Origin of the sequence: Paraburkholderia sp. J69-1, from assembly GCF_905220255.1 — a bacterium.
Classification (GTDB): Bacteria; Pseudomonadota; Gammaproteobacteria; order Burkholderiales; family Burkholderiaceae; genus Paraburkholderia.
Genome location: NZ_CAJMZG010000022.1, coordinates 1 through 56,282, shown reverse-complemented (window position 1 = coordinate 56,282; position 56,282 = coordinate 1). Strand labels below are relative to the sequence as shown.

The window sequence follows — 56,282 nt, the reverse complement described above, 5'->3', positions numbered from 1 at the left end:
CCGCCAACGGCGCGCGCGCTATAGACCTTGGCGATTTCGACGATCTGCTGCGCGGCCTGAGCCGTGGACACATGGCCGGTCAGCACGAGATTGTCCGCCGCCGTCGACACATGAATATCGTGTTCGCCCGGCAGCAGTTGCGAGAGCGAGGCCATCAGGCCGCCCGAATCGACGTTGACCACCACGTCGATAATCTGGCACGAGCCGCCCCGCCCCTGCACGATCATATTGGTCGTCCCCACCGACTGGCCCACCAGATACAGCGTGCGCGGCGACAACATGGTTGCCTGCGCAACCACAGGATTGCCGAGCGTACGGTTGAGCACCTGTTCGTCGAGCGGCACCAGCACCGATTTGCCCAGCGGCACCACGACCGTGGTTTCGCCGCGAATCGTGCCCGTGCAGTTCGGGCCGCGCAACGGTCCCGCTGGCACGGCCGTGGGCGCCGAAGGCGCAGCCGGCACCGGCGTCATGCTGATGGTCATCTGCATCGGGCCGCGCCCCATCGAAGCCGGAGCAGCCGCGGTTTTCACGGCGGGTGCATTTTCGTCGCCGTCGGTGGCATGCACGGGTTGCGCAATCAGCAAGCCGGCGCTGAGCCAGGCTGTCACGGCCGCAGCGAGCGGTTTGCGGCGCAGGTCCAGGCGCCGCGATGGGTTTTGCAGTGCTGTATTCATGACGGATTGCCCCCGTTACATGTCTGTTTGTACTGTGTTGCTTGTACTTGTGATCAAACTCGATGCCGCGCTTCGATGCGCTTGTCTATGCTCGCGCCCGGTCGCGCGCGATCGCTTTCAGAAACATTCCTGCGTGCTGGTGACACCCGAGATCACGCCGATGCAGTCGCGCTTCGGCGCCTTGTGTTCCGCGTAGCGAATCCGCGTGGGCTTCACCGGCGCCGGCGCGGCCACCGGTTCGACTTTGCCGAGCAGCGAGTCTTTGGTCACGCCGCTCGTGGCGAGGTTGTTTTCGTCGACCTGATTGCGCAACACCAGCGACAAGGTGCCCACGCTGCGTGCGAGATCGAGTTTTTCAGCCTGTTCCGGCGTGACTTCCAGCGTGACGGCATCCACCACCTTCGGTGCCGTGTCTTCGCGGCTCACCTGCTGCGCAACCGCCAGCACCAGAATTTTTTCCAGCACCGTTTTGGAAATGCTCAGTTGATCGGTATGACCCGGCTCCTGGGTATTCACGATCACATCGACGTAATTACCTGGCAGTGCGAACCCCGCCACACCGACTACATCGTTGACGCGCACGGTAATGGCCCGCTTGCCCGACGCAATGACCGCCGACAAACCACCCTTGGTGCCGACCGGCGCGAGCTTCGCTTCGATCACCGGCTCGCCCTTCGTGACGCTCGAGCGCACGACGCGGCCTTCGAGCGACTTCGCATCCTTGAATACGCCGGGCGGCAGGCTGTCGGCCGGCCAACTGACCGTATGCACCATATTCGCTTCGATCGGCTCGCCCAGACTGATGTCCTGATTGGCGACCGCAACCGACGTGATGCCGCTCGACGAGGTCTGCACGAGCCAGCGGGACGCCGAAAGTGCGGCCGCGAGACCCGCCGCGAGGGCGACGACAAACATGATCAACGCGCGACTGTTCTTCATGGCAAAACTCCTTCGTTGATGGCGACGTTCGCGGTCAGGCCGAGGCGAACAAAACCCCTATCGTTGCGCTGGCAATCGCCACGCCGTAAGGCAGCGTGCCCAGCGAGGCCGGCTGTGCATGAGACGCGGCGCTTATCCCGGCAATACCCGGAAGCCAGCGCGCGCAGCCACGCAGGACCAGCAACATCAAATCTCTCAACTTGCCGTGCTTCACGATCACCGCGATCGACCACACTCCGCCGATCAACAGCGCCACCAGCACGATATGCAAGGCAAACGCAGGGCCGACCCAGGCGCCGATCGTCATCATGAGTTTGACGTCGCCTGCGGCCATCCCGCGTACCAGATAAAACGGCAGCAGCAATGCGAAACCCGCCAGCGCGCCTTCGATCCAGACGACGCCGCCGCGCAAGGCGCCGAGCAGACAAACCTGGGCGAGCAGAGCGACGATCAGACCGCCCAGCACGATGCGATTGGGGATGCGCCGCGCGACGAGATCCGTGCTGGCCGTCACGATGGCCAGACACGCCACGCACAGCGGAATGGGTTGCGGCGGAAGATGTTCGACAAACATGGCGCCCCTCGTTTCGTGTTGTTTTTATGGGTTGGTGTTGGTTGGTGAGACTGCGTATGCGGGCAGAGCGGACGAATCGCCGCCAGCGATTCGTCCGCCGCCTCGCGACTCAGATCGAATCGCCGATCGTGTCGAAAGCAGTGCTGATCTTGGTAGCAAGGCCCGAGACAGCGGCGATGATGGCCAGCGCGATCAGCGAGCCGAGCAGCGCGTATTCGATGGCCGAGATGCCTTCTTCGTCACGGATGAAGCGGCTTGCGTTAGCGATGATGTTCTTCATGATTAACTCCATTAGGATGACTACATAAATCCCATTGCCGGAATGGCGTTGGGGATGAACGACTCGAAAGCGACTGAAAAGCGACTGAAAAGAGAAGCTGGCGATCAGACCTGCTGCAACATCGGCTGCATGCGGATGGCCGGACTCGCGCACATCGCAGCAATCGGCTTCAGCCGAAGCTGGCCGCCGCTGCGTGTGTCAAGGTGTAGAGTCCGCCGTGCGGCCAGCGTCCAACTTGCTGGCGCGCTACGGCTGGAAAAGGTGCGTCGTACAAAAGATGCAAACTGCTCGATAACCCCGTAGATCATTTTTATGCCCCGATTCAACCTCGTTTCTATTCGCATCCGGTCTATGCCGGTGCTGTGCGTCAGGTCTGCGGTGGCTGTTTCGTTCCCGACACCGCCGACCTGCGTGTCCAGTCCTAGGCAAAGTCCGGGCCAGCTCGGCGAAAAGCCCGCCAGCATTGGATTGGGCGCATTTCGGCAAGAATTGCCTGCGACAACTCCGTGTTAGAAATTGTTACTGGATTGATACATCGGTTTTGGGGGGTCGGACTGCGCTGCACGGTGCGTCTGCCCTATGGATAAAGGCTTCCGGCCTCTTTCCCCAGGACTTTCCCTGGGACTGCGGCATGTCGCGCCGCGCACCCTTTTTTTTAGCGCTGCAGCAAAGCTGTCCGCAGTTGATACAAGGCTGAAACATGGGCCTGTTTTGAACCGACAAATCGACCCAAAACGCTTCAAAAAACGCTGTGTGCGCGGCAGCGCCGGCGCCCATGGAATACGCGGGCTTGAAACGCCTTGCCGTTTCTACACATAATCAATCGTCGGTTATTAATGCAGACGAATTGGATTGCACGAGAAGATGAAGAAAAGTGCTGCAAAAGGGCAATCAGGCAACAGGCAGCGATCAGGGAAGAAACGCAAAAGAAGCAGTGAAACAAGTCGCACGACCGAGGACATCCGTTCCGGATCGGCAGACCATTCGGGGGCGGGACAATGGATATTCCACTGGGATCGGCGCGCGGCGCCGGGCGTCACACACGAGGCTGGATGACAAAAGAACGGTTTGTCGTCTACTGCCTGACGATGTGCATTCTTTATATCGCCTTCCTCGCGATGTGGGCGCGTATCACGCACGGTTTTCTGGCAACCGGCACCGCGCGGCCGGCCGGCGACTTCGCGGTGTTCTGGAGCGCCTCGCATGTGATGCTGCACGGCACTGCGGCCCAGGTGTACAACTTCACGTCTTTCTCCGCCGCGGCCGCGCAACTGTTCGGTCCGGGCCCCAAAGACTCCTTTCTGCCGTGGCTCTATCCGCCCACCTTCCTGCTGTTCGTCACGCCTTTCGCGTTGCTGCCCTTCGTCCTGTCTTACGCGCTGTTTGTCGCGTCGAGCCTGTTTATCTACGTCAAGGGCGCGCTGGCGGCTTCGGAACTCGCGCGCTGGACCGGCAATATTCGCGTCGCTATTTTGTTGATCGCGAGTTTGCCTTGCGTGTTCGTGGCAGCCCTGTTTGGACAAAATTCGCTGCTGACGGCCGCGCTTGCGCTGTTCGCCGTGCGCTGGATCGACCGCTTTCCCGTGCGCGCCGGCATCTGCATCGGACTGCTGGCCATCAAGCCGCAAATGGCCATGCTGTTTCCGTTTCTGCTGATCGCCACGCGCTCCTGGCGCGCCTTCGCCAGCGCCGCGGTCACCGCCACGGCATTTGCCGCGGTAAGCATCGCCGTGTTGGGCACGCCCACGCTCAAGCTCTCTTTTCTGGCCGCGGATCTCGCCCGTAGCGTGATTCTCGAACAAGGCCGGCTGTTCTGGCTCGCCTCGCCGACGGCGTTCGCCGCACTGCGTCTGGGCGGCGTGCCACTGCAACTCGCCTACGTAATCCAGGGCGCCATTGCCGCGCTCGCGATTGCGGCGGCATGCCATATCTGGCGCAAAACGCGCGATCCGGGCGCGCGAATCGCCATTCTTGCCGTCGCCACGCTGATCGCCAATCCGTATGTCTGGCATTACGAACTGGCCTGGCTCGGCCTCACGCTGGCGTGGCTGCTTGCCACCGGGCTGCGCACCGGCTGGCAGCGCGGCGAGCAGACCATCATCGTGCTGGCGTGGTTGCTGCCCGTTTTCGAACTGTTGAACCGCTGCCTGGAGTTGCCGCAGATCGGTTCGATCGTTCTGCTGCTCGTGCTGCTGCTCGTCCTGCGCCGCACGCGCGAAGAAGAAGCACGATGAGCGCGCACCTTGCCGCCGCTCGTCGCGCGCCGATGCGCGCCGAACATTGGCTCAATCCTGCCCGGCTGCGCAACTGGTCGTTCGTGGCGCTGATGTGCTATCTGATCGTCGGGTTGGGCTATCTCTATCATCTGGCGTCGCATCACGCCGGATTCCGGCAACCCGCCACCGACATGCTGCCGTTCTGGAGCGCGTCGTTTCTTGCGCTGAAGGGCCACGCCATCGACGCCTACAACATGCAGGCGATCAAGGCGATCGAACTGGCGATTTCGCCCGCGCCCGTCGAAGCCGGCGGTTATGTGCTGCCGTGGCTGTATCCGCCGACTGCCCTGCTCGCCGTCCTGCCGCTCGCGCTTTTGCCTTATCCCGCAGCGGTCGTGCTGTTCGTGCTGGGTTCATGCGCGTTCTTCGCCGTGACGGTGCGCGCGATCGTGCGCCATGCCGAAGCGGGCTGGATGGCGCTGGCGTTCCCGGGCGCTGCGCTCGTCGTGGTGATGGGACAGAATGCGTTGCTGACCGCCGCGCTGGCCGGGCTGGGTTTGCACTGGCTGCGCCGGCATCCGGTGGCAAGCGGCATTTGCTTCGGACTCCTCTTTGTGAAGCCGCATCTAGCACCGCTGTTTCCCTTTGCGCTGCTCTGCTCGCGCTCGTGGCGCGCGCTCGCATCGACTTGCCTGACCGTGGCGGCGACGCTCGTGCTCGCGTTGTTCGCCTTCGGCGCGAATACCTTCGAGGCCTTTGTGCACGCAACGACCTTTGCAACCGGTTACGTCGAAGCCGGCAAGGGCTGCCTCGAACGCATCCCCACCTTCTTCGCGCTGATGCGCATGCTGCAGGCGCCCGTGCCGCTCGCCTACGCCCTACAAGGCATCTCGATCCTGGCCGCGTGCTGGGCCGTCTTAGAAACCTGGCGCCGCGAGGCTCCGCTCGCGCTGCGCGCCGCCACGCTGATGTGCGCAAGCCTGCTGGTCAGCCCGTATCTGCACGACTACGACTTGGCCTGGTATGGCGTCGTGATAGCCTGGTGCTGCCGTTATGGTTTCTCGCACGGATGGCGCCGCGGCGAACGCGAATGGCTCTGCCTGCTCTGGCTCGCGCCGGTGCTCGGCATGCTGGTGGTCGCGCGCGTGCATGTGCAGTTTTTGCCGATCATCAGCGCATTGACGCTGTGGATGCTGGTTCAACGCACGCGCGAGGCGCAGCACGCGCCCGTTGTGCTGGCAGGCAACCGGGACGATTGATGCTGCGCTGGCGCCGCAAGCGCCCGCAGTCAAAGCAGACGTGGCACGACGCCACGCAGCAGGAGAGACGGGGGAATCATGAATACACGTATCAGCAAGCCGCTTGTTTCGATGGTGGTGCCGTTCTACAACGAAGAAGAAGCGATCGAAGCGTTCTTTGCCGGACTTGTTCCGGTGCTGGAAGCCATCGCTTCGATCCGCTTCGAGATCGTTTGCATCAACGACGGCAGCAGCGATGCGACGCTCGCCCGATTGATCAACGCGAGCAGCAAGGACCGCCGTATCCGCGTGATCGACCTCACGCGCAACTTCGGCAAGGAGGCCGCGCTGACCGCCGGTATCGACGAGGCCTTCGGCGACGCCGTGATTCCCATCGACGCCGATCTGCAGGACCCGCCGAGCCTGATTCCCGTGATGATCGAGCACTGGCGCGACGGCGCCGATGTGGTGGCCGCGCGGCGCACCAACCGCGCGAGCGACACCTGGGCCAAGCGCACCGCCGCGGGGCTCTACTACCGCGTGCATAACGTGCTGTCGGATGTGAAGCTGCCCGAGAATGTCGGCGACTTCCGCCTGATGGATCGCGAAGTCGTCAACGCGCTGCGGCGCCTGCCCGAATCGCGGCGCTTCATGAAGGGGCTGTTCGCGTGGGTGGGCTACCGGACCGTGATCGTCGATTACGTGCGCGAGGCGCGCAGTGCCGGGCACTCGAAATTCTCCGGCTGGCGGCTGTGGAATTTCGCGCTCGAAGGCATCACCAGCTTCAGCACGGTGCCGCTGCGTAGCTGGACCTATATCGGCCTTGCCATCGCGGCAGCCGCGTTCCTCTATGGCGGCTTTATCGTCGGGCGCACGGTGCTGTTCGGCAATCCCGTGCCGGGCTACGCCTCCTTGCTGACCGTGCTGCTGTTCATGGGCGGGATCGAATTGATCGGCATCGGCGTGGTGGGCGAATACGTCGGGCGCATCTATCACGAATCCAAGGGCCGCCCGGTTTATCTCGTGCGCCGTCGTTATCAGACCAAGAACAAGGTCAGCACGCTGCCCATTGAACATACCCAGCGCACGCAGCGCGCCGGGCGTAATGTCGCGCGCACCGCGCAGATTGTGCGGCTCGACCCCACGCGCCGTCGTACCGTGGCGCGCGTGCGCACGGCAGCGCGTTGATGCCGCACTTAATCAAGCAGACAAATAAAACGAACGCCTGAACTATTTATCGCGATTAATAAAAATACCTGTCGAGTACCACCTCGACAATCATCTGACTAAATCGCGTTAAGCAAAAAACGATGCGGTTTTAATCTGATTGCAACCTGCACGACGTTGAATTAAGGTCATTCTGTGCGCACCCAGACCACGCGCATTGGCGAATACGATCGGCAAAAACACGATCGATTCGGCCGGTGGATTCGTTTCGGGGGAATCATGAATACCATCTCGACTTCAATGGCAGCGGAGCGTTCGGTACTGTATGTCTCGGCCATCCCGGACACCCGCATCGTCGAATTGCTGACATCGGCCAACTGGCAGGTTGCGCTCGCAACCGGTACGGAGGCGACGGCGCCTGCCGCTTCGCGCGTCGGCCTGATCGAGCTGCCGCCCAACGTCACGCAGGAACAATTGGGCGCGCTGCAGACCTACGCGCAACAGGTGAAAGTTACGTGGATCGCGCTCGTGCAGCCCGGCCAGTCCGAAGACACCGGCACGCGCCAGTTCATCCTCGATCATTGCTACGACTTCATTACGTCGCCCTACCCTGACCGCAGTCTGCTGTTCGCCATCGGCCATGCTTACGGTCTGGCGACGCTGCGCGACGCGTCCAGGACGTCGAATATCCCGAACGCCGCGAATGCCGCCGCCACGCCGCCGGAAGCGCCCAAGCGCGTCTCTTCCCGGCGCAGCCACGGCCAGTTCGACATGATCGGCGAATGCGACGCCATGGAAGAGCTTTACCGCGGCATCCAGCGCTGCGCGCGCACGCCCGCGCCGGTCTTTATCAGCGGCGAATCGGGCACCGGCAAGGAACTCGCCGCGCTCGCCATCCACAATCGCTCGGCGCGCTCGCGCCAGCCTTACGTCGCCATCAATTGCGCGGCCATTCCCGCCACGCTGCTGCAGGCCGAACTCTTCGGCCATGAACGCGGCGCCTTTACGGGCGCGCTGCAGCAGAAGATCGGCCGGATCGAATCGGCGTCGCGCGGCACGCTGTTTCTCGACGAAATCGGCGATATGCCTTACGCATGCCAGGCCGTGCTGCTGCGTTTTCTACAGGAAGGCACGTTCGAGCGGCTGGGCAGCAACACGCCGATCAAGGTCGACGTGCGGATCATTTCCGCGACGCACGTCGATCTGGAAGCGGCCGTGGCGGAAGGAAAATTCCGCGCCGACCTCTATCACCGGCTTTGCGTGCTGAAGGTCACCACGCCGCCGCTGCGCGAGCGCGAAGCGGATATCGACCTGCTCGCCCAGCACGCGCTGGCGCTCTACAAAAAAGAGTCGCAGGTCAAGATTCGCGGCTTTTCCGCCGACGCACTCACGGCGTTGCGCCAATACGACTGGCCCGGCAACGTGCGCGAGTTGTTCAACTGCATCCGCCGCACCCTGGTGATGGCCGAAAACCCGGTGATCAGCGCCGCCGACCTGGGCCTGCGCGTCATGCCCAACTCGCTCGGCGACGCGCTTAACGTCGCGCGCGCGGAAACCGGAGCGTCAGCCGCACCCGCCGCCCCGCAAAGCGTCGCGAAAAAGCCCGCGCACGCGTAACTCATCACGCTGAAGTCCGTCGCGCCGCCACCGCAAGGTTGCCGCGCGACGGACGTCGCCCCACCTTTTCCCCTCATCCGCACTCAAAATGATGCTTATCGCATCGAATGACGCGCCCGAAACTCTCCTCGTTCGCCATAGTGGTAATCCATATTCTGAAAGCGCTTGTCTGACTATTTGTGTTGGTATACCGTATTACCATATTAATCTAGACTGAATCCAGACGAGCCGATGCTCGCGGTTTTTCCCCGCTTTCCCGTGAACATGAAGATGCAGAACCTTTCGATCGGCAAGAAGTTGACCACGGCGTTCTGCGTCGTCATTGCAGTGTTTCTCGTCAGTTCGGCCGTGTGCTGGTACGGCCTCAACGCCATCGATCAGAAGCAGAAACAGAACGCCGTTTCCGTGCAGGCGCAATTGCTCGTCAAGGATGCGGGCGCCGACTACCTGAACATCATCTGGGCGCTGCTCGCCTACAACCTCGACGGCCAGCCCGGCCACAAGAAGTGGAAAGTCGATCACATCGGCGACTTCCGGCAGCGCATGGCGGCCATCAAGGCGCTCGATCCCGCCGATGCGGCGCGCAACCAGCTGGTCGATACCGCCGTCGCGCAGTACGACGCCTGGGAAGCCAAGGTCGTCGATCCGATGCTCGCGATGCGCACGCAGGTCAACGACGGCAGCGCCACGCTCGCGCAATTGAGCGCGCTGACCGAAGGATTCGGCAGCTATCTGGGCACGGGCGACATGATTGCCGCCGTCGACGCACTCGACAAAAGCGAGCGCCAGCGCATCGACACGCGCACCGCCGAACTGGACTCGCTACGGCACACGATCTACACGAGCGTGGCGCTGGCGGCCGCGCTGGCCGTCCTGTGCGCGGCGCTGGCCGGGCGCTGGCTCGTGACCGCGATCCGCGACCCGCTCACGCGCGCCGTCGAAACCGCACAGGCGATCGCGGCCGGCCGCCTCGACAGCCGCATCGACCGCACCCGCAGCGACGAAACCGGCCGCCTGCTCTGCGCCATGGACGATATGCAGACCTCGCTGCAGACCATCGTCGGCTCAGTCACGCAGGGCGTGGAAGCCGTCAAGGTGGGCGCCTCGCAGATCGCGGCCGGCAATACCGATTTGTCGTCGCGCACCGAACAGCAGGCCGCCGCGCTCGAAGAAACCTCCGCGACCACGCACGAATTGACCGAAGCCGTGCGTCAGAACGCCGACAACGCGCGCCACGCCTGCGACGTGATCGTGCGCGCGATGGACGCCGTCAACGCGGGCAACACCATGTCCGCACAGATGATCGAAACCATGAACGAGGCGTCGGGCAGCGCGGAAAAGATCGCGTCGATTACCTCGATCATCGAAGGCATCGCCTTCCAGACCAATATCCTCGCGCTCAACGCGGCGGTCGAAGCGGCGCGCGCGGGCACCGAGGGGCGCGGCTTCGCGGTGGTGGCATCGGAAGTGCGCTCGCTCGCGCAACGATCGTCGACGGCCGCGAAGGAGATCAAGGAACTGATCGAACAATCGACCACCTCGATCTCGGGCGGCGCGACGCGCGCGCATGACGTCGGCGCGACCATGACACGACTGCGCGCCGACATTGCCTCGGCGAAAGACGTGTTCGAGTCGATCGCGCAGGCATCGACGGAACAAAGCCGTGGCCTCGAACAGGTCAATCAGGCGATCGCGCAAATGGATCAGGTCACGCAGCAGAACGCCGCGCTCGTGGAAGAAGCCGCCGCGGCCGCGCACGCACTCGACGAACAGGCGATGCGACTGCAAGGCGCGGTGGCGGTGTTTTCGGCCTGACATCGCAGACTCGAACTTGACGCGGTGACGCTCGCCGCGCGATTTAAGAGTTTTCGGATACCACTTTATCTCTTATGAGATCACTTTAATGTTTCAAGGCGGCAAATCCTGCTGCCCCGATTCGTTAGGGTGAGCAATGCGTGATGCGACGACCGGGCGCGAAGTTGCCCGTATAGGCGATACAACCGATCACGGCGGCGAGACTATCGAAGCCGCCCACGATCTCGCACACATGGGCCGGCGCGTGGCGCTGGACGGACATCTCATCAGGTGTCCGAAATGTGGCGGCAACTTCCCCATTCAGGCAAGCGGAAAATGCACGCATGGCGGCGTGCCGGTTGCTTTTATCGGCGATAAAACCGCGTGCGGCGCGACAATCATTGGCGCTCGCGCATGACCGCGCTGCAATGGCAAATGCTGAGCATGCGCGGCCCCGCCCTGCCGGAACGCCCAACGGTCAATTCCCGTGGGCGACCGCATGATGAAAGCGTACTGATTCTGCGAAGGATTGCCGGGCGCGAAGGCATCGGCAAGCTGTTTGAATATCGCGTGGAGGCGACGGCCCGCGCGAGTTTCCTGCCGATGATTTTCGACGAGGACGAGCGCACGCGGATCGACCTCGATCGTATTGCCGGGACGCCGAACTGGCGGACGATCGATCTCGAGCGCGTTGAGGATTCGCGCGACCCCACGCGCATCGTTACGTCGAGCAGCGGCGCGGGTGTGCGCGAGATTAACGGCATCGCCGTTTTGATTTCCCTCTCCGCGTTCGCGGGCATCGCATCGGCGCAAAACGCCGAAAACGGCATTCAGAATGGACCCGGCACGCGCCGCGCAGATCGAAGAACACGCCCGCAATGTGCAGGCACAACCCTCGACCATGCAATTCGACGAAGCATCGGATTCCACGCGCGCTCCGGCTCAACATGCGAAGGGCAAGCACGCCCACAACGCAAAGCACGAAAAGTCGAAGTCCAAGGCGAAGAAGGCACACAGCCACAAGGCTCCGAACGCACAGTAAGCATCGGCACGTTACGGCGGGATCGCTTCTCCCTCCCACCATGCAACACAATTAATTAATCAGGATTGCCAATATATGCAATCAGTAAAGCCGCAACGACCCAGCAGCACCAACAGTCAGTTACACGGCTCCACGCGCGCATTCTGCGCGTCCTGCGCGTCCTGCGGCAACGGCATCGCAGAAGCAGGCAAACCAAAAATCACGTCGAAGATCAGATTGAAGATATACGCGTAGACGAGAAAGAACACCGTCAGGCTGATGTCCATCAGGAAGGACTCGGCCAGCGAGACGCGCAGCGTCAGCGCAATCATCGGAACGAGAAAGATCACCAGGCCGCCCTCAAAGCCGATCGCATGCATGATGCGTCGCAACGGGCTGCGCCCGCGTTTGGTTTGTCGCGCTTCCCAGCGCTCGAACAACCAGTTGTAAACAGCGTTCCACGTCACCGCGACCAGCGATGTCAACACCGCCGCCGCGCCCGCGTGGCTTGCGTCACTCCCCGCAACCGAGGCAAAACTCGTTCCCGTGATGAGGATGCCGAGTCCCTCAAACAACGTGAGATAGACGACCCGGCGCTTGATGCCCTGCATGGCCCGCTCCGTTCTGTAACGCGTGAGTGGATGGAAGCGTCGATACTACACGAGCGCGAATAACCGCAGCGCGGCTGCGGTTATCGGCGATTTCAAGCGCTATACCGCGCTATTCGATGCTTAAACCAGTTCGGTAAACACCGCTTCCGTACTCAAACGCGACTTCGGCAGTTTGGCGTTGAAGTCGTCGGCGCTGCGGTAGCCCAGGCCCACGACCACGATCGACGTCAGGCCGCGCTCAGCGAGGCCGAGTTCTTCGTCCAGCGCTTTCGCGTCGAAACCTTCCATCGGGCAAGCGTCGATTTCAAGCGTCGATGCGCCGATCAGCAGCGTGCCAAGCGCCAGAAACGCCTGCTTTTCCATCCATGCGGACAAATCATCTCGCTCGCGATGCAGATTGACGTAGAAGCCACGCGTGTTCTGCTGGACCGTCTTCGCCTCGTCGCTGGCAAAGCGGCCATCGGCGGCTTCCTGCTCCAGCACGGCGTTCAGGTGTGCTTCGTCCATATCCTTGCGCACGCACAGCACCAGCACGTGCGAGGCGCGCGTGACCTTCGCTTCGTTATAGGCATAACCCGGCTGCATCGACTTCGCGACGCGGGCGCGAGCGGCGTCGCTTTGCGCCACCACGAAATGCCACGGCTGCGCGTTCACCGACGACGGGCTGAAACGGATCAGTTCCTTGAGCTCATCGATAACAGCGGCGGGAATCTTGCGAGCAGGATCGAATGATTTGGTGGCGTGACGGGCCTTGGCGAAGCGGGTGAGATTCAACACAAACTCCTGAAATGAGGCGGTAACTGGCAAGGCCGGTATCCTACCAGCCTGGGCCATTTCGCGTGCAGGCGCGCCACGCTCCCCGCACGCAGGCCGCACCAATACTTGAGGATTTCACCATGCGCCAGGCCATCCACCATCTGCACGTCAACGCGCGCTCGCGAGGGTTGACCGAATTCACGCAGGAAGTCCGCGCTTTCGTGCGCGAAAGCGGCATCGGCATGGGGTTGCTGACGCTGTTCTGTCGGCATACTTCGGCATCGCTGCTGATTCAGGAGAACGCCGATTCCTCTGCGCGCCGCGATCTCGAACGCTATTTCGACGAACTCGCGCCCGAAGACCCGCAGCGCTACGAGCACGACACCGAAGGCCCCGACGATATGCCCGCGCATCTGCGCACCGCGCTCACGCAGACGCAGCTTTCGATTCCCGTCGAGCGTGGCGCCCCGCTGCTCGGCACCTGGCAAGGGATTTACCTGTTCGAGCATCGCCGGCACGCGCACACGCGCGAAGTCGTGCTGCACCTGCTTGGCGAATGACGCGCGTCAACCGCGCAGCCGTGACAAACAATGCCGCTCCGAGCAAAGCGGCCTTGCAAGCGCTATGCTTGCGTCTGATCTTTTCCCTGCAACCGTTTACTCTTAACCGACCACCCATCGAGGAATATTCATGAAACAGTCCGCCGGCTCCATGATCAGCTTCAATCGCCCCGACGGCAAAGCGCTGCAGGGCTACCTCGCCATGCCCGAAAAGACCGAAGGCGCGCCTGCCATCGTCGTGATCCAGGAATGGTGGGGCTTGAACGACCAGATTCGCGGCGTGGCCGACCGCCTCGCGCAGGCCGGCTACTACGCGCTCGTGCCCGACCTCTATCGCGGCAAGCACACCGTCGAGGAAGAAGAAGCCCATCACCTGATGACGGGCCTCGATTTCGGCGACGCCGCTTCGCAGGACATCCGCGGCGCCGTCGATCACCTCAAGACGCTGACCGACCGCGTCGGCATCACCGGCTACTGCATGGGCGGCGCGCTCACGCTGCTGGCCGCCAACCAGATTCCGGGTCTGTCGGGTGCCGTCGTGTGGTACGGCTTCCCTCCGCTCGAATACCTCGACGCGAGCAAGATCACAGTGCCGGTGCTCGGTCATTGGGGCACGCAGGACGGCTTCTTCAAGATCGAAACCGTCGACGAACTCGAAAAGAAACTGCATGACGGCGGCGTGAATGTCGAATTCCACCGCTACCTGGCGTACCACGCGTTCGCCAACGAAACGGCCGTCGGTCCAGGCCGCATCGCGCACACGCAGTTCGATCCGGTCTGGTCGCAGCTCGCCTGGGACCGCACGCTGACTTTCTGGGGCCGCACGCTCTGGAAGCAGGCTTAAGGTTTAAAACGCTGCTTGCATCGGTTAATGTCGATGTAAAAGCGTGCCGATGTAAAAAACGCGGCGCACGTCTTGAAGGCGTGCGCCGCGTTGGCTTGAGCCGCAGACAGACTGCCTAGTGCGTGCGCCCTGCCGCGCCATCGAGCAGCGCAATTTCACGCTCGCTTTGCAGCACCGCCTTGCGCTCGCCTTCCGCATCGATCGAACGGGCGAGAATCAGATACGCAAGCGCCGAGACCAGCAGACCCACCGCCCAGGCCACATCCACGCCGCCGATGCGCGCCGCCAGCGGCCCGGTATAAATGCCCGGCAGCACGAAGAACGGCACCGTCGAGGCGAAACCCACCGCGTAGGCGATCAGGCCACGCGCGCCCCACGCACCGTAAAGACCGTTCGGCGTGAAGAGTTGCGTGATGGCATAGTGACCGCGGCGCACGAAAAAGAAGTCGACCAGGTTCACCGACGTCCAGGGCACCAGCAGATACAGCATGATCGTGAGCGCCGCAAACAGGATGTCGATGGCGTTACCCGAAAGCGACAGCGAGATCACCACCCAGACGAGACCGAGCGTCAGCACGGTGATGACGCGCACCGTCGACGTCGGCTTGACGGGTTTGAACGAATCCACCGCCGTGACCACCGTGAGCATCGCGCTATACGCGTTCAGGCCCATCGTCGCGACCATCGCGCCCACCGAGGCCAGCGAGATCAGCACGCCGAAGCCGCGGAACATCGCGTTGCCCGCATCGTAGAGCGCCACGAGACCGTCCGAGGCACCCAGACGCGTCGCCAGCCACGCACCCAGCGCAATCAGCCAGATCGCCGAAGCCGATGCGCCGATAAACACGGCCGCGATAATCGCACGCGGTTTCGTGTCGCGCGGCAGATAGCGCGAGTAATCCGATACATACGGCGCATACGTGATGTTGTAGCTCGCGCTCGCGGCAAACTGCGCGGCAAACGCCACCAGCGAGAAGCCGCCCGCGCGCACGACACCTGCCTTGACGCCCTCGGCGCCGAACACGATCCACAACGTAAGCAGCACGTAAAGCGGCAGGCTCGCCACCAGCAGCCATTTGAATACGCGATGCAGCCAGTCGTGCCCGTAGATCGCCAGCGCCAGCGCGATCAAGGCGGTCACGACGGTCACGATCGTCGGCGACCAGCCGAAGATGCCTTTCACGCCGCTCGCCATCAGCACGGTATCGACCACATTGAAGCCGATGAACGTGAACAAGGTGGCGATCAGGATCAGCACCACGCCGCGATAGCCGAATTGCGCACGCGACTGGATCATCTGCGGCAGGCCCAGGTGCGCGCCCTGCGAGGCGTGAAACGCCATGAACAGCGTGCCGAACAGAATGCCGAGCACGCCCGAGAGAATCGTATAGCCGAGCGACAGTCCCATGCTCGGCCCCACGAAGCCAATGGCGATCGTGAAGAACTGGAAATTGCCGAGGAACCAGAACGGTCCCTGACCTGCCACGCTGCCGTGACGTTCGTGCGCGGGAACATAATCGATCGAGCGCACTTCGATCTTGCGCCACTTGCCGCTCTTTGCGTTGGGCGCATCGGCGCTTTCGGACGGCGAAGGCGGCGCGGCGGCGGGCGATGCCCAGCCATTGAGGTTATCGGTGCTCATCTGTCTCTTCCCGTGGATTCCAATTGGCGCAGCGCGTTACGACTGCTGCGGATGAGCAGCGCCTGCGCGCGCCCGAATGACATGTTTGATTTCCTGGTAAGCGCGCACGCCCCAGGGACCGAGTTCGCGGCCCAGACCGCTCAGCTTGCGCCCGCCCCAACCCGTCTGCGGGAAGATCACTTGCGGCGCGTTCACCCAGACCGTGCCCGCTTCGCAGGCGTCCGATACGCGTGCGGCACGGGCCGCGTCCGCCGTCACCACGGTCGCGACCAGACCGTAATCGCTATCGTTGGCCAGCGCGATGGCTTCGTACTCCGTATCGAATGCGCGCACCAGCGCCACCGGCCCGAAAATCTCCTCGCGCCAGAGCAGGTTGTCGGGCGCGACGTTCGTGCAGACCGTCGGCGCGACGAAAAATCCCGCGCTTTGCTGCGCGGCAGTCGTAGCGCCGCAGACGATGCGCGCGCCCTGCTCCTTGCCGCGCGAAAGCATGCCGATCACCCGTTCGCGCTGCGCGGCGCTGATCAACGGACCGACGCGCACATCGGCGTCATTGGGCGCGCCCACCACCGCGCTGCGCGCCAGCGCCACCAGCTTGTCCACGAACGCATCGTGCAAGGCGCGCGCCACCAGCACGCGCGAGGTGGCCGAACACATCTGGCCAGCGTTGAAGAACGCGCCATTGAAGGCGAGTTCGACGGCTTCGTCGAGATCGGCATCGTCGAATACGATCAGCGCCGATTTGCCGCCCAGTTCCAGCGAAACGCGCTGCATCCGTTCTGCAGCGGCGCGCATGACGGCCTGGCCCGCCGCCGTGCTGCCCGTGAACGAGACCTTCGCCACGCCGCGATGCGAAGCCAGTTGCGCGCCCACCTCGCGGCCGCCCGCGACCAGATTCACCACGCCCGCAGGCACCTCGGCCGCCGTGACGATATCCACCAGCGCGCGTTCGGCCAGCGGTGTCAGTTCCGACGGCTTGATGACGACCGTGCAGCCCGCCGCCAGCGCAGGCGCCAGCTTCCACGCCGCGGTCACGAGCGGGAAATTCCACGGCACGATCAGCGCGCAGACGCCCACGGCTTCGTGGCGCACATCGGCTTCGAAAGCGGCATCGGGCAATGCCACCGGCGCGCGCTCCACCACGCCGCCGTCCACGCACAACTGCGCGTAGTAGCGGAATGTGGCGATGGCGTCGCTCACATCGAGTTCGGCTTCGAAACGCGGTTTGCCATTGCAACGCATCTGCAGATCGACCAGCGTGCGCGTATGCGATTCGATACCTTGTGCGATGCGCTCGAGCCATTCGCCGCGCTGTGCGACCGGCGTGGTGCGCCAGCCGCGCAACGCGCGCGCCGCCGCGGCCACCGCTTCATCGACGTCATTCGCCGATGCACCCGAGACACGCGCATAAGGCTGCGCGCTGCAAGGATCGACGAGTTCCAGCGGCGCGCCCGCACCCTGCCGCCATTCGCCGTCGATAAACACGCCCGGCTCGACAGCCAGCGTCAATTCGCCAACGGCGGAAATCGATTCGCGCTTCATGCACACACCTCGCCTTCGTTCACCGCATCATGCACGGCCGCGCAGGCGTGCGGAGACAGATGCTCGTGCACCGCCAGCCACTGGCCGTCGCGGCGCGCGAATGCAATCGTCTCGCGTTCGTCGAGCGTTTCGCTGCCGGCGTGCGTTGCGACCTGCGTACGCACGTTATGCACGAACAGCGCCACATCGCCGAACGATTGCACGCTGCGCGAGCGCGATTCGCAGCCCAGCACGCGAAAACCGTCTTCGCGCTCCCACTGGCGCCACAGCGTTTCATAAGCGGCGCGCGTGGGTAGCGGCTCGCTCACGTGATGGAATACAAAGCTCGCGTCGGCCGCGAAGGCCGCGAAATACGCATCGCGATCGTGACGCGCGAAGGCATCGATCAAGGCGTCGGCAACGGCCAGCACCTGGGTTTCTGTGTCGCGTTCGGTCTCGCTCATGGACACTCTCCGGGGAATTCGTCTGATTATGTTTTTAGTTCGGATGGCGAACCATTTGGGATTCGCCTCGCGTTCATAGGTTTTTACGCGCGATACGCGACGCCCGGCAGCACACACAGCATCTCGAAGGCGAGATTGGCGGCCAGCAGCGCCGTCGTGCCTTGCGGGTCGTACGGCGGCGACACTTCCACCAGATCCGCGCCCACCAGATTCAGCCCGCGCAAGCCGCGAATGATTTCCAGCCCTTGCGGCACGGTCAGACCGCCAATTTCCGGCGTGCCCGTACCCGGCGCAAACGCCGGATCGAGACCGTCGATATCGAAGCTCAGATACACCGGGCCATCGCCCATCTGCTCGCGTACTTCCTTCATCAGCGTTTCGAGCGAGCGGTTCCAGCAGGCTTCGGCCTGCACCACGCGGAAGCCCTGGTCGCGGCACCAGTCGAAATCGTCGGCGTGATAGCCGGTGCCGCGCAGACCGATCTGCACCACACGGTCGCAATCGAGCAGACCCTCTTCCACCGCGCGGCGAAACGGCGTGCCGTGGGCGATCTTCTCGCCGTACATGGTGTCGTTGACATCGGCGTGCGCATCGACGTGAACCACGCCGACCTTGCCGTACTTCTTGTGCATCGCGCGCAGGATCGGCAGCGCGATCGTGTGATCGCCGCCCAGCGTCACCGGCTTGCAGCCGCCGGCGATGATGCCGTCGTAAGCCGCTTCGATATCGGCAATCGCCTTATGAATGTCGAAGGGATTGATCGCCACATCGCCGATATCGGCCACCTGCAGCGAATCGAACGGCGCGGCGCGCGTGGCCATGTTGTAGGGACGCAGCAGCACCGATTCGGCGCGGATCTGGCGCGGACCAAGGCGCGCGCCGTTGCGGTTGGAGGTGCCCAGATCGAACGGCACGCCGACGAAACAGGCGTCCAGCCCCGCGCTGGTTTCGGCGATCGGCAGGCGCATCATCGAGGCGATGCCGCCAAAACGGGGCATGGCGTTGCCGGAGAGCGGCTGGTTCAGCGTGGTGTTGCGGGAATCGTTCATATCCGTAAAAACCCTGTAAACATCGATCGGAGCGGTGGGTTCAAACCCAATGCTGGCAATGCTAGAGGGAAAAAATTTTGGATAAAATGATGGGCTGATGATGTTTACATCTATTCGCATCAATGTAAGAGGTTCCCATGCTCGCCAACCTGACCGATTTCGACCTGCGGCTGATCCGCGTTTTCCTCGCCGTGGTCGACGCGCGCGGGCTGACGGCCGCCCAGGCGGCGCTCAATGTGGGGCAGTCCACCATCAGCACGCAGTTGTCTTCGCTGGAAACGCGGCTGGGCTTCCGGCTATGCGAGCGCGGGCGCGGCGGCTTCAGGCTCACGGCCAAGGGCGAACGCTTTGCCATGTCGGCGCGGCGGCTGCTGGTGGCCGCCAACAGCTTCTGCGCCGAAGCCGCGAACATGGACCGCCAGTTGGTGGGCGAACTGAATCTGGGTCTGATCGGCCATACACCGTTCAGCCAGAACGCGCGCATCAGCGACGCCATTGCGCGCTTTCGCCAGCGCGACCAGGCCGTGCGTTTCAATATCCAGATCCGCTCGCCGGGCGAACTGGAGGAACAGGTGCTCAACGGCAAGGTGGATATTGCGATCGGCTATTTCTGGCACCGCGTACCTAGCCTCGATTACACCGCGCTCTTTATCGAGCGCCAGTATGCGTATTGCGGCGCGCGCCATCCGCTGTTCGAGCGGGCGGGCGAAGCCGCGACGATCGGCGCCGAGGAAGCCGCCGCCTGCGAATGGGCGTGGCGCAGCTATCCGCTGCCGGAGGCGCAACATTCGACCCACGAACGCAACGTCACCGCCATCGCCGACAATATGGAAGCGGTTGCGCTACTGATTCTCTCGGGACATCACCTAGGGTATCTGCCTGTGCATTTCGCCAAGCCTTATGTCGATGGCGGATTGTTGCGCGCCGTGAATCCAGCGGCGCTGCGTTACGACGTTACGTTTCATATGGTCACGCGCCGCGCGCCGCATGCGGGCGACATCCAGCGCGCCTTTATCGACGATCTGCGCGCTGTGCATCTGAACGAGATGGCGCCGGAAGCCGCGGTGTAGTGCGCGGCATCGTCGAGATCGTCTGGCATGCGTTTAACGTAGAATCGGCTTGGCAAGAAACAATCGATAGTTCGCACTCCACGCTATTCTTTGCGCTGTTCATGCGTCTTTGCCAACGGAGCCATCATGACGCCACTGCTTCAGCATCCTGCGTTCCTTTTCATTACCCTGATTATCTGCTTGCCGCTTGCGTCCGCACTGGGCGCTGTGATATTGCACCGGCGCGTGCCGCTCTCGGATGAGGCTCGCGAAAACTACAACGTCGTGCAAGGCGCGACGCTTACGCTGCTGGCGCTGTTGATCGGCTTTACCTTGTCGATGGCGGTGAGCCGCTACGATCAGCGCAAGAATTACGAGGAAGAAGAAGCGAACGCAATCGGCACCGAATATCTGCGCGCGGATCTGATTGACGCGGATGCCGCGAAAACCAAAGCACTGCTCGCGCGCTATCTGGAGGCGCGCATCGAGTATTACGAAGACCACGATGGCAGCGCGCTCGACACCAACAGTCGCACGACGGCCGCGTTGCAAACGCAACTCTGGGACAGCGTGCGCCAGGCGGCGGCCACGCAACCAACACCGATCACCGCGCTTGCCGTGGCCGGCATGAACGACGTGCTGAACACGCAAGGCTATACGCAGGCGGCCTGGATCAATCGCATTCCCGTGGCGGCGTGGGTGCTGATGCTGATCATCGCGTTCTTCAGCAATCTGATGCAGGGCTATGGCGCGCGCGGCAATAGCGGAAGGCGCGTGCTGATGTTCGTATTGCCGATCACAGTCTCGCTTTCGCTTACGCTGATCGCCGATATCGACAGCCCGCGCGGCGGCCTGATTCGCGTCTCGCCGCTCAATCTGCTGAGCCTTCAACACTCAATGCAAACGCCTGGTTGAAACAGTCGTACCGTTCATCGCCATGGTATTGACCGACATGGACGCGCTAACATGTTTGCTCCCGTGCGCACGCTCGCGGCGCACGGTACGTTCGTTCAACCTGGACTCACGATGAAACTCTATTTCTACCCGGGCGCCTGCTCACTCGCTTCGCATATCGTCGCTCGCGAAGCCGGTCTCGCACTCGACCTCGACAAGGTGAATCTCGCCGATAAATCCACGGCCAGCGGCAAGGATTTTCGCGCGATCAATGCGAAGGGCTGCGTGCCCGCGCTCGAACTGGACAGCGGCGAACTCCTCACGGAAGGCCCGGCGATCATGCAGTATCTCGCCGATCAAAATCCGGCCAGCGGCCTCGCGCCCGCTAACGGCACGCTCGCGCGCTATCGTCTGCAGGAAATGCTCGGCTTCATCAGCACGGAACTTCACAAGCGCTATTCGCCGCTTTTCAATCCGGCTTCGCCCGAGAGCGTGCGCGCTGATTCCATCGCCGCGCTGCAACGCCAATACGGCCTGCTCGAACAACGCCTGGCCGCGCATGAATGGCTCGTTGGCGACCAGTTCACCGCAGCGGACGCCTATCTCTTCACGGCGACCAACTGGGCCGCGCATGTCGGCTTCGATCTGTCTGCGTTCCCGGCGGTGCTCGCACACCAGCAGCGCGTGGGCGCGCGTCCGGCCGTGCAGGCCGCGCTGGTGGCGGAAGGACTGATTCCGCAGGCTTGAGCTTAGGGTCGGGACGGCGCAAGCCCTTCATGAAATCCCGCAATAGAAGGCGCACGGGCTGTGGATCTGCACAGTCCGTGCGCCTTCTGCGCATTTGCGCCATTTCCACTACACTGAGCCGCTGTTTCGTCATCCCGCTTCGTCACAGGACATCCCATGAGCGATCTGAACGCCTTGCCCATTTCCAGCAAGTGGCCCGCGCAACATCCCGAACGCATCCAGCTTTACTCGCTGCCCACGCCGAATGGCGTGAAGGTCTCGATCATGCTGGAGGAAACCGGCCTCGCCTACGAGCCGCATCTGGTGCGCTTCGACACCAACGATCAGCTCTCGCCCGAATTTCTCTCGCTGAATCCCAACAACAAGATCCCCGCGATCATCGACCCGAACGGCCCCGATGGCGAGCCGCTCGCACTGTTCGAATCGGGTGCGATCCTGATCTGGCTCGCCGATCGATCCGGCCAGTTCCTCGCGCCCGAAGGCCGCGCGCGCTACGAAACGATCCAGTGGCTGATGTTCCAGATGGGCGGCATCGGCCCGATGTTCGGCCAGCTGGGTTTCTTCCACAAGTTCGCGGGCAAGGAGTACGAGGACAAGCGTCCGCGCGACCGTTATGTCGCCGAGTCGCGCCGTCTGCTGGGCGTGCTGGAACAACGCCTCGAAGGCCGCGCGTGGCTGATGGGCGACGACTACACGATCGCCGATATCGCCACGTTCCCGTGGGTGCGCAATCTGGTGGGCTTCTATGAAGCGGGCGATCTGGTCGGCTTCGACAATTTCCCCAACGTCAAGCGCGTGCTCGATGCGTTTGTCGCGCGTCCGGCAGTGAAGCGTGGGTTGGAGATTCCGGCTCGTACCTGACTGTGCGTCTACCGGGCGTATCTATCCGGTGCGTTGTCAGTCGCCGATCACGCCGAAGCTGCGCAAATCGCGCTCTAGCGTGTCCACATCGGTAAAGCAGCGCGCGTGCAGGCCCGCGTCGCGCGCGCCCTGCACGTTGGTCTCGCTAGCGTCGATGAATAACGGTTGCGCGGGCGTTGCGCCAGGCTTGTCGATGCAACCGAGGTACGCCTGCGCCGCCGGCTTGACCGCGCCGAACAGCGCGCTCGGATAGATGTGGTCGCCAAGGAGCCACACGAATCCGGTTACACTGAATCCATGGACACATGCCGATACTGCGGAAAAATGCGCGACGAGTGGGATTGCCATGGCGAAACCTGCCGCACCGCCATTGCGCGTGCGCTACGTCGTCAGCAACAGGGATTGCCGATGGTGGCCAAGGTGATCCGCAATGAGATTCCCGCCCACGCCAGCACGGGAGAAGTGATCACCGTGCTGTCACGCCAGCGGATGCGCGCACGGCGCGGCAATGAAGAGCGCCGCGAACGCAAGGCGCTGGAAAGTGCCGATCAAACCGGCGGCCTGGACAACGTTTGAGCGGCCTGAAATCACTCAGGATGCCAAACCAAACGCAGCGCTTACGCCGGCTTGTGCCGATAGTGAATCTGCGCCGGCACCTGCAGCGATTCCGGTTGCGCGTTGCCTTCGAGTAGCGAAAACACACAGCGCAGACTATGCGCGGCCAGTTGTGCACTGTCCTGCACGATGGCGTCGATACGCAGCGGCAGACAATCGAGCAGTTGATGATCGTCGAAGGTCATCACGCGGCCGGGTGCCTGCGCGAGCGCTTCGTTGACAAACTGCAGCACGCCTTCGAGCAAGGTAATCGAGCCCGCGAACAGCGCCTCGGGATAGCGGCCGTGCGCCTCGAACCACGCCTTCATGAGTGCATAGCCCGATTCGCGCTGGAAATCGCGCTCGAATACCCAGTCAGCCTGCTCGGCAATCCCATGCGTCTGCAACGCCAGCCGATACCCCGCCAGACGGTCGCGGCTGGCCGACAACTCGGGCTGACCGCCGAAATACACCACTTCGCGCGCGCCGCGAGCCAGCGTTTCGCCCACCAGCGTCGCGACGGTTTCGGTGGCATCGGTGACCACATAGGGAATCGCGCTCGTGTCCACGCGGCGATCGGCGAACACCAGCGGCAGGCGCTTGACCCATTTCTCGTAACGCGGCGCGTCGGCGGTGCACGGCACCACCACCACGCCATCCACCTGATGCGACACCAGATGCGCGATGCCTTCGGTCTCGCGCGCGGGGTCTTCGTCGCTCGTCACGATCACCAGTTGATAGCGATACTGCTCGCGGCATTGCGTTTCCATCGCCTGCGCGAGCGCTGCGTGCGCCGAGTTGGTGAGATCGGGAATCACGAGGCCGATCGTGTTGCTGCGCCGCGAGCGCAGCGAACGCGCCGATTGCGACGGCGTGAAGTGATTGTCCCGCGCCACCCGCAGCACGCGCTCGACCGTCGCAGCCGAAATGCGGTAGCGCTCGGCATTACCGTTGAGCACCATGCTCGCCGTCGTGCGCGAAACCTCCGCGAGGCGGGCAATGTCGTCGATGGTCAAACGCTCGAACTGGGACACGCGGTTTTCCTGCTGGCTGGAGGGTGGATCGGGGGATGAATCGTGTTCTTGAGTCGCAGGCCGCCGGCAAAGGGGAACCCAAACGGCGATCCCCGGCGCGGCGGCTGCGTGAAAGCGTACAACAGAATGCCGCGCCCCGGAAGAATCGGGGCGCGGGCGGTCTTACTGCTGCTTGTAGAGGTTCAGCGGAACCGGGATGAACTTGTCGACGCTCTGGCCGTCCGCGAGCTTCTTCGCGGTCTGCACGCCGTACTGGCCGATCAGTTCCGGCTGCTGCTGCACGGTCGCAGCCATCTGGCCGGCCTTGACGGCAGCGATCGCGTCGTCGGTGGCGTCGAAGCCCACCACGGCCACGCTCTTCAGGCCCGCAGCCTGCAGCGCCTTGACTGCGCCCAGCGCCATTTCGTCGTTCTGCGCGAACACGCCCTGGATGTCCTTGTTGCCCTGGATGATGTTTTCCATCACCGAAAGACCCTTGGCGCGGTCGAAGTCGGCCGGCTGCTTCGTGGCGATCTTCACGCCGCCCTTGGCCGCGATTTCGTCGTCGAAGCCTGCGCCGCGCTCGTTGGCCGCCGACGAACCCGGAATGCCCTGCAGTTCGACGATATTGCCCTTGCCGCCGAGCTTCTCTGCCAGGAAGTCGGCCGCCATCTTGCCGCCGGCCTTGTTATCCGAGGCGATATGCGAGCTGACTTCCGCACCGTTCACGCTGCGGTCCAGCGAAATCACCTTGATGCCCTTGCTGGTGGCTTCCTTGACGACGTTCGCCACCGCCGACGAATCGGTCGGGTTGATCAGGATGACGTTGACCTTCTTTTCGATGAGGTCTTCGACGCTGGCTTGCTGCTTCGCCGGGTCGTTCTGCGCATCGACGGTAATGAGCGTCACGCCGTCTTTCTGCGCTTCGTCTTCCGCGCCCTTCTTGAGCGAAACGAAGAACGGGTTGTTCAGCGTCGAGATCGACAGACCGACGGTCAGCGCGCCCGATGCCGGAGCGGCGGCCGATGCGCCGCTTGCGCCCGCTTCCGACGAGCTGCTGCCCGGACCTTCCTTCGAGCAGGCTGCGACGCCCAAAACCAGCGAACCGGCGGCAAGCGCGGCGAAAAGTTTCGAAAGCGACGGCTGGAACGGCTTGTGCATAGTCTTCCTCCTCGTTTTAATGTGTGAAGTGTGAATTGAAAAATGCTAAGGATTGCTACTGGATTCGGTTCGACGCATCGCGCGAAAACGACGCGCGATGCGAGGGCAATACGGGGTCAAGCTGGAATGCAATGATGCGGGTACAGCAGAATTACGACTTCTTGTTGCCGCGGTCGATCAGCACGGCGAGCAGAATCACGCCGCCCTTGATGACCTGCTGATAGAACGACGAGACATCGAGCAGATTCAGGCCGTTATTGAGCACGCCAATCAGCAGCGCGCCCACCAGCGTGCCGAAGATCCAGCCGCGGCCGCCCGTGAGGCTCGTGCCGCCCAGCACCACGGCGGCGATCGCGTCGAGCTCATAGCCCGTGCCCGCCGTCGGTTGCGCCGAGTTCAGACGCGAGGTCAGCACCACGCCCGCGAGCGCCGACATCACGCCCGAAATCGTATAGACCCACAGTTGAATGCGATCGACTTTCACGCCCGAGAGCTTCGCCGATTCAGCATTGCCGCCCGTCGCGTAGATATGGCGGCCAAACACGGTCTTACGCAGCAGCACCCAGAACAGGCCGAACATCACCAGCATCAGCACGACGGGTATCGGCACGAGGCGCGCCACATAACCGCCGCCGAGCAGCGAGAAAAAGTCGCTGCTGAAGCTGCTGATCGGGCTGCCGTTCGAGACGACCAGCGCGAGGCCGCGCAGCACGGTCATCGACCCGAGCGTGGCGATAAACGGCGCGACCTTGCCCTTGCTGATGACGATGCCGTTGGCCAGGCCCATCAGGCCGCCGGCCGCGAGGCCCGCGATGGTCGCGACCACCGCGTTCGTGCCCGAACTGAGCAGCGTTGCGATGATGACGGAAGACAGCGCCAGCACCGAACCCGCCGAAAGATCGATACCGCCGAGCAGGATCACGAGCGTCATGCCGAAGGCAATCAGCGCGTTGATGGACGCCTGGCGCATCACGTTGAGCAGGTTATCGAGCGTGAGGAAATTGGGACTCACGATCGACAGCGCCACCGCAATGATGAGCAATGCGATGAAGGGGCCGAGCTTTTGCAGCGTCGCCCGGCTGCTGGGGGTCATGGTCAGTTGCGACATGGAATGTCTCGCTTGGTTGCCTGGAATGAGGTGTGAGCGCGCGGCGCGGCGTAGCCTGAGGGTTCAGGCTGCTGCCGTTTCGGCCGTCGTCGCTGCCTGACCGCCGGCTGCGGCGGTCATGATCTGTTCCTGGGTGGCCGTGGCCGCTTCGAAGAGTCCGGCCTGGCGGCCCTGATGCATCACGAGAATGCGGTCGCTCATCGCCAGCACTTCGGGCAGTTCGGACGACACCATCACGATCGCCACGCCCTGCTCCGCGAGCTGGTTGATGATCGTGTAGATTTCGGCCTTGCCGCCCACGTCCACGCCGCGCGTCGGTTCGTCGAGCAGCAGGACCTTGGGCGGCTTCGCCAACCACTTGGCGAACACGACCTTCTGCTGGTTGCCGCCCGAAAGCGACTTCACGTCGAGTTCCGCGTCGCGCGTACGCACGCGCAACTGCTTGATGAGGCCGTCGACCGCACTGCGCTCGGCCTTGTCGTTCACGAAGCCCAGCTTCGCGTAGCGGTCCAGATGCACGAGCGTGGCGTTCTCGCGCACGGACATGCCTAGCACCAGGCCCTGACGCTTGCGGTCTTCCGTGACGAAGCCGATGCCCGCCGCAATCGCGCTCGACGCATCGCGCACTTCGAGCGGCTGGCCATCGATCGTGACCGTGCCCGCGGTCTTGCGGTTCGCGCCGAACAGCGTGCGCAGAATCTCGCTGCGCCCCGCGCCCATCAAACCCGCAATGCCGAGCACTTCACCGGCGCGCACGTCGAACGTGATCCCGACAACGTGGCCTTCATCGGCGAGATCTTTGACGCGCATACGCACGTCGCCGGGCGTGTGGCTGCGCTTCGGGAAACGCTCGCCCAGTTCGCGCCCGACCATCAGCCGGACGATTTCATCGAAATTCGTTTCGGGAATCGCGCGCTCGCCGACGAACTGGCCGTCGCGCAGCACGCTGATCTTGTCGCAGATGCGGAAGATTTCTTCCATGCGGTGCGAGACGTAGACGATCGCCACGCCGCTCGCCTTGAGCGACTGCATGATCTCGAACAGCGTGTCGATTTCGCGGTTCGTGAGTGCTGCCGTGGGTTCGTCCATCACCAGCATCTGCGCGTTCAGCGACAGCGCCTTGGCGATTTCCACGAGTTGCTGCTGGCCGATCGACAGATGACCGGCCTCGGTCTGCGGGTCGATGCGCTGCGCACCGACCTTGTCGAGCCACTTGCGCGCTTCGCGGCGCATGGTCGCGGTATCGACCATGCCGAAGCGATGCGGCTCGCGGCCGAGAAACAGGTTCTCCATCACCGTCAGTTGCGGGATGAGATTGAGTTCCTGGTGGATGATGGCGATGCCCGCGCGTTCGGCATCGACGGTGCTGCGGATCGTCACCGCGCGCCCGTCGATCAGGATCTGGCCTGCATCGGCCTGATAGACGCCACTGAGAATTTTCATCAGCGTCGATTTGCCGGCGCCGTTCTCGCCCATCAGCGCGTGGATCTCCCCCGCCCCGATATGAAAATCGACGCCTTCGAGCACACGCACCGGGCCGAACGCCTTGCCGATGCCCTGCATCATCACTTGCATCCTGGACCTCTTAAAAGATCACGCCCGAATGCAGGATCACATTCGCGTAAGGGCTGCACTCGCCGGTGCGGATCACCGCTTTTGCCTCACGGCAGCGGCGCTTGAATTCCTCGTGCGGGACTTCTTCGATTGCGATCTGCGCTGCGGCCAGCTCGCGGCTCCTGGCGACCACGGCGGCGTTGTGCGTCTGCGCTTCGCTCGCGAACACGGCGCGCTCCGCCTTGAAATCGGCGAGGATGCTGTCGAGCACGTCGATGAAACCGGGCACGCCCAGCGTGAGCGACACGTCGATACATTCGACGCCCGCCGGGATCGGCAGACCGCAATCGGCGATCACGATGCTGTCGGTATGGCCCATGCCGGCCAGCACGCGCGCGATGTCGCGGTTCAGATGTCCTTGTTTTTTCATTGCACTTTCTATTGCTTCAAACGGCGGCGTCAAACCGCGGCTTCAAACTGCGGCTTCAAACTGCGGATTACCGCGATTTACGATTGCTGGGCCAGAAACTGTTCGAGTTCGGCGAGCGTGGGCATGCCGCCCTGCGCGCCCGGGCGCGTCACGGACAGCGCGCCGGCTGCATTCGCGCGCAGTACGGCGGCGTCGATGCCCAGATGCCAGAACGCCGCCATCGCGCCGTTGAAGGTATCGCCCGCGCCGGTCGAATCGACGGCCTCGACCGTGAAACCCGGTTGATGCACGAGCGTGCCGTCGGCCTGGGTGAAATACGCGCCGTCCTTGCCGTGCGTCATCGCAATGCGGCCGGGCATGCGCGCGAGCACTTCGGCCCACCAGCCGGCCGGCGTCTGCAGCGCCGTGGCGAGTTCGTGTTCGTTCGGCGTCAGAAGCGTGGTGAGCGAAACCAGTTCGTCGCTCAGCGCAACGGCGGGCGCGGGATTGAGGAAGAACGGCTTGCCGTGTTCGCGGGCTCGGCGCGCGGCGTGCAGCACGGTGTCGAGCGGCACTTCGAGTTGCGCGAGAATCACGTCGGCGTTGGCGAACGCGTCGCTCGCACGGTCGATGTCTTCCGGCGAGAGTTCGTTGTTCGCACCCGGCACGACGATGATGGCGTTGTCGCCGCCCGAGAGCGTGATCGACGCCACGCCGGTCGCTTCATTGCCGGTGCGGATGTGGCTCACATCGATGCCTTCGCGCGCAAGCGTCGCTTTCATCGCGGCGCCGAATGCGTCGTCGCCTACGCAGCCGACCATCGTGACATCGGCGCCCAGACGCGCGGCGGCCACCGCCTGGTTCGCACCCTTGCCGCCGGGAAAGGTCGCGAAACGCGAGCCGAACAGCGTTTCGCCAAGCCGCGGAAACGTGTCGGTCGTGACGACCATGTCCATATTGATGCTGCCCACCACTACGACGCGTGCCATGGCACTTCCTCCACCGCTTGCGATCCGCTTTGCCAACCGACTGTTGTCGATCACTTCGCAGACCGTGATTTTTTACTTTGCTAAAACGTACTCAGCTTGGGAGCGCATTTATACCAGAGTCCTCACCAACGGGAAATAGCTCCCAGGGTATTACCCGATACATCAGAACAAATAGGGCACCGTGCAGAAATAGCCTTAGAAACTAATGGTCGCGGTAACACTATCCGTGTAAGTCCCCGGCTGGGGCGTGCTTTGCGCCGGCACCACGCCATACATCGTAAAAGAGGCCGAGTTTCCGGAACCGGTTCCAGTGACTGCGCTCGCTCCATTGCTGCCATCGCCCCAGGGTGTCGCGTGCTGCGCATCCGAATAGATCTGATAGCCGACTGTCGCGCTGCCGCCCGACAACACCATCGTGCGCGCGTTCACCGCATTGCTCGATCCGCCGTTCAGGCTGATCTTGAACGCGTCGCCGCTGGTGCATTGCGCGGTGATCGTGCCGGTCGCCGACAACGCGCTGCTCAACACGCCGGCCGCCGGAAACACGATATTGCTCGCGCTGATATTGCAGTTGTTGGTGACCGTGGCGCTCGCCGTGAAGGCCAGCGATCCGCCGCTCGTGGTCAGCGACGAACAGCCCGGCGGCCCGAGAATCCCCAACAGGTAATAACCGTACATCAACGACGTTTCGGCGCCGCTGAAGCTGTGCGAATAGACCGTGTCGCCATTGTTCGCCGTGGGCACGGTGGGCTGATTTGCGGCGATCTGACCGTAGTACGTTATCGAGGCCGTGGTACTGGTGCCGAGCAACGGCTGCTGCAAGGTCACCGAGATCGGCGTGGTCGCCGCACCCGTCGAGCCCCACGAAATCGAATGCGCCTGATCGCTGTAGAGGTCGTATTGCATCGTCGCCGTGCCGCCGGTCTGCGTGAGCACACGTGGCTGCGTGGCGTTCAGGTTCAGGCACACGAGCGCGGTTGGCGCGAGCGACACCACGGTCCAGTTGCAGGTCACGTTGATCGTGCCGGAACCGTTCACGGCCGCGCGCGTGATCGGGCTCACCGTCCCGAAGCTGATCGACGACACCGTCGCCGTGCAGGTCTGCGCGTGCGCGCGGCCCGGCATCAGCGTGGCGAGCACGCACAGCAGCACACTGGCACACAGCATGACGAGGCGATGGCGGGAACGGCTCATGGTGAATCTCCAGAAACGGTTTGACAGGTGAGCGGGCCGTAGGTCGGCAGCGAGCCGTCGGTCGGCCGCACGTAACGGAACGAAGCCGCGCAATGGATCGCGCCCTTGCCGCTCGTTGCGGTCACGCTCAGATGGTTATCGGCCTGCAGGTTTTCGATGAAGGTCAGGCCGTCGTAGCCGACGATCGTGTCCGAGCCGCTTTCTTCGTGATGCACGCGCGCGCCCGGCGGCATTAAGGCGCCGTCGGGTCCGCGCAGGATCACGGAAGCCGCGCGATATTGCGTGACCTTGAAGCTCGCGAGCACACCCGACTGCGACTTCGGCACGACATTCGCGCGCGTCGTGGCGATACGCGCTTCGGCGGGCAAGCCCATGCTGTCCACGCTGATGAGGTTGTTCTGATAGGCGTTGAGGTCGGGCACCAGCAGGTGGCCATGCGAATCCGTGGTGCCGATCACGCGGTTTTCGTGCAGCACGGGTACGCCCGCGATGCCGTCGGTGGAAACCAGCGCGAAGCCATCGTCGATACGCCGCGCGGGCAGCGCCGACCCATCCATCACGACCAGCGCGCCGGTGACGTCGAGCGATCCGGCCATATGTCCATCGAGCGCCTGACCGAGCGCCGTGACCTGCCCGTAGCGCCCGAGATACTGCACCTGGCCCTGCTGATAGTGCGAGGCGTTGTTGCCGCCGTCCTGCACCATCCAGCCCCAGCCGCCGTCGTAGTCGGGCGCGCGCGATGCGTTGACATTCCAGGTGCCCTGCCCGTTCTGACGCCCGCCGCTGGCGTTGATCGACGCGTTATTGCCCAGCCCCATGCTGGCGCTGAGAAACACGCCCGACGAGCCACGCGACGCAAAATCGCGATACGCCGACACGCTCAGCGAGATCAGATTGCGCAAGCTAACCGCATAGGATACCGAACCAATATGCGACGCCACCACATCCGGATACCGATAACCGATGTAGCTCAGCGCGATCGTCTGCGCGCCCGGCAACGGCACGCTCACGGTGGCGCGATCGGTCGCCAGCGGCACGGGCGACCCATCGCGCGCGGCCAGATCGCCGTAATGACGCGTCGCGCGCAACGTGCTCAATTCGACTGAAAACGCCTGCGTGATCAGTTGATAACCCAAGCCGACCTGTGCGCCCGAAAGATGCCCGGTCGAAGCCGCCAGCGATCCGTTGATCACACCCAGTTGGCCGATGCGCACCAGCGCGCCCGCGCCGGCATCGTAGAGACCGCCGGTGACCTCGGCGTGCGCTTCGACCGTCAGGCGGTCGCTGATGCCGTGGCGCATCGATGCGCTCGCAACCGGATGCGGATCGTAGTTGAACGACTCCACGCCGTAATCGCGGCGCAGAAAACCCGCCTCGACGGAATAGCTCGACAGCCCCGCCGCCAGCAGACGCGTATCGATATAAAGCGGCACCGTGGTCGTCACCGCGCGCCCGAGCGGATCGCGCGTGATGACCGTCGCCTCGCCCGCGCCCGTGATGCCCGGCACGTTGCTGATGACGAACGGACCGCCCGGCACCGAGCCGGAAAACTGCCTGACGTTGTTCACATAGAGATCGACCGACGACGGCACCACGGCCGAACCGGAAAGGGACGGCACCGGAAATGTCACCAGATCCGGGCGCAGCGCGAAATTACTGCGCCACTGGAAGCCGCCAATCCGCAGCGAACGGCTCCAGTCGAGCGACGAGGAAATCGTGTCGCCCACCTGCGCCGTCGTGAGCGTGGTCGCATTCGAGGTCTGCCACGAGGTATCGAAACGCACGTAGCGATGCATATCGCGGTAGAGATACGCGGTGCCGGTATTGCTGAACACGCCATACGGATCGAAGTAGCGCTCTTCAGACCACAACGCCGCCTGCGTGTCGCCGGCATTTTCCACATAGGCGTCGTAGTTCAGCACGAGGCCGCGTGAGGCGCTGGCCTGCGGGGCTTTTTCGAGCGCACGCGTGTCGAACACATAGGCTTTGCGCAAGGCATCGGGCGCTTCGATGGCGATCGACTGGGTGGTCTCGTCGTAGTGGTAATGCAGGCCCGGAAGACTGTCAAGCGCGATATCGCTGGCGCCGGCTTTGCCCAGCGCGCCGCTACGCGTTTCGAGCGGCATGTCGGGTATGCGCAGGCCGATGGTGTCGAGATCGGCGGGATCGGCATAGAGCCGTCCATCGCGCTGCCGGAAATGCGCGATCAGCGCGGTGCGGTCGCCATTGAGCGTGACTTCGAGATAGAGGTCGCTTTGCGCCGGCAACGCTCGCGCACGCGCGGCGCCCGCGAGCGTGGCGTTCGGTTCGGCGGGCGGATTGAGCACGGCTTCGGGCAGCACGCCCGATGAAACGGCCGGGCCCTGCGCCCGCGCGCACATTTGCGCGGCGAAGAACAGCATGGCAGCGAGCGAGATCGCCTTCAATGGATGAGCCTTCTCTCGCTTGAAGCGCCGCGTCAATTGATTCGCAATCCTTGTCGAAGGAAACAGGCCGAAGGAAACCGCATCGCAGGCGGCGGGAGAGGCTCAAACCCTGTTTGCACAGCGAGCCGGGCAGACGCACGCGCGCACAGACGCGCTTCCCGCGCCGCGCACAGGCGCGGGCGGAACCGCCATTAACGGCAGGAACAGAGCAGCCTAATGGCTCAGCACGGCCGCCTCGGTCTGCTCCGCGTTGACTGCGGCGCGGACCTTGAGCGGACCGTTGAGGTCGGCGGACGTGGGCAGCGCGAGGGGAAACTCGCGCATCGAACCGGCCAGCGCATAACCGAGCAGGCCACGGTTGATCGGGAACGCATGCCCCGCGCCATCGACGATCTCGACGCCCGCGATCTGCGCGCGTCGCCCGCCCGTGTTCGCGACTTCGAGCAACCAGCCCGCCTCGCCATGGCGCAGACGCCACGCGAGATTGGGCTGACGCGCCGGACCGCTGCCAGGATCGATAAAGACCGGCACCGAGTAGCGCAGCCGGATCGCCACGCCACTGGACGGCGTGGCGTCAGGCTCGGGCAATTCGTCGATCAAAATGCGATAGCTCTGCTCGACGCTGCTTGCGCCCGGCACCGTGCGCACGAGCCGCACGAGTTGCTCGGCACCCGCGCCGATCTCGATCAGCGGCGGGCTCGCGACCACGTCCTGGGTGGGCGTGAGCGCATCTTCGCCGCCCGCCTGGCTCCAGCGATAGACGCGGACCTGGCCGTAAATCGGCTTGCTGCCCGAATTGCGCAGCGTGAGGCCCGAGGCGTTGGCGTCGGCGGCCAAATCGACCATCACGGGCGAGATCTGCAGGGTGGCGGCCTGCGCGCTGCCCAGACATGCGGTCAGGGCAGCGCCGGCAAGCGCAAGGTTCAGGAGACGATGGAGCACGCGCATGGTGTGCCCCTCGACTAGAAGTAGACCGTCGCGGTGACGGTCGTTTGATAGGTGTCCGGACGCGGCGTGGTCTGGACCGGGATCTGGCCGTAGACGTTGATCGACTGCACGCTGCCCGAGCCCGTGCCGCCAACGGTATTGGTGCCTTGCGTATTGCCCCAGACCGTCGTGTGGCCCGAATCCTGATAAAGCTGGAAGCCCACCGTGGTCGAGGTATTGCCGCTGGCCGTGCCGGCCATCAGGCGGCTCGTCACGGTCGAACCGCTCACCGTGCCGGCGTCGAGCCCGACGTTGTATGGCGTGGTGTTGGTGCAATCGACGGCCACCGTGGTCTGCTGGTTCAGCGCCGTCGTCAGCACGCCGTTGGTGCCGAAGGCCAGCGGATTCGCACTGATCGTGCAGTTGGCCTGCAGCGTCAGGGAAACGAGGAACGTCGCCGTGGCGGTGCCGTTCGAATATGTCGCGGCATCCGCAGTTGCCGCGATGGGGCCGCCAATCAGCGCGACCGTGATGATGCTCGTCAGGAGTTTCTGTTTCATTGCTTCGGCCCTCTCTCAGGCATCCGCGTCGTTCTGGCGACGCGTTATGTATTCAAACTTCCCCGTCTCTTGTCGCGGTGGTCCGCGAATCCCGTCCGGTTTGCAACGCATCATTTCGCAATCACAACGATTTCTGACGCATCTACCCGGGTTTACGGCGTATGCAATTTTTTCCTGAAGGAAAACGCACGACTTCTTAACCAGGCAGTTACCCTGCGACATTTATGCGAATCTGGTTTCACCGTCTTTTAGTGAATTCTAAGCAGATATCTTCGACTCATTACCGCGAAAAGACGTACTTTATACGGGCACTTTGCGCAATCGCTTCGCAGTCCACGCAATCGTTTTTTATCGACATCATGCGGCACGCATGCCCAGAGCCGCACGGCCATTCGCTGAGCGCGCAATGGGTCCCTGAAATGATGACGAAATCAGCAAGATTTACTGTGCGGGAGAGCCCTACAGCGCGCAAACGTGTGCGTTGAAATGCGCGGTAATTCGATCTCGCGCGGCGATGGCGATTCCATTCAAAAAATGCGCTCACGGGAAAAGCGATGCACCGGTAATCAACTTCAGTTCGCTGCATTTGAAATCAGCCGAAACATGCCGCGCCCGCCCCGGGACAACTCGGCCCTCGGCAAAAACGCGCAAAGTGGCCTAAACTGGCGCCCTCACACTTCGCGGCGGCCCAAACGCTGCCGCTTAACCCGGTTTTCAGGTATCACAGACATGTTTTCGCTTTCCGACGCCCTGCCCGCAGAAAAATCCGCCCTCTACGCGACGCTCGCCGCCCAGGCGCGTTCGCTGATCGAAGGCGAAACCGATGCGATCGCCAACGCGGCCAACTTCTCGTCGCTGGTGTACAACTCGCTCGAAGGGCTCAACTGGGCCGGCTTCTACTTCTTCGACGGCAAGGAACTGGTGGTCGGCCCGTTCCAGGGCAAGCCCGCCTGCGTGCGTATCCCGCTGAGCAAGGGTGTGTGCGGCACGGCAGCGCAGACGCGCGAAATCCAGCTCGTGCCCGACGTCCACGCCTTCCCGGGCCACATCGCCTGCGATTCGGCGTCGCAATCGGAAATCGTCGTGCCGCTGGTTGCGGCTGACGGCTCGCTGATCGGCGTGTGGGACGTGGACAGCCCGCTGCTCGCGCGCTTCGACGACGAAGACGCCAAAGGCATGGCCGAGCTGTGCCGCGTGTTCGTCGAGTTCGGCTGGAAGAAGCCTGCGTAAGAGAAGCCTGCTTCAGCGATAGAACACTGAAGGCGCGACGCCAAAATGCCGCCGGAACATGGCGGCAAACGCGCTCTGGCTCGTATAGCCGTGATCGAGCGCAACCGTCACGATCTTCTCCCCGTGTGCCAAGCGCTCCAGCGCCAGGAAAAGCCGCGCGTGCTGCCGCCAGCGCCCGAGCGTCATGCCGGTCTCGCGCTGGAACGCGCGATGCAAGGTGCGCTCGGCCATGCCGAGCATCGCGGCCCACTGCGCCACTTCATGCGCCGCCTCGGGTGCGGCCACGATGGCATCGCATAAGCGCCGCAAGCGCGCATCGGCTGGCCACGGCAGATACAGCGGCAAGCGCGGAATCACCGCGAGTTCCGCCAGCAACAGACGCATCAGCAGGTCATGGCGGCTTCCCGCTGCATAGTCGAGCGGCACATCCACGGCCGCGAGAATCAGCTCGCGCAACAGCGGCGGCACATCCACGACACAACTGCCTCGCGGCAAGCCCTCGGCCGCACCCGGCTCGATGAATACCGTACGCATGCGCACGTTGCCGCTCATGCGTACCGTGTGCTCCAGCCCCGCATCCAGCCAGACCGCGCGCGTGGGCGGCACGACCCAGCGGCCTGCCTGCGCCTCGATCAGCATCACGCCTTCGATTGCATAGAGCAGTTGCGCACGCCGATGCCGATGTGTGGCGATAAACGCGCCGTGCGGATAATCGGCGGCCATTGCCGCAACCGGCATCGGCGTGTCTTCGAACGGAACGTGGACGTCTGCGGGCGGGGTGGCGATTGTCACGATAGTCGTCGGCGGGCTTGCGGAGGTTTGGCAGTTTTGCGATAGATTTTGCCATTCTAGCGCGCGACAGGCATGGGGCATCGCACGCATCATCGGGGCTCTTCTGGCCCTCATGAGATTGCACCCGATGTCCACCGCCGCCCCGCGCCATGCGCTTTTTCCGCTCGTCGCCATCACGCTCTGGTCGGGCAACGTGATGGTTTCGCGGCTCTCCGCGCACACCATCGACCCGTACGCCATCACGTTCTGGCGCCTCGTGCTGGCCGTCGCGCTGATGAGCCTGTTCGTGCCCGCCGCCGCCTGGCGCAACCGCGCCGCCATCGTGCCGCAATTGCCGAAGCTCGCGCTGCTCGGCCTGCTCGCCATGGCGCTGTTCCAGTGCCTGTCCTACGCGGCGGCGAAAACCACCACGGCCACCAATATGTCGATCATGACGGCGCTGGTGCCCTTGCTCACGATGCTGCTCTCCGTCGCCTTGCTCGGCGAAACGCCTACCGCCGGGATGGCTTGCGGCGGCGTGATTTCGTTCGCAGGACTGGTCTGGCTGATCACCGCCGGGCGGCCCGCAACACTGCTCGCGGGCGGCGTCCATAGCGGCGATCTGCTGATGCTCGTCGCGGCTCTCGCGTATGCGGTTTACGGCGTGCTATTGCGCCGCTGGCACGTGGGTTTGCCGTCGTGGCAATCGACGTATTGTCAGGCGATCGCCGCGCTGCTGTTCATGCTCGTGCCGCTTTCGCGTCTGCCGATCGCCGGGGCGTTGCCCAATCGCTCCAGCCTGCCGCTGATCGCCTATGCAGGATCGCTGGCTTCAGTCGTGCTGCCGTTTTTCTGGATGCAGGGCGTCAAGCATCTGGGCCCGAATCGCTGCAGCATGTATATGAGTCTGCTGCCGGTGTTCACGGCGGCGCTGGCCGTGAGCGTATTCGGCGAGCAATTGCACGCATATCACCTGCTGGGCGGCGTGACGGCGCTCGCGGGTGTGTTGCTCGCGCAAACGTGGCGAACGCCGCTTGCGCGATCGATAGGCACGGAGAAAAAAGACAGGATTACGAATCATCCGTCGATTTCAGAAAATCGATAAACGCCCTGAGGGGCGCGGGCACATGACGCCGCCCAGGATAGTAGAGAAATGGCCCGGAGAATTCTGGCCACCAGTCCGCCAGCAACGGCACCAGCGCACCGCTGGCGAAGTGCGGCGCAAGCGTGTCCTCGAACAACGCCACCACGCCCGCGCCGCGCAGCGCCATTTCCGTCACGAGATCGAGCGACCCGGCGGGCTTCACCACCACTTGCCCCGGCGGATCGAGCCGCACGGTTTCGCCATTGCGCTGATATTCCCAGATCGCCATCGCGCCGCCCGCAAAACGGATGCGCAGGCACGCATGATCGAGCAGATCGCGCGGATGTTCAGGCACGCCGCGCGCCGCGAGATAAGCGGGCGAAGCGGCGGTGGCAAAGCGCTGCCTGCGCGGGCCGATCGGCAGCGCGATCATGTCCTGATCCAGCCGCTCGTCGTAGCGGATGCCTGCATCGCAACCGGCCTGCAACACATCGACGAAGCCGTCCTCCACCATCACTTCCACGCGGATTTCCTGATAGGCCTGCGCGAACGGCGCGAGGATCGGCGGCAGCACGCTGCGCGCGACATTGGCCGGCACATTCAGGCGCAGCACGCCAGCGGGCCGGTCGCGATACCCGTTGAGCACGTCGAGCGCCGCTTTCATCTCGGCGAACAGCGGCGTGATGGTTTCAAGCAGACGTTGCCCCGCTTCGGTCGGCGCGACGCTGCGCGTGGTGCGATTCAGGAGCCGCAGCCCGAGCTTCGTTTCGAGCCGTCGCACGGCCGTGCTCAAACTGGACGCCGACACGCCGCCCGTGCGCGCCGCATCGCGAAAACCGCCCGCCCGCGCGACAGCGGCGAATGCGGCAAGGTCGTTCATCTCGAAGGCGAGATTGGGCTGCAGACGCGTTTCCTGATTCATGGCGATGGCGTGTGAGTACGAACATCGCCATTGTGCAAAATTTTGCACAACCCGTGCGGATCAGACGGGATTATCCAACAGCGCAACTGCGCCCATACTGGCGCCATCCCTTTTCGAGGAGAACGCCATGACGCAAGCAACGCAGACTCAGACTCAGTCCCCCGCACGCCGCTTCAATCTCGCTGGGCGCACGGTCAACCGCATGGGCTATGGCGCCATGCAACTCGCCGGTCCTGGCGTGTTCGGGCCGCCGAAGGACCGCGCGCAGGCCGTCGCAGTGCTGCGCGAAGCCATCGCGCTGGGCGTGAATCACATCGATACGAGCGATTTTTACGGCCCGCACGTGACCAACCAGATCATCCGCGAGGCGCTGCATCCGTATCCCGCCGATCTCACGCTCGTGACCAAGGTGGGCGCGGTGCGCGACGACCAGGGCGACTGGCTGCCCGCGCAAGACCCCGCCGATCTCGAACGTGCCGTGCACGACAATCTGCGCAATCTCGGCCTGGAAACGCTGGATATCGTGAATCTGCGCGTCATGGGCGACGTCCACCAGCCCTCCGAAGGCCCGATCGAGCGCCAGATGGAAGCGCTCGCGACGCTGCGCCAGCGCGGCCTCGTGCGCGACATCGGCCTGTCGAACGCGACGGCAAAGCAGATCGCCGACGCCAGCCACATCGCGCCGATCGTCTGCGTGCAGAACAACTACAACCTCGTGAATCGCACCGACGACGCGCTGATCGACACGCTCGCCGCTCAGGGCACCGCGTATGTGCCGTTCTTCCCACTCGGCGGATTCACGCCGATTCAATCGTCGGCGCTGTCGGATATCGCGCAGTCGCTGGGCGCAACGCCGATGACCGTCGCGCTCGCCTGGCTGCTGCATCGCGCGCCCAATGTGCTGCTGATTCCGGGGACGTCGTCAGTTGCGCATCTGCGCGAGAACATGCAGGCGGAGTCGCTCGCGCTGAGCGCGGACGTGCTCGCGAAGCTCGACGCGATCGGCAGGCAGGCGGCCTGAGCGTATTCATGTCGGTTTGAGTCGCCGGCCCTGGGCGAAAGAACGCGAAAGGTGAGCCGCCGCACACGCGGGTATGGACCTTGCGTCCAGAATGGTTTCAGCGTGGATTCGGCGGCGATCCGGCATCGGTTCGCCGCTAGCGGCACGCGTTTCCGGGAGGACCGACGATGCCTGCAAACCCAAACCGGCAGCGCACTCGCTTGGCGAGTTGGCTAGCGGCGCTGGCCTTGTTCGCATTCGCCGCGCAAAACGCCCTGGCGGCCGGGAAATTCGACGGCACATGGAGCGTCACGCTCACCTGCGCGACCGGCCCGGACGGCGCTTACAGCTATACCTTTCATTTCCCGGCCACAGTCGTCGATGGCGTGATGCACGGCGAGCGCGGCGATAAAGGCCGCGGCGGCTGGTTCACACTCGACGGCAAGATCGAACCCGATGGCGCCGCCACCTTGCTCGGCCAGGGGCTGACCAGCGCACCCGGCTATTCGGTCGGCCATCTCGATCCGCGCACGCCTTACGAATACAACGTCAGCGCCCATTTCGACGCGGCTTCGGGCACCGGCTCGCGCACGACCACGCGACAATGCGACTTCGTGTTCGTGAAGCAATAAGCGCACGCCGGTATCAGCACACAACCCGCAGACGAAAAAAAGCCGCGGCTCGAACACCGCGGCTCATCAAGTCCTGCCACTCTCATCCGCCGCGCGCCGCTCCCTCAAACGGCGCGCGCGGGAACCCCGTGCTTGTCCTGTGTCAGTTCGTATGCCGAAACCGCATCAGGTTTGCGGATCTGCCGATGCGTCGCCAGCGTCGGCTTGCTGCGTGCCGTCGTCGGCGGGCTTTTCATCCTCTTTCTTCTCGAGCATCTTTTCGAGCGCCCCCGCGCCTTCGAAACCGGCGACCGCTGCGGCCGCCTTGGTCAGAAAACCGGCGTCAGGATCAACCTTCTCCGCCGCTTCGACGGCCGCCACTGCGCCGGCGATTTCGCCCACCTTGTCCAGAATGCCCATTTGACCCCTCCGGTTCATGCGAGTTGGCGCGTGGGCGGCGAAAAAATCCGCCCGCTGCGCCGCCGATGCCAACACTACGATCCCTGCGTTTTTGCCTGTCGAGGTGCCGCCGACATCGTGCTGACGACGGCGCACCGTTCTCCCACCGCATGCGCCTCATACGAACTGAATCGAGGCGCTAACGTTGATGCATTGTGGGCGAGCGCGACAGGCTCAGCAATCATAAATCGCCATTTCTGACAATGGTTAACGTTTCAATCTTCGGATGTTTATTGCGATGCATCAATGACTTACCTATACTTTCTTCGTCTCCTCCATGTCTCCTTTGACGTGGTTCAAGCCCGCCTCCGCGCGGGCTTTTTTCTTTTACGCGGCACGCATCGCAGCGGAGCGCCCCGCCCCGCCGCCGCATGCGCTGGCATAATCCGGGTTCCTTTTTTCTTCCCCCTTGCCAGGCCGTTGCAATGAACCTCCATACCTGGTGGCTGTTCCTCGCCACTGTCTTCGTCGTCTGCGCCATCCCCGGCCCCAATATGCTGCTCATCATGTCGCACGGCGCGCAGTACGGTCTGCGACGCACCAGCGCGACCATGGGCGGCTGCCTGTCCGCGCTCGTGCTGATGCTGGCCGTCTCCGCCGCCGGGCTGGGCGTGTTCCTGCAGGCATGGCCGACGATGTTCAACGTGCTGCGTTTTGTCGGCGCGGGTTATCTGGTGTATCTGGGCATCAAGGCCTGGAGCGCGCCGGTCGAGCACAACGAGGCTGCCGACGCCAGCGCGCAAGCACTCGGCGCCCGCCCGGCACGTTCGCCCGGCACGCTGTTCCGCAACGGTTTTCTGGTGGCCAGCAGCAATCCGAAGGCGATTCTGTTCGCCGCCGCGCTGCTGCCGCAGTTCATCGACGCGAGCCGTCCCACGCTGCCGCAATTCGGCGTGCTGGTGGCGACGTTCGCGGTGTGCGAAGTGAGCTGGTATCTCGTTTATGCGAGCTTCGGCACGCGCATCGGTGCCACGCTCAAGAGCCAGCGCGTGGCGAAGGTATTCAATCGCGTGACGGGTGGCGTTTTTGTCGGCTTCGGCGCGATGATGGCTTTGATGCGGCAGTAAGCGGTAGCGCGCCGCGAAGAAAGTGACCTGAGAAACAAGTGACCCAGGAAACACGAAGGGCGGCCTCAAGCCGCCCTTTTTTATGCGCGCCGGAATAGGCCGATCAATGCGCCGGATTGCGGCGATTGATGTGCTCGTCCAGGATCGCATCGGCGATGGCGCGGGCGCGTTTGCTGGAACGGGCGTCGAGCATGGCGATGACAATCGATGCCGCGAAAATCAACAGGCTGAACGTGACGACGATGCCAGCCAGCCAGGGCACCGGCATATTGCGCAAGTCGGATACCGAATAGCTGCCCGCCTCGAAATGCGCCGCGGCCATGCCGCAGTAGTGCATCCCGCATACCGCCACGCCCATCACGACCGCCGAACTGATCTGGCGCGTGCGGCGCATCGCGCTGCGGCGGCGCAGATCGAAGGCCAGCAGCAGCGCCGCCCCGCTCGCAATGATCGCGATGATAACGGAGAGGATCACTAACCAGGTCTGGTAGTGAATGGCGGGACAGATATCCATCGCCCACATGCCGAGATAATGCATACCGGCCACGCCGAGACCCATCGCGACGGCTGCGCCCGCGAGCAGCGGCCAGCGCAATTCATAGCGGCACAGCGGCAGAAAACCGATGGCGGACGCAACGATTGCAATCGCGAGCGAAGCCAGCGTAGCGGGAATGTTGTAGCCGACCGCGATCGGCAGATGGAACGCCAGCATCGCGATAAAGTGCATCGACCAGATGCCGAGCCCCATGATGCAGCCGCCGAATGCAATCCACGGCAACAGCGGACGTTTGCCGATCACATCCAGACGATCGGAAATATCCAATGCCGTGAACGATGCGAAGATCGCCAGCAGACAGGAAAGCGCGACAAGCGAGGGATCGTAGTAGCCGGTCATGTTCGTTCAACTCGTGTGAACTGCGTTGTGCGAGGCTCGAGCCAGGACGCGAGTACCACTTCCCCGGGCGTCCGTTTCGTCTTAACAATCACATCGAGTATACATAGAAACCTTTGCGCGCAATAGCAAGGCAGAACCCGAATCACGCAAAAGCGAACATGAGCGAATACGTAGAAATGACCGCTTTTTTAGGGGCTTTCTGGCGATCTGAACGGTTGTAGAACGTGATTTATGCAAACAGCATTAAATCTTTAGAAGCGAAACTCAGTCGATATTTAGTTAATAGCGCAATAGTGAAACGGGCATGCGCACCTTGAGGGCGCATGCCCGGTAACGCAGTCACTTTCGCGGCGCGGGCCACGAACCGCGTTTGACGATCGACCAGTAAACCCAACCGGTCAAGGCCAGCGCAACGGCTCCGAGCAGCGTGGGCAACAGCAGAAACGACCAGCCCGGCTGCGCCATGAAAATGATGACGGGATTGCTGCCTGCGGGCGGATGCACGGTCCGCGTGAGCATCATCAGCATCAATGCGCAGGCGGCGGCGCATGCCATCGGCATGTAGCCGGGGCCGAACAGGTGCAGGCAGAGCAAGCCGGTCAAGGACGTCAGCACATGACCGCCGATGATGTTACGCGGCTGTGAAAACGGGCTGGCCGGAAAACCGAACAGCAGCACGCAGGTCGCGCCAAACGAACCGAGCATCCAGGGTTGAGCGCTCTTTTGCGCCAGCGTCCCGACGAGAGCCAGCGCAACGAACGCGCCCAGACCGGCCAGCGCAATGCTGCCGGCCTGAACGCGCCACGTTGCGGCCCCGCTGGTTCCGGCGCTAACGGCGGACGGGGAGGTCATGGTTCTCAGGCCACCTTGAAGCGCGCCGCTTCTTCCGAGCCCTTCGTCGCGTTGCCGGCGCTATAGGAATGCGCGCCCACGCCCGCGAGTTCCCCGCCCTGCACGATCAGATATTCATCGCGGATCGGGCGGCCTTCGAAATAGCATTCGAGAATTTCGCGCGTGCCGGCCGCGTAGCGCGCCTGCGCCGAAAGACTCGTGCCGGAGATATGCGGCGTCATGCCCTGATGCGGCATGCTGCGCCACGGGTGATCGGCCGGCGCGGGCTGCGGGAACCACACGTCGCCGCCGTAGCCCGCAAGCTGGCCGCTCTTGAGCGCATCGACAACGGCGTCGCGGTCGCAGAGCTTGCCGCGCGCCGTGTTGATCAGGTAGGCGCCGCGCTTGAAATGCTTGAGCGTCGCCGCGTTGATCATATGCTCGGTTTCCGGGTGCAGCGGGCAATTCAGCGTCACGACATCGCACGCCTTCGCCAGGCTCTCCAGGCTCGTGTGATACGTGAGGTTCAGCTCCTTTTCGACCGATTCGGGCAAACGGTGACGATCGAGATAATGCAGTTTCATATCGAACGGCTTGAGCAGACGCAGCACGCGCAGGCCGATACGTCCCGCCGCAACCGTGCCCACATGCATGCCTTCGACGTCATACGAACGCTCGACGCAATCGGCGATATTCCAGCCGCCCTCATTTGCTATGTTGTGCGAAGGAATGTAGTTACGCACCAGCGCGAGGGTCGTCATCACCACATGTTCGGCCACGCTGTTGCTGTTGCAATACGTGACTTCCGCCACGGTGATGCCGCGATCCATCGCGGCCTGCAGATCGGTGTGATCCGAACCGATACCGGCGGTCACGATCATCTTGAGCTTGCGCGCTTTCGCAATGCGCTCGGCGGTCATATAGGCCGGCCAGAACGGCTGCGAAATCACGATCTCGGCGTCATGCAATTCGCGGTCGAGCACGCTGTCCGAACCGTCCTTGCTCGAGGTGACGATCAGTTGGTGGCCGTTCGATTCCAGATAGTGGCGCAAGCCCAGTTCGCCCGACACGCAGCCCAGCAAATGCCCCGGCGTGAAGTCGATGCCGCGCGGCGTGGGCGTGGTTTGGCCATCGGGATAACGGGTGATTTCGGGAAGCGTGTCACGGGCATACTGCTTCGGCATACCGTTGACCGGATCGTCGTACAGCACACAAATGATTTTTGCCACGATATCTGTCTCCACTCTGATTGAACAGGAACCGGTGCACTGTGGCAGCCGGCTTTCCGGTCGCGTTGCTTGTGTTCCAGCGACAGACAGAGTGTTGTCGATGAGGCGCACACGGGTCCAATCGATTCGACGGATTGGCTGATAAGCGCGGCTTATCAACCATGCGCCCGCAACGATTCATGGGCGATCTAGCAAGGCGTCGAACTCGTCCTGCAGATCGAGTTGCTTCGCGGCCTCCCACATCGCCGCAACGTGACGCGGCCGCGAAGGCAGATTGCGGGTAATCAGACCGATTTCGCGCGTGACTTCGGGTTCGAGCGGCGTTGCTTTCATCTGGCGCGCGCTATCCGCAATGCTCAGCACGCTATGCGGCAGCACGGTATGCAGGCGCGCATGCTGCACATTGGCGATCAAGGCGAGCAGCGAATCCGCCTCCAGAATCACTTTGGGCTCCACGCCCGCGCGCCGGAACGCGGCATTGATCACCTGACGGTTCTGCATCGACGAATCCAGCAGCGCGAACTGCAATTCGCCCACATCGTCCCAGCGACCGGCGCCCTTGCACGCGCCCACGCCGGAATCTGCCGGCGACATCAGCACGTAGCGTTCGCAGTAAAGCGAAAGCACGTCGAAGCCCGCCTGGGTGTGATCGTCGAGATAGGTGAAGCCGATGTCGAGATCGTAATCGTCGAGCTGGCGCAGGATCGCCGCCGAACTCAAGGAGCGCACCGAATAGCACAGCAGCGGATGCGCCTCGCGACAAGCCGCCAGCAGTAGATTGACGATGGGCATGGTGGTGGGAATCACGCCGATCCTGATCGTGCCGGTCAGCATGCGCGAAGCGAGCGCGTCCTGGCGCATATGTTCGAGCGCGGCAATCGTCTCGCGCGCCCAGCCGAGAATGCGCTCGCCGTCTTCGGTGAAGCCCAGGAAGCGGCGGCCGCGCCGCACGATCATGAGGCCGAGTTCGGCTTCGAGACTGCGTATCGCCGACGAAAGCGCCGGTTGCGAGACATTGCACAGCTCGGCGGCGCGCGCGAAGTGCTGCTCTTTGGCGAGCGTCACCAGGTAGTTGAGTTGCCGTATGAACATCGCTCGTACCTCGGGTTGCGGGGTCGCGGACGCGGGTTTGCCCCGCGCCCTCCGATATATCGAGCGATATATTACGCTTCAACGCATCATGCGGGTCGCCCTCGCCTTCAGTTGCCGCTGCCGCCAATAGCCCACCGCCGCCAGCGCCACGCAGCAGCCGAGCGTGGCCACCACTTCGCGCCGATGATCTTCGCTGAGCACCATCACCACAAACGCGCCGCCAATCAGCAACACAACCAGCGCGCCAAGGAAGGGATGCAGCCACATCTTCACCTTCAAAGGCCCCGCTGCCACAAGGCGCTTGTGCAGGCGCAACTGGCTGACCGCAATCACGAGATAAACGAGCAATGCAATCGCGCCAGTGGTGGAAAGCAAGGCATCGAAGACATATTTGGGCGCCAGATAATTCGCGCCGCACGCGACGAAGGCCACGAGACTCGATGCCATCACCGCGCGCGCCGGCACGCCATTGCCCGTCGTGCGCGTGAGAAAACCCGGCGCCTGTTTGCGCGTGCCGAGCGAATACATCATTCTCGATGCGGTATAGAGCGCGGAATTCAGGCAACTGCCCACTGCAACGAGGATGAGTCCATCGGTAATGAGTTTGGCATAGGGAATATGGAAACGCTGAAGCACCGCCTGATAAGCGCCCATTCGCGTCAATTCAGGATCGTTCCACGGCACGGTGCAGATGATGACCAGAATCGATCCGATATAGAAAAGCGAAATACGCCAGACGACCGAGGTAATCGCACGGCCAATTTCCCGCGCGGGATTTTCCGATTCGGCCGCTGCAATCGTCACGACTTCGGTGCCGAGAAACGTAAACATCGTCGTCAATAACGCACCGATAATCGGCGCGATGCCGCGCGGAATAAATCCGCCGTGTCCGGTGACGGTCTGCCAGGGCGTGAGATGCACCGTCGGCACGAAGCCCGACAAAGCCGCAATACCGCAGCCGATAAAGATCAGAATCCCCGTGACCTTGATAATGGCGAACCAGAATTCCATCTCGCCGTAATTCTTCACGCTGGCGAGATTGGCGATGGTGAGCGCCGCGGTCACCAGCACGGAAAGCTGCCAGACCGGCACATCGGGCAACCAGCTGTTCAGGATGTTGGCGGCCGCCGTGGCTTCGAGCGGCACCACCAGCACCCAGAACCACCAGTACATCCAGCCGATGGTAAAGCCCGCCCAGGAGCCGATCGCCTTGTCAGCGTAAGTGGAGAACGAGCCAGAATCCGGCATCGCGCAGGCCATTTCGCCCAGCATGCGCATCACCGTCACCACCAGCAGGCTGCCGAACACATAGGCGAGCAGCGCTGCGGGCCCGGCTTCGGCGATCGCGTGGCCGGAGCCGACGAACAGCCCCGCGCCAATACTTCCGCCGATCGAGAGCATGACCACGTGGCGCTGCTTGAGTCCGTCGGCAAGACGCCGCGAGTTCGGGCCGGTATCCGCGCGTTGATCGATCGCATCGACAGTCAGTTCTGCGTAGCCGCCAGTCGCAGCATCAAGCATGCGGGCGGGCCGTTCTATCTGTCGCATATGTCTTCCTCCGTGGTTTTTGTCGGGGACAACGTCAGGCAAGGCCTTCGTTCGCATTCATCATCCCGGCGCAAAAAACGGCGGGCATAGAACCATTCCGACCGCGCATAGAACGGTCGCGACAGCCCCGCGTGTGCTCCATTCCCCCTGTTTCCCCAGCCGGCGGGCTCCACGCCCTTGTCCAGCGGACTTCACCAGGGCAAACCCTTAGCCAATTTCGACAAATATTCGGCGCTGCTCATGCGCATTCGTAGAGCGTAAACCCTTATTTTTGCTCGGTCTAATTCAAACCTATACTCCGTCTACAATTTGTATACATTGATGTTGGACGGCAGAAGACGCTGTTTCAATCGACGGTCTGGAAGACGCCGTCGTGCTGTACGGCCCCGAGGGGCGGCGCATGAAAGGTGTGCGCACGCATCCGGAGGTGCAGTGGGTTTCAAGGCGATATTGGAATTAGAAATGCAAACGGTTACCTCGCTCCCCGCGGACGACAAGATGTGCGGCTGGTATCACACGAGTCGTGCACGCACGCCCAAAGCCGCCCACACGGGCGAATCGAAAGCTCGCTGGGCCGTGATCGGCGCCGGCTTCACCGGCCTCGCCGCCGCCCGGCAACTCGCGCTGAACTTTCCCGACGATGAAGTCCTGCTGATCGACGCCCAGGAAGTGGGCTATGGCACGTCGGGCCGCAATGCCGGTTTCGCGATCGATCTGCCGCACGACATCGGCGCGGACGATTACATCGGCGATATCGACACGGCCAGGATCACGCTCAAGCTCAACCTCCTCGGCCAGACGATCCTGCGCGACCTGGTGAACGAGCACGGCATCGACTGCCACATGACGGCATCGGGCAAATATCAGGCGGCGGTGGAAGAGCGCGGCGTGGCGGTGCTCGACGCCTATCGGCGCGGGCTCGACAAGCTGGGGCAACCGTACGAAGTGATCGACGGCGCGGCGCTGCCCGACCACATCGGCACGTCGTTCTATCGCAAGGCGCTGTTCACGCCGGGCACCGTGCTCGTGCAGCCTTCGGGGCTCGTGAAGGGTCTGGCCGACTGCCTGCCGCCCAACGTCACGCTCTATGAGCACACGCCGATTACCAATGTGGAATACGGCGACAAGATCGTGCTGGCGCATCGCAACGGCCGCATCGTCGCCGACAAACTGGTGCTCGCCAACAACGCCTTCGGCATGCGCTTCGGCTTCCTTCAGCGCACCATGCTGCCGGTGTTCCTCTACGCAAGCCTCACGCGCCCGCTCACGGCAGCCGAGCAGTTTGCACTGGGCGGCAAGCCGTTCTGGGGTGTGATTCCCGCCGATCCGTTCGGCAGCACGCTGCGCCGCACGCACGACAACCGCATTCTCGTGCGCAACAGCTTTTCGTTCAATCCCGATGGCCGTCCGAAAGAACAGAATCTTTCGCGTTTCGCGGACCGCCATCGTCTGTCCTTCGACCGGCGCTTCCCGATGCTGCCCGATGTCGATTTCGAATACACGTGGAGCGGATCGCTCGCGCTTTCGCAAAACCACAAAGGCTTTTTCGGCCAGCTCGCGCCGAACGTTTTTGGCGCACTCTGCTGCAATGGTCTGGGCATCACGCGTGGCACGGTGACGGGCACGCTGCTCGCCGACTGGCTCGCGGGCAAGCCCAATGACCTGACGAATTTCCTGCTCGAAACCTCGGGGCCGAACAAGGCGCCGCCCGAGCCGTTCCTCTCGCTCGGCGTCAACGCCACCCTCTGGTGGGGGCAGCGCAAAGCCGGGCTCGAAAGCTGATTCGCAACTCGACTGCGATGGATCGCGACAAATCGGCAAATCTTTATTCAGACCGATCGCACCTTAGACGAAGCACAGAACGCCGCGAATGTGGTTCGCACCACGAAGCATAGCGTTCCATTTCATGGAAGGAGACAGGCAATGTCGAACAATCACGTGTCCATCGAGGACGTTCCGCTCAATGGATTTCATCAGTTGCTCACGATCCGATCGAGCGGCGGCTGGCTCATGGACGGCTATGTTCTGAGCATTATCGGCGTGGCGATGGTGCAGTTTTCCTCGGCGCTCGGTTTGACCAGTTTCTGGGAAGGCATGGTGGCGGCTTCCGCGCTGCTCGGCATCTTCGCAGGCGGCTTTCTGGGCGGCTGGCTGTCCGACCGCATCGGGCGTCAAAAACCCTATTTTTTCGGACCCGTTATTTTCTTCGTATGCTCGCTCGCGCAATTCTGGGTGCAGTCCGGCGAAGCCTTGTTCGTGCTGCGTTTTCTGATCGGCATTGGCGTGGGCATTGAATATCCCGTGGCCGGTTCGCTGCTGGTCGAATTCATGCCGCGCAAATATCGCGGCCCGCGTCTGGCGATGCTGACGATCATCTGGTTCCTTGGCGCGGCGCTCGCTTATATCGTCGGCAATCTGATTCTCAGCAGCCACGCACACGACGCCTGGCGCTGGGTGCTGGCGAGCCCGGCGGCGATCGGTCTGGTGCTGTTCATCGTGCGCATCGGCACGCCGGAATCGCCGCGCTGGCTGCTCAGCAAAGGCCGTCAAGCCGAAGCCGAGGCGATCATCAAGAAGGTCTACGGTCCGTCGTTCTCGCTGAAGAATCTGCCTGAAGAAACCGCTCAAAAGAAGACTTCGCTGCTGGATCTGCTGCACTCCGGTTATGGCAAGCGCATGTTGTTCGTCACGGTGTTCTGGAGCTGTTCGGTGATCCCGGTGTTCGCGGTCTATTCGTTCGCGCCGCGCGTGCTCGAAGCGCTCAATCTGACCGGTCAATGGGAATCGCTGGGCTCGGTGGCCATCACGCTGCTGTTCGTGGTCGGTTGCATCATCGCGACGCGCATCATCAATGTGATTGGCCGCCGTGCGATGGTGATTCACAGCTTTCTGTGGTCCGCGCTCGCGCTGCTTGCGCTCGGCGCCTGCTCGAACGGTTCGGCCATTCTGATTCTCGTGCTGTTTGGCGCCTATGCCGTGTTGATCGGCGGCGCGCAAGTGCTGCAACTGGTCTACCCCAACGAAATTTTCCCGACCGATATCCGCGCGTTCGCAGTGGGCATGGGCGCATCGCTCTCGCGCATCGGCGCGGCGGTTGGCACCTGGCTTGTGCCGATCGCGCTCAATAGCGTCGGCATCGGCAACACCATGTATGCAGCAGCGGCCGTGTCGTTCGTCGGTCTGGCCGCATCGCTCGCACTCGCACCGGAAACGCGCTCGCTCAGCTTGCAGGAAGCGGCTTCCCTCAATCACTGACCACCCCGCTCACCTTATTTTTCACGGAAACACATCATGAAATTCGAAGGCATCTACACCCCGGCGATCACGCCCCTCGACGCTGCTGGCCAGATCGATAAAAAGGCCTTTGCCGAAGTGCTCGAATCGCTGATCGCGGCGGGCGTGCACGGCATCATCATCGGCGGTTCGACCGGCGAGTATTACGCGCACACGGCGCAGGAACGTTTCGACCTCGGCGCTCTGGCGAAGGAAGTGATTGGCTCGCGCACCGCGCTGATCATCGGCACGGGCGCCGTGCGCACGGAAGATTCGGTCGAGTACGCGAAAGCCGCGAAGGCCATCAAGGCCGATGCGATCCTCGTGGGTTCGCCGCCCTACGCACTGCCCACCGAACAGGAAAATGCCGAGCACGCACTCGCGATCGATCGCGCCGCGGATCTGCCGGTCATGCTCTACAACTACCCCGGCCGCATGAGCGTTTCGATGGGCCGCGAGTTCTTCCGCACCGTGACGGCCGCGTCGAAGAACTTCGTCGCGATCAAGGAAAGCTCAGGCCAGACCGGCCAACTGCATATGCTGGCGCGCGAATTCCCGCAACTGGGCCTGTCGTGCGGCTGGGACGATCAGGCGCTGGAATTCTTCGCATGGGGCGCGCGTAGCTGGGTCTGCGCCGGTTCGAACTTCCTGCCGGCCGAACATATCGCGCTGTACCAGGCATGCGCCGTTGAAAACGACTTCGCCAAGGGCCGCCGCATCATGTCCGCGATGCTGCCGCTGATGGACTTCCTCGAAGAAGGCAAGTTCGTGCAGTCGATCAAGCATGGCTGCGAAATCATCGGCCTGCGTAGCGGCGGCGTGCGCGCCCCGCTCAAGGGTCTCGACGAAGACCAGAAGCAGCGCCTGCAAACCATCGTCACCGAACTGAAGCGCGAAGTGGCTGCTGTCACCGGAGGTCAAGCCTGATGGCCGATCTGCTCAATGCAGCGCAGTACGCAGCGCTGGCCGCGCAACTGCGCTTTCCCACCCAGGCCTTTGTCGACGGCGCATTTCGTCCTTCGAAATCCGGCGCAACGTTCGAAACGACCAATCCGGCTAACGGCGAAGTGCTCGCGCAAATTGCCGCATGCAACGCCGCCGATGTCGACGATGCCGTCGCCAGCGCGCGCGCCGCGTATCAGGACGGCCGCTGGCGCAATCTGCCGCCGTCGCGCCGCAAGTCGATTCTGCTGAAGTTCGCCGATCTTCTGGAAACGCACGCGCACGAACTCGCGACGATGGAAAGCCTCGACAGCGGCAAGCCCATTCGCGAATGCCAGAATACCGACGTTCCCGAAACGATCCATACGATTCGTTGGCATGCCGAACTAATCGACAAGATTTACGATTCCACCGCGCCGGTCGGTTCGAACGCGCTGTCGATGGTGGTACGCGAGCCTATCGGCGTGGTCGGCCTCGTGCTGCCGTGGAATTTCCCGCTGCTGATGCTGGCGTGGAAAATCGGCCCGTCGCTTGCGGCCGGTTGCTCCATCGTCGTCAAGCCCGCGAAGGAAACCACGCTTACGGCCCTGCGCGTGGCCGAACTCGCGCACGAAGCGGGCGTGCCTGCCGGCGTGTTCAACGTGCTGCCCGGCGGCGGCCAGGAAGTGGGCGAGCCGCTCGGCCTGCACATGGACGTCGATATGGTCAGCTTCACCGGCTCGACCGCAACGGGCCGGCGCTTCCTGCATTACGCGGCCGAGTCCAACCTCAAGCGCATCGTGCTCGAATGCGGCGGCAAGAACCCCGCCGTGGTGCTCAAGGACGCGGACGATCTGGACGCCGTCGCGCAGCACGTCGTCAACGGCGCGTTCTGGAATATGGGCGAAAACTGCTCGGCCTCGTCGCGTCTGATCGTGCATGCCGATATCAAGGACGCCCTGCTCGAACGCATCGGCGTGCAGATGCGCGAATGGAAGATGGGCGATCCGCTCGATCCCGAACACCGCATCGGCGCGATGGTCAGCAAGTCGCACTTCGAGAAAGTGCGCTCGTATCTGGAGCAGGCGCAGACCGAACAACTGCGCGTGGCCTTCGGCGGCGACACGCAGCGCGGCATTTTCGTCGAGCCGACCGTGGTCGACGGCGTGAGCGCCGCGAGCCGTCTGTTCCAGGAAGAGATCTTCGGCCCGGTGCTTGCCGTCACGACCTTCAAGGATATCGACGAAGCGATCGAACTCGCCAATGACTCCGCCTATGGTCTCGCCGCGTCGGTCTACACGAGCAATCTGAATCACGCGATCCGTCTGTCGCGCGAGATCCGTGCGGGCGTGGTGACCGTCAACTGCTTCGGCGAAGGCGATATCACGACGCCGTTCGGCGGCTACAAGGAGTCGGGTTTCGGCGGTCGCGACAAGTCGATCTGGGCGCACGACCAGTACACCGAGATCAAGACGATCTGGATCGACGTGCCCGTCTAAGCGCATAATCACGTCCGCAAAAAATTGAATCATCAAAGCAGGTTCGAGGTATGAAAAGCAAGGATACGGCCACGCTGATAGGGCTCGTCGCGATCATGTTGTGGGCGTCGATCGTGGCGCTCATTCGCGGCGTCAGCGAAAGTCTGGGCGCGACCGGCGGTGCCGCCATGATGTATTCGGTGGCCTCCGTCTTTCTCGTGTTGACGGTCGGCTTTCCGAAGCTCAGGGAATTTCCGCGTAAATACCTGATCTGGGGCAGCGTGCTTTTCGTGGCCTACGAACTGTGCCTGTCGCTGTCGATCGGCTATGCCGATAACGGGCGACAGGCCATCGAAGTCGGCATGGTCAATTATTTGTGGCCCACTTTTACGCTGGTTGCGGCGATCGTCTTCAATAAGCAGAAGGCCAATCTGCTGGTCGTGCCCGGCTTCGTGTTGTCGATGATGGGAATCGGCTGGGTGCTGGGCGGCGACCAGGGTACCGACCTGGCCGGCATGATGGCGAACGTGCGAGACAACCCGCTGAGCTACGGTTTGGCGTTCAGCGGCGCGTTGATCTGGGCCGCCTATTGCACGGTCACGGCCCGCATCGCGAACGGCAAGAACGGCGTCACGCCGTTTTTCATGCTGGTTTCGGCCGTGCTGTGGCTCAAGTTCGCCATCGAAGGCGGCGGCGCGATGACCTTCAATCTGCACGCGATCATCTACCTGCTGCTGGCCGCCGCGGCCATGGGCTTCGGCTACGCGGCCTGGAATATCGGCATTCTGCATGGCAACGCCACGGTGCTCGCGGGCGCCTCGTATTTCATCCCCGTGATTTCGGCGGCGCTGGCGGCCACGCTGCTGCACGCGCCGCTCTCCGACGCGTTCTGGCACGGTGCCATGATGGTGTGCGCCGGCTCGATTCTCTGCTGGATCGCCACCCGGCCGCGCCGCGCCAAAGTACCGGCGGCGAAGCAGGAAGCCGAAATTGGGGAACGAGTACAGGAATAAAACCGGTCTGAGACCGGTTTGAGACCTGTCTCAGACCCGCGCAGCGTGCGCCGTGTGGTGAATTTTCGTTGGGCGACTTATAGTACGCAAAGCCGTACGCACAGAGTACACAAAAGATAGACAGAGATTCCCGATGAAACAGAGCCCCGACGAATCGCCCCTCGAAAGCAACGCCCCCACCGACCGCAAGGCCGTTCTGGCCGACACCCTGCGCCGCCGCATCGTCAGCATGGAGCTGAAGCCTGGCGCCGTGGTGGACGAACTGGCGCTATGCGACGAATTCGGCCTGTCGCGCCCGCCCGTGCGCGAACTGATGCGCCAGATGGCCGCCGAAGGCTATATCGAACTGGAAGCGAATCGCGCGGCCCGCGTTTCGTCGATGAATTACCACTCGCTGCGCAGCTTCTTTCTGGCCGCGCCGCTGATTTACGTCGCCACGACGCAACTCGCGGCGGCCAATGCCACCGCGGCGGACGTTGCGAAGCTGCGCGAAATCCAGAAGCGTTTTCGCGCCGCCATCGACGCGCATGACGTGGAAAACCGCGTGCTCTACAACGACCAGTTTCATCTGGAGATCGGCACGATGGCGCAGAACGATTATCTGATGCCCAGCCTGCGCCGCCTGTTGATCGATCACGCGCGGCTTGGCAAAACGTTTTATCGCTATCCGGCCAGCGAAAACATGCAGCACGAAATGCATGAGGCGGCGAATCAGCACGATGAAATCATCGATGCGATCGAGCGCCGCGACACTGAAGGCGCCGCCGAACTCGTGCGGGCGCACTGGGAGCTTTCGCGCCGCCACATGACGGACTACGCGATTCCCGAAGGACTGGATGTGCCGCTGACGCTGGCCTGATCGACTCATCTCCAGGGGCGGTTCGCCGCCCTTTTTGTTTTGAAACTCAGCGCATCGAATATATTTCGGATTCCTTTTTATTATCACGCCGATTTCGCAGATCTCGCATCGCCCCACGCTTTCCATGTCTCCCCCGCTCGTCCCCACTCAAACGGAACCGCAGAAGCCGATTCGCTTCGGCATCGTCCTGCTGCCCAATTTCACGCTCACGGCTTTTTCGGGTTTCGTCGATCTGCTGCGCCTCGCCAGCGACGAAGGCGACCTGAGCCGCCCCGTGCGCTGTAGCTGGACGATCGTTGCCGAATCGCTTGCGCCCATTCGAGCGAGTTGCGGGATTCAGGTGACGCCATGGACGTCCTTCGACGATGCCGGTCCGTTCGACTATCTGCTCGTCGTGGGCGGCCTGCTGCATTCGGGACCGTCCGCCAGCGATGCGACGCTGCGCTTCATTCGCGCGGCCGCTGCCCATGGCGCAACGCTCGTAGGCGTCTGCACGGGCGCATTCGCGCTGGCGCGCGCGGGCGTGATGGACGGCTATCGCATCTGCGTAAGCTGGTTTCACTACTGGGATTTCGTCGAGCGCTTCCCCGCCATTCCCGAAGCGAACCTGATCGCCGACCGCCTGTTCGTGATCGATCGGCGGCGCATCACCTGCTCGGGCGGGCGCGCCTCGATCGACGTGGCCGCGGCCATTCTGTTGCGGCACCTGGACGCCTCCATCGTGCAGAAAGCGCAGCGCATTCTGATCGTCGACGATGCGCAACGCGGCAACGCGCCCCAGCCTTATCCGCCAGGACTCGACCCCGCCTCGCATCCGAAGGTGCGCCGCGCCATTCTCGTGATGGAGCAGCATGTGGCCAACCCGCTGGCGCTCACGGAACTGGCGCGGCGCGTGGATACGTCCGTGCGCCAGCTCGAACGTCTGTTTATCGCCGAAACCGGCAGGTCGCCCAATGTGTATGGCCGCCAGATGCGCGTGCGCATGGCCGCGTGGATGCTGAGCGCCTCCGATCGCACCGTCGCCGATATCGCCATGTCCTGCGGATTTTCGGACGCCTCGCATCTCGGCCGCGAGTTCCGCAAGGAATTCGACGCCTCGCCCAGCGCGTATCGCCTCGCGCGCCCGCCGGTTGCGCAAGCCGAAGTGTGCGAGGAATGAGCCTGGCTTGTCGCAAATGTTCTATCACGCGGGCGGCGCCTGGCCTTAAATTGCACCAACAGCACTGCACACACCTTAGCGCCTGAAACGCTGGAACCTGAGAGCCCACACATGTTCAACCGAGCCGAAAGCACCATCGCCAACGTCGATCCCGAACTCTTTGCCGCGATCGAACTCGAGAACCGCCGTCAGGAAGAGCACATCGAACTGATCGCGTCGGAAAACTACACCTCGCCAGCCGTGATGGCTGCGCAGGGTTCGCAGCTCACCAACAAGTACGCCGAAGGCTATCCCGGCAAGCGTTACTACGGCGGCTGCGAAAACGTCGATATCGTCGAGCAGCTCGCGATTGACCGTGTGAAGGCGCTGTTCGGCGCGGAAGCG

The 56,282-nt window shown here is 63.0% G+C and carries 56 protein-coding genes and 1 pseudogene (1 of these 57 running past the window's edge); 27 read left to right on the top strand and 30 right to left on the bottom strand.

Annotated elements, in window-relative coordinates:
* The 4 genes from U5A67_RS31525 to U5A67_RS31510 all read right to left on the bottom strand — a co-directional run.
* On the bottom strand, window positions 1–677 hold the beginning of the coding sequence (locus U5A67_RS31525; protein WP_321817484.1) for a type II and III secretion system protein family protein. Its footprint begins 1,069 nt before the window's first position; 677 of the gene's 1,746 nt are visible here — the first part of the coding sequence; the start codon lies at window positions 675–677; its stop codon lies off the left edge, out of view.
* A 117-nt stretch (window positions 678–794) separates the two neighbouring features.
* The gene (gene cpaB, locus U5A67_RS31520; RefSeq protein WP_205983706.1) at window positions 795–1,616 is read right to left on the bottom strand and encodes a Flp pilus assembly protein CpaB; all 822 of its coding nucleotides are present in this window, start codon (window positions 1,614–1,616) and stop codon (window positions 795–797) included.
* A gap of 34 nt (window positions 1,617–1,650) precedes the next feature.
* Window positions 1,651–2,190, bottom strand: coding sequence for a prepilin peptidase (locus tag U5A67_RS31515; protein WP_321817485.1), 540 nt, complete (start codon window positions 2,188–2,190; stop codon window positions 1,651–1,653).
* A 109-nt stretch (window positions 2,191–2,299) separates the two neighbouring features.
* The gene (locus U5A67_RS31510) at window positions 2,300–2,470 is read right to left on the bottom strand and encodes a Flp family type IVb pilin (RefSeq protein WP_205983704.1); all 171 of its coding nucleotides are present in this window, start codon (window positions 2,468–2,470) and stop codon (window positions 2,300–2,302) included.
* Between the two features lie 1,052 nt (window positions 2,471–3,522).
* On the opposite strand from U5A67_RS31510, the gene U5A67_RS31505 reads away from it, so the two are divergent.
* The 5 genes from U5A67_RS31505 to U5A67_RS31485 all read left to right on the top strand — a co-directional run bounded on the left by U5A67_RS31505 (window position 3,523) and on the right by U5A67_RS31485 (window position 10,523).
* Window positions 3,523–4,704: a glycosyltransferase family 87 protein gene (locus tag U5A67_RS31505; RefSeq protein ID WP_321817486.1), complete on the top strand. Its 1,182-nt coding sequence runs from the start codon at window positions 3,523–3,525 to the stop codon at window positions 4,702–4,704.
* A complete protein-coding gene (locus U5A67_RS31500; RefSeq protein ID WP_321817487.1) occupies window positions 4,701–5,945 on the top strand; it encodes a glycosyltransferase family 87 protein in 1,245 nt (414 codons plus the stop codon). The genes U5A67_RS31505 and U5A67_RS31500 overlap by 4 nt, the downstream gene beginning before the upstream one ends.
* 78 nt (window positions 5,946–6,023) lie before the next feature.
* Window positions 6,024–7,112: a glycosyltransferase family 2 protein gene (locus U5A67_RS31495; protein ID WP_321817488.1), complete on the top strand. Its 1,089-nt coding sequence runs from the start codon at window positions 6,024–6,026 to the stop codon at window positions 7,110–7,112.
* Window positions 7,113–7,370: 258 nt separating this feature from the next.
* A complete protein-coding gene (locus U5A67_RS31490; protein ID WP_321817489.1) occupies window positions 7,371–8,708 on the top strand; it encodes a sigma-54 dependent transcriptional regulator in 1,338 nt (445 codons plus the stop codon).
* Between the two features lie 264 nt (window positions 8,709–8,972).
* Window positions 8,973–10,523: a methyl-accepting chemotaxis protein gene (locus tag U5A67_RS31485; RefSeq protein WP_321817490.1), complete on the top strand. Its 1,551-nt coding sequence runs from the start codon at window positions 8,973–8,975 to the stop codon at window positions 10,521–10,523.
* Window positions 10,524–10,647: 124 nt separating this feature from the next.
* Here the strand turns inward: U5A67_RS31485 and U5A67_RS31480 are convergent, their stop codons facing one another.
* Window positions 10,648–10,785, bottom strand: coding sequence for a hypothetical protein (locus U5A67_RS31480; protein WP_321817540.1), 138 nt, complete (start codon window positions 10,783–10,785; stop codon window positions 10,648–10,650).
* Here U5A67_RS31480 and U5A67_RS31475 point away from each other — a divergent pair.
* Together U5A67_RS31475 and U5A67_RS31470 are read left to right on the top strand one after the other, a co-directional pair.
* Window positions 10,756–10,920, top strand: coding sequence for a PAAR domain-containing protein (locus U5A67_RS31475; RefSeq protein WP_321817535.1), 165 nt, complete (start codon window positions 10,756–10,758; stop codon window positions 10,918–10,920). The two genes, U5A67_RS31480 and U5A67_RS31475, sit on opposite strands and share 30 nt — an antisense overlap.
* Complete coding sequence (locus U5A67_RS31470) at window positions 10,917–11,603, top strand: hypothetical protein (RefSeq protein WP_321817491.1); 687 nt, start codon at window positions 10,917–10,919, stop codon at window positions 11,601–11,603. The genes U5A67_RS31475 and U5A67_RS31470 overlap by 4 nt, the downstream gene beginning before the upstream one ends.
* 57 nt (window positions 11,604–11,660) lie before the next feature.
* Here U5A67_RS31470 and U5A67_RS31465 read toward each other — a convergent pair whose 3' ends face one another.
* Both U5A67_RS31465 and nfsB read right to left on the bottom strand, forming a co-directional pair.
* Window positions 11,661–12,134: a PACE efflux transporter gene (locus U5A67_RS31465; RefSeq protein WP_321817492.1), complete on the bottom strand. Its 474-nt coding sequence runs from the start codon at window positions 12,132–12,134 to the stop codon at window positions 11,661–11,663.
* Window positions 12,135–12,254: 120 nt separating this feature from the next.
* Entirely contained in the window at window positions 12,255–12,908 is a 654-nt protein-coding gene (nfsB, locus tag U5A67_RS31460) for an oxygen-insensitive NAD(P)H nitroreductase (RefSeq protein ID WP_321817493.1), read from the bottom strand.
* Window positions 12,909–13,030: 122 nt separating this feature from the next.
* Here nfsB and U5A67_RS31455 point away from each other — a divergent pair, with 122 nt between their 5' ends.
* Together U5A67_RS31455 and U5A67_RS31450 are read left to right on the top strand one after the other, a co-directional pair.
* Complete coding sequence (locus U5A67_RS31455; RefSeq protein ID WP_321817494.1) at window positions 13,031–13,450, top strand: secondary thiamine-phosphate synthase enzyme YjbQ; 420 nt, start codon at window positions 13,031–13,033, stop codon at window positions 13,448–13,450.
* 130 nt (window positions 13,451–13,580) lie between these two features.
* Window positions 13,581–14,294: a dienelactone hydrolase family protein gene (locus U5A67_RS31450; protein WP_321817495.1), complete on the top strand. Its 714-nt coding sequence runs from the start codon at window positions 13,581–13,583 to the stop codon at window positions 14,292–14,294.
* 115 nt (window positions 14,295–14,409) lie between these two features.
* Here the strand turns inward: U5A67_RS31450 and U5A67_RS31445 are convergent, their stop codons facing one another.
* The 4 genes from U5A67_RS31445 to speB form a co-directional block, all read right to left on the bottom strand.
* Complete coding sequence (locus tag U5A67_RS31445) at window positions 14,410–15,936, bottom strand: purine-cytosine permease family protein (RefSeq protein ID WP_321817496.1); 1,527 nt, start codon at window positions 15,934–15,936, stop codon at window positions 14,410–14,412.
* A 36-nt stretch (window positions 15,937–15,972) separates the two neighbouring features.
* Complete coding sequence (locus U5A67_RS31440; RefSeq protein ID WP_321817497.1) at window positions 15,973–17,478, bottom strand: aldehyde dehydrogenase family protein; 1,506 nt, start codon at window positions 17,476–17,478, stop codon at window positions 15,973–15,975.
* On the bottom strand, window positions 17,475–17,921 hold the full coding sequence (locus U5A67_RS31435; RefSeq protein ID WP_321817498.1) for a nuclear transport factor 2 family protein: 447 nt from the start codon (window positions 17,919–17,921) through the stop codon (window positions 17,475–17,477). The genes U5A67_RS31440 and U5A67_RS31435 overlap by 4 nt, the downstream gene beginning before the upstream one ends.
* Window positions 17,922–18,004: 83 nt before the next feature.
* Window positions 18,005–18,970, bottom strand: coding sequence for an agmatinase (speB, locus tag U5A67_RS31430; protein WP_321817499.1), 966 nt, complete (start codon window positions 18,968–18,970; stop codon window positions 18,005–18,007).
* Between the two features lie 137 nt (window positions 18,971–19,107).
* Here speB and U5A67_RS31425 point away from each other — a divergent pair, with 137 nt between their 5' ends.
* The 4 genes from U5A67_RS31425 to U5A67_RS31410 all read left to right on the top strand — a co-directional run bounded on the left by U5A67_RS31425 (window position 19,108) and on the right by U5A67_RS31410 (window position 22,521).
* On the top strand, window positions 19,108–20,040 hold the full coding sequence (locus U5A67_RS31425) for a LysR family transcriptional regulator (RefSeq protein ID WP_205985718.1): 933 nt from the start codon (window positions 19,108–19,110) through the stop codon (window positions 20,038–20,040).
* Window positions 20,041–20,166: 126 nt separating this feature from the next.
* Window positions 20,167–20,934 (top strand): hypothetical protein, encoded by a 768-nt coding sequence (locus tag U5A67_RS31420; RefSeq protein WP_321817500.1) that lies wholly within the window; start codon window positions 20,167–20,169, stop codon window positions 20,932–20,934.
* Between the two features lie 111 nt (window positions 20,935–21,045).
* Window positions 21,046–21,660: a glutathione transferase GstA gene (gstA, locus tag U5A67_RS31415; RefSeq protein ID WP_321817536.1), complete on the top strand. Its 615-nt coding sequence runs from the start codon at window positions 21,046–21,048 to the stop codon at window positions 21,658–21,660.
* Between the two features lie 156 nt (window positions 21,661–21,816).
* Complete coding sequence (locus tag U5A67_RS31410; protein WP_321817501.1) at window positions 21,817–22,521, top strand: glutathione binding-like protein; 705 nt, start codon at window positions 21,817–21,819, stop codon at window positions 22,519–22,521.
* Window positions 22,522–22,557: 36 nt separating this feature from the next.
* Here U5A67_RS31410 and U5A67_RS31405 read toward each other — a convergent pair whose 3' ends face one another.
* Window positions 22,558–22,797, bottom strand: a complete 240-nt coding sequence (locus tag U5A67_RS31405; RefSeq protein ID WP_321817502.1) for a hypothetical protein — start codon at window positions 22,795–22,797, stop codon at window positions 22,558–22,560.
* 21 nt (window positions 22,798–22,818) lie between these two features.
* Here U5A67_RS31405 and U5A67_RS31400 point away from each other — a divergent pair, with 21 nt between their 5' ends.
* Window positions 22,819–23,097 (top strand): hypothetical protein, encoded by a 279-nt coding sequence (locus U5A67_RS31400; protein WP_205985752.1) that lies wholly within the window; start codon window positions 22,819–22,821, stop codon window positions 23,095–23,097.
* Between the two features lie 41 nt (window positions 23,098–23,138).
* Here U5A67_RS31400 and U5A67_RS31395 read toward each other — a convergent pair whose 3' ends face one another.
* From U5A67_RS31395 to U5A67_RS31350, 10 genes are all read right to left on the bottom strand, one after another.
* Window positions 23,139–24,149 (bottom strand): substrate-binding domain-containing protein, encoded by a 1,011-nt coding sequence (locus U5A67_RS31395; protein WP_321817503.1) that lies wholly within the window; start codon window positions 24,147–24,149, stop codon window positions 23,139–23,141.
* A gap of 162 nt (window positions 24,150–24,311) precedes the next feature.
* Window positions 24,312–25,289, bottom strand: a complete 978-nt coding sequence (rbsB, locus tag U5A67_RS31390; protein ID WP_321817504.1) for a ribose ABC transporter substrate-binding protein RbsB — start codon at window positions 25,287–25,289, stop codon at window positions 24,312–24,314.
* A 151-nt stretch (window positions 25,290–25,440) separates the two neighbouring features.
* On the bottom strand, window positions 25,441–26,397 hold the full coding sequence (locus tag U5A67_RS31385) for an ABC transporter permease subunit (RefSeq protein ID WP_321817505.1): 957 nt from the start codon (window positions 26,395–26,397) through the stop codon (window positions 25,441–25,443).
* Between the two features lie 63 nt (window positions 26,398–26,460).
* Window positions 26,461–27,972: a sugar ABC transporter ATP-binding protein gene (locus tag U5A67_RS31380; RefSeq protein ID WP_321817506.1), complete on the bottom strand. Its 1,512-nt coding sequence runs from the start codon at window positions 27,970–27,972 to the stop codon at window positions 26,461–26,463.
* A gap of 10 nt (window positions 27,973–27,982) precedes the next feature.
* Complete coding sequence (gene rbsD, locus U5A67_RS31375) at window positions 27,983–28,381, bottom strand: D-ribose pyranase (RefSeq protein ID WP_321817507.1); 399 nt, start codon at window positions 28,379–28,381, stop codon at window positions 27,983–27,985.
* Between the two features lie 77 nt (window positions 28,382–28,458).
* Window positions 28,459–29,349 (bottom strand): ribokinase, encoded by an 891-nt coding sequence (gene rbsK / locus U5A67_RS31370; RefSeq protein WP_321817508.1) that lies wholly within the window; start codon window positions 29,347–29,349, stop codon window positions 28,459–28,461.
* A gap of 195 nt (window positions 29,350–29,544) precedes the next feature.
* Entirely contained in the window at window positions 29,545–30,543 is a 999-nt protein-coding gene (locus tag U5A67_RS31365) for a spore coat U domain-containing protein (protein ID WP_321817509.1), read from the bottom strand.
* The gene (locus U5A67_RS31360; RefSeq protein ID WP_321817537.1) at window positions 30,540–32,924 is read right to left on the bottom strand and encodes a fimbria/pilus outer membrane usher protein; all 2,385 of its coding nucleotides are present in this window, start codon (window positions 32,922–32,924) and stop codon (window positions 30,540–30,542) included. Before U5A67_RS31360 ends, U5A67_RS31365 begins: the two co-directional genes overlap by 4 nt.
* 258 nt (window positions 32,925–33,182) lie before the next feature.
* Window positions 33,183–33,917, bottom strand: a complete 735-nt coding sequence (locus U5A67_RS31355) for a molecular chaperone (protein ID WP_321817510.1) — start codon at window positions 33,915–33,917, stop codon at window positions 33,183–33,185.
* 14 nt (window positions 33,918–33,931) lie between these two features.
* The gene (locus U5A67_RS31350; protein WP_321817511.1) at window positions 33,932–34,456 is read right to left on the bottom strand and encodes a spore coat U domain-containing protein; all 525 of its coding nucleotides are present in this window, start codon (window positions 34,454–34,456) and stop codon (window positions 33,932–33,934) included.
* Between the two features lie 729 nt (window positions 34,457–35,185).
* Here U5A67_RS31350 and U5A67_RS31345 point away from each other — a divergent pair.
* Window positions 35,186–35,686, top strand: a complete 501-nt coding sequence (locus tag U5A67_RS31345; RefSeq protein WP_321817512.1) for a GAF domain-containing protein — start codon at window positions 35,186–35,188, stop codon at window positions 35,684–35,686.
* A gap of 12 nt (window positions 35,687–35,698) precedes the next feature.
* Here the strand turns inward: U5A67_RS31345 and U5A67_RS31340 are convergent, their stop codons facing one another.
* Window positions 35,699–36,424: a helix-turn-helix transcriptional regulator gene (locus tag U5A67_RS31340; protein WP_321817538.1), complete on the bottom strand. Its 726-nt coding sequence runs from the start codon at window positions 36,422–36,424 to the stop codon at window positions 35,699–35,701.
* 181 nt (window positions 36,425–36,605) lie between these two features.
* Between U5A67_RS31340 and U5A67_RS31335 the strand changes: the two genes are divergently transcribed.
* Window positions 36,606–37,562: a DMT family transporter gene (locus U5A67_RS31335; protein WP_321817513.1), complete on the top strand. Its 957-nt coding sequence runs from the start codon at window positions 36,606–36,608 to the stop codon at window positions 37,560–37,562.
* On the opposite strand, the gene U5A67_RS31330 is transcribed toward U5A67_RS31335, so the two are convergent.
* Window positions 37,528–38,463 (bottom strand): LysR family transcriptional regulator, encoded by a 936-nt coding sequence (locus U5A67_RS31330; protein WP_321817514.1) that lies wholly within the window; start codon window positions 38,461–38,463, stop codon window positions 37,528–37,530. The two genes, U5A67_RS31335 and U5A67_RS31330, sit on opposite strands and share 35 nt — an antisense overlap.
* A gap of 127 nt (window positions 38,464–38,590) precedes the next feature.
* On the opposite strand from U5A67_RS31330, the gene U5A67_RS31325 reads away from it, so the two are divergent.
* The gene (locus U5A67_RS31325; protein ID WP_321817515.1) at window positions 38,591–39,484 is read left to right on the top strand and encodes an aldo/keto reductase family oxidoreductase; all 894 of its coding nucleotides are present in this window, start codon (window positions 38,591–38,593) and stop codon (window positions 39,482–39,484) included.
* 227 nt (window positions 39,485–39,711) lie between these two features.
* Window positions 39,712–40,095 (top strand): hypothetical protein, encoded by a 384-nt coding sequence (locus U5A67_RS31320; RefSeq protein WP_321817516.1) that lies wholly within the window; start codon window positions 39,712–39,714, stop codon window positions 40,093–40,095.
* A 165-nt stretch (window positions 40,096–40,260) separates the two neighbouring features.
* On the opposite strand, the gene U5A67_RS31315 is transcribed toward U5A67_RS31320, so the two are convergent.
* Window positions 40,261–40,494 carry a hypothetical protein gene (locus U5A67_RS31315; protein WP_321817539.1) on the bottom strand — a complete coding sequence of 78 codons (234 nt, stop codon included), beginning with the start codon at window positions 40,492–40,494 and terminating at the stop codon, window positions 40,261–40,263.
* A 464-nt stretch (window positions 40,495–40,958) separates the two neighbouring features.
* On the opposite strand from U5A67_RS31315, the gene U5A67_RS31310 reads away from it, so the two are divergent.
* Window positions 40,959–41,600 carry a LysE family translocator gene (locus tag U5A67_RS31310; protein ID WP_321817517.1) on the top strand — a complete coding sequence of 214 codons (642 nt, stop codon included), beginning with the start codon at window positions 40,959–40,961 and terminating at the stop codon, window positions 41,598–41,600.
* 103 nt (window positions 41,601–41,703) lie between these two features.
* Here the strand turns inward: U5A67_RS31310 and U5A67_RS31305 are convergent, their stop codons facing one another.
* The 5 genes from U5A67_RS31305 to U5A67_RS31285 all read right to left on the bottom strand — a co-directional run bounded on the left by U5A67_RS31305 (window position 41,704) and on the right by U5A67_RS31285 (window position 47,195).
* Window positions 41,704–42,495 (bottom strand): MHYT domain-containing protein, encoded by a 792-nt coding sequence (locus U5A67_RS31305; RefSeq protein WP_205985737.1) that lies wholly within the window; start codon window positions 42,493–42,495, stop codon window positions 41,704–41,706.
* A gap of 339 nt (window positions 42,496–42,834) precedes the next feature.
* Window positions 42,835–43,347 (bottom strand): HPP family protein, encoded by a 513-nt coding sequence (locus tag U5A67_RS31300; protein ID WP_321817518.1) that lies wholly within the window; start codon window positions 43,345–43,347, stop codon window positions 42,835–42,837.
* A 5-nt stretch (window positions 43,348–43,352) separates the two neighbouring features.
* The gene (locus U5A67_RS31295; protein ID WP_321817519.1) at window positions 43,353–44,555 is read right to left on the bottom strand and encodes an NAD-dependent formate dehydrogenase; all 1,203 of its coding nucleotides are present in this window, start codon (window positions 44,553–44,555) and stop codon (window positions 43,353–43,355) included.
* 177 nt (window positions 44,556–44,732) lie between these two features.
* A complete protein-coding gene (locus U5A67_RS31290; RefSeq protein WP_321817520.1) occupies window positions 44,733–45,647 on the bottom strand; it encodes a LysR family transcriptional regulator in 915 nt (304 codons plus the stop codon).
* A 78-nt stretch (window positions 45,648–45,725) separates the two neighbouring features.
* Window positions 45,726–47,195, bottom strand: coding sequence for an amino acid permease (locus U5A67_RS31285; protein WP_321817521.1), 1,470 nt, complete (start codon window positions 47,193–47,195; stop codon window positions 45,726–45,728).
* A gap of 462 nt (window positions 47,196–47,657) precedes the next feature.
* Here U5A67_RS31285 and U5A67_RS31280 point away from each other — a divergent pair, with 462 nt between their 5' ends.
* From U5A67_RS31280 to glyA, 8 genes and pseudogenes are all read left to right on the top strand, one after another.
* Window positions 47,658–48,977, top strand: coding sequence for an FAD-binding oxidoreductase (locus U5A67_RS31280; RefSeq protein ID WP_321817522.1), 1,320 nt, complete (start codon window positions 47,658–47,660; stop codon window positions 48,975–48,977).
* A gap of 141 nt (window positions 48,978–49,118) precedes the next feature.
* The gene (locus U5A67_RS31275) at window positions 49,119–50,450 is read left to right on the top strand and encodes an MFS transporter (protein ID WP_321817523.1); all 1,332 of its coding nucleotides are present in this window, start codon (window positions 49,119–49,121) and stop codon (window positions 50,448–50,450) included.
* A 36-nt stretch (window positions 50,451–50,486) separates the two neighbouring features.
* Window positions 50,487–51,395, top strand: a complete 909-nt coding sequence (locus tag U5A67_RS31270) for a dihydrodipicolinate synthase family protein (RefSeq protein ID WP_321817524.1) — start codon at window positions 50,487–50,489, stop codon at window positions 51,393–51,395.
* On the top strand, window positions 51,395–52,888 hold the full coding sequence (locus U5A67_RS31265) for an aldehyde dehydrogenase (protein WP_321817525.1): 1,494 nt from the start codon (window positions 51,395–51,397) through the stop codon (window positions 52,886–52,888). Before U5A67_RS31270 ends, U5A67_RS31265 begins: the two co-directional genes overlap by 1 nt.
* Before the next feature lie 50 nt (window positions 52,889–52,938).
* Window positions 52,939–53,880 (top strand): aromatic amino acid DMT transporter YddG, encoded by a 942-nt coding sequence (gene yddG / locus U5A67_RS31260; RefSeq protein WP_321817526.1) that lies wholly within the window; start codon window positions 52,939–52,941, stop codon window positions 53,878–53,880.
* A gap of 133 nt (window positions 53,881–54,013) precedes the next feature.
* Window positions 54,014–54,739: a GntR family transcriptional regulator gene (locus U5A67_RS31255; RefSeq protein ID WP_321817527.1), complete on the top strand. Its 726-nt coding sequence runs from the start codon at window positions 54,014–54,016 to the stop codon at window positions 54,737–54,739.
* A 124-nt stretch (window positions 54,740–54,863) separates the two neighbouring features.
* Window positions 54,864–55,898 (top strand): GlxA family transcriptional regulator, encoded by a 1,035-nt coding sequence (locus tag U5A67_RS31250; protein WP_321817528.1) that lies wholly within the window; start codon window positions 54,864–54,866, stop codon window positions 55,896–55,898.
* 111 nt (window positions 55,899–56,009) lie between these two features.
* Window positions 56,010–56,282: pseudogene (gene glyA, locus U5A67_RS31245) on the top strand (serine hydroxymethyltransferase); the annotation flags it as partial.

Coding starts and splice junctions, on each gene's coding strand:
- cpaB (WP_205983706.1), bottom strand. CDS start 1,616: ATGAAGAACAGTCGCGCGTTGATCATGTTTGTCGTCGCCCTCGCGGCG.
- U5A67_RS31515 (WP_321817485.1), bottom strand. CDS start 2,190: ATGTTTGTCGAACATCTTCCGCCGCAACCCATTCCGCTGTGCGTGGCG.
- U5A67_RS31510 (WP_205983704.1), bottom strand. CDS start 2,470: ATGAAGAACATCATCGCTAACGCAAGCCGCTTCATCCGTGACGAAGAA.
- U5A67_RS31505 (WP_321817486.1), top strand. CDS start 3,523: ATGACAAAAGAACGGTTTGTCGTCTACTGCCTGACGATGTGCATTCTT.
- U5A67_RS31500 (WP_321817487.1), top strand. CDS start 4,701: ATGAGCGCGCACCTTGCCGCCGCTCGTCGCGCGCCGATGCGCGCCGAA.
- U5A67_RS31495 (WP_321817488.1), top strand. CDS start 6,024: ATGAATACACGTATCAGCAAGCCGCTTGTTTCGATGGTGGTGCCGTTC.
- U5A67_RS31490 (WP_321817489.1), top strand. CDS start 7,371: ATGAATACCATCTCGACTTCAATGGCAGCGGAGCGTTCGGTACTGTAT.
- U5A67_RS31485 (WP_321817490.1), top strand. CDS start 8,973: ATGAAGATGCAGAACCTTTCGATCGGCAAGAAGTTGACCACGGCGTTC.
- U5A67_RS31475 (WP_321817535.1), top strand. CDS start 10,756: ATGGGCCGGCGCGTGGCGCTGGACGGACATCTCATCAGGTGTCCGAAA.
- U5A67_RS31480 (WP_321817540.1), bottom strand. CDS start 10,785: ATGTCCGTCCAGCGCCACGCGCCGGCCCATGTGTGCGAGATCGTGGGC.
- U5A67_RS31470 (WP_321817491.1), top strand. CDS start 10,917: ATGACCGCGCTGCAATGGCAAATGCTGAGCATGCGCGGCCCCGCCCTG.
- U5A67_RS31465 (WP_321817492.1), bottom strand. CDS start 12,134: ATGCAGGGCATCAAGCGCCGGGTCGTCTATCTCACGTTGTTTGAGGGA.
- U5A67_RS31455 (WP_321817494.1), top strand. CDS start 13,031: ATGCGCCAGGCCATCCACCATCTGCACGTCAACGCGCGCTCGCGAGGG.
- U5A67_RS31450 (WP_321817495.1), top strand. CDS start 13,581: ATGAAACAGTCCGCCGGCTCCATGATCAGCTTCAATCGCCCCGACGGC.
- U5A67_RS31445 (WP_321817496.1), bottom strand. CDS start 15,936: ATGAGCACCGATAACCTCAATGGCTGGGCATCGCCCGCCGCCGCGCCG.
- U5A67_RS31440 (WP_321817497.1), bottom strand. CDS start 17,478: ATGAAGCGCGAATCGATTTCCGCCGTTGGCGAATTGACGCTGGCTGTC.
- U5A67_RS31435 (WP_321817498.1), bottom strand. CDS start 17,921: ATGAGCGAGACCGAACGCGACACAGAAACCCAGGTGCTGGCCGTTGCC.
- speB (WP_321817499.1), bottom strand. CDS start 18,970: ATGAACGATTCCCGCAACACCACGCTGAACCAGCCGCTCTCCGGCAAC.
- U5A67_RS31425 (WP_205985718.1), top strand. CDS start 19,108: ATGCTCGCCAACCTGACCGATTTCGACCTGCGGCTGATCCGCGTTTTC.
- U5A67_RS31420 (WP_321817500.1), top strand. CDS start 20,167: ATGACGCCACTGCTTCAGCATCCTGCGTTCCTTTTCATTACCCTGATT.
- gstA (WP_321817536.1), top strand. CDS start 21,046: ATGAAACTCTATTTCTACCCGGGCGCCTGCTCACTCGCTTCGCATATC.
- U5A67_RS31410 (WP_321817501.1), top strand. CDS start 21,817: ATGAGCGATCTGAACGCCTTGCCCATTTCCAGCAAGTGGCCCGCGCAA.
- U5A67_RS31400 (WP_205985752.1), top strand. CDS start 22,819: ATGGACACATGCCGATACTGCGGAAAAATGCGCGACGAGTGGGATTGC.
- rbsB (WP_321817504.1), bottom strand. CDS start 25,289: ATGCACAAGCCGTTCCAGCCGTCGCTTTCGAAACTTTTCGCCGCGCTT.
- U5A67_RS31385 (WP_321817505.1), bottom strand. CDS start 26,397: ATGTCGCAACTGACCATGACCCCCAGCAGCCGGGCGACGCTGCAAAAG.
- U5A67_RS31380 (WP_321817506.1), bottom strand. CDS start 27,972: ATGCAAGTGATGATGCAGGGCATCGGCAAGGCGTTCGGCCCGGTGCGT.
- rbsD (WP_321817507.1), bottom strand. CDS start 28,381: ATGAAAAAACAAGGACATCTGAACCGCGACATCGCGCGCGTGCTGGCC.
- rbsK (WP_321817508.1), bottom strand. CDS start 29,349: ATGGCACGCGTCGTAGTGGTGGGCAGCATCAATATGGACATGGTCGTC.
- U5A67_RS31365 (WP_321817509.1), bottom strand. CDS start 30,543: ATGAGCCGTTCCCGCCATCGCCTCGTCATGCTGTGTGCCAGTGTGCTG.
- U5A67_RS31360 (WP_321817537.1), bottom strand. CDS start 32,924: ATGTGCGCGCGGGCGCAGGGCCCGGCCGTTTCATCGGGCGTGCTGCCC.
- U5A67_RS31355 (WP_321817510.1), bottom strand. CDS start 33,917: ATGCGCGTGCTCCATCGTCTCCTGAACCTTGCGCTTGCCGGCGCTGCC.
- U5A67_RS31350 (WP_321817511.1), bottom strand. CDS start 34,456: ATGAAACAGAAACTCCTGACGAGCATCATCACGGTCGCGCTGATTGGC.
- U5A67_RS31345 (WP_321817512.1), top strand. CDS start 35,186: ATGTTTTCGCTTTCCGACGCCCTGCCCGCAGAAAAATCCGCCCTCTAC.
- U5A67_RS31340 (WP_321817538.1), bottom strand. CDS start 36,424: ATGCCGGTTGCGGCAATGGCCGCCGATTATCCGCACGGCGCGTTTATC.
- U5A67_RS31335 (WP_321817513.1), top strand. CDS start 36,606: ATGTCCACCGCCGCCCCGCGCCATGCGCTTTTTCCGCTCGTCGCCATC.
- U5A67_RS31330 (WP_321817514.1), bottom strand. CDS start 38,463: ATGAATCAGGAAACGCGTCTGCAGCCCAATCTCGCCTTCGAGATGAAC.
- U5A67_RS31325 (WP_321817515.1), top strand. CDS start 38,591: ATGACGCAAGCAACGCAGACTCAGACTCAGTCCCCCGCACGCCGCTTC.
- U5A67_RS31315 (WP_321817539.1), bottom strand. CDS start 40,494: ATGGGCATTCTGGACAAGGTGGGCGAAATCGCCGGCGCAGTGGCGGCC.
- U5A67_RS31310 (WP_321817517.1), top strand. CDS start 40,959: ATGAACCTCCATACCTGGTGGCTGTTCCTCGCCACTGTCTTCGTCGTC.
- U5A67_RS31305 (WP_205985737.1), bottom strand. CDS start 42,495: ATGACCGGCTACTACGATCCCTCGCTTGTCGCGCTTTCCTGTCTGCTG.
- U5A67_RS31300 (WP_321817518.1), bottom strand. CDS start 43,347: ATGACCTCCCCGTCCGCCGTTAGCGCCGGAACCAGCGGGGCCGCAACG.
- U5A67_RS31290 (WP_321817520.1), bottom strand. CDS start 45,647: ATGTTCATACGGCAACTCAACTACCTGGTGACGCTCGCCAAAGAGCAG.
- U5A67_RS31285 (WP_321817521.1), bottom strand. CDS start 47,195: ATGCGACAGATAGAACGGCCCGCCCGCATGCTTGATGCTGCGACTGGC.
- U5A67_RS31280 (WP_321817522.1), top strand. CDS start 47,658: ATGCAAACGGTTACCTCGCTCCCCGCGGACGACAAGATGTGCGGCTGG.
- U5A67_RS31275 (WP_321817523.1), top strand. CDS start 49,119: ATGTCGAACAATCACGTGTCCATCGAGGACGTTCCGCTCAATGGATTT.
- U5A67_RS31270 (WP_321817524.1), top strand. CDS start 50,487: ATGAAATTCGAAGGCATCTACACCCCGGCGATCACGCCCCTCGACGCT.
- U5A67_RS31265 (WP_321817525.1), top strand. CDS start 51,395: ATGGCCGATCTGCTCAATGCAGCGCAGTACGCAGCGCTGGCCGCGCAA.
- yddG (WP_321817526.1), top strand. CDS start 52,939: ATGAAAAGCAAGGATACGGCCACGCTGATAGGGCTCGTCGCGATCATG.
- U5A67_RS31255 (WP_321817527.1), top strand. CDS start 54,014: ATGAAACAGAGCCCCGACGAATCGCCCCTCGAAAGCAACGCCCCCACC.
- U5A67_RS31250 (WP_321817528.1), top strand. CDS start 54,864: ATGTCTCCCCCGCTCGTCCCCACTCAAACGGAACCGCAGAAGCCGATT.